Source organism: Nocardia sp. FBN12 (genome assembly GCF_054031145.1).
In genome coordinates, this window is record NZ_CM132926.1 from 4,510,555 (window position 1) to 4,567,946 (window position 57,392).

General features: G+C 67.9%; 52 protein-coding genes, 1 tRNA gene and 1 pseudogene (2 of these 54 only partly in view). 32 read left to right on the forward strand and 22 right to left on the reverse strand.

The features are described 5' to 3' along the window. The 3 genes in view from ACWZHB_RS21405 to ftsX are tightly spaced (at most 54 nt apart) and all read left to right on the forward strand, a layout consistent with a single transcriptional unit that may run on beyond the window. A protein-coding gene (locus ACWZHB_RS21405) for a hypothetical protein (RefSeq protein ID WP_427903624.1) crosses the window boundary here: on the forward strand, positions 1-33 show its final stretch. It extends 123 nt beyond the left edge of the window; the window shows 33 of its 156 coding nt (coding positions 124-156); its start codon lies off the left edge, out of view; it ends in the stop codon at positions 31-33. Between the two features lie 54 nt (positions 34-87). Continuing rightward, a complete protein-coding gene (gene ftsE / locus ACWZHB_RS21410) occupies positions 88-777 on the forward strand; it encodes a cell division ATP-binding protein FtsE (protein ID WP_427903625.1) in 690 nt (229 codons plus the stop codon). After that, a complete protein-coding gene (ftsX, locus tag ACWZHB_RS21415; protein WP_427903626.1) occupies positions 777-1,679 on the forward strand; it encodes a permease-like cell division protein FtsX in 903 nt (300 codons plus the stop codon). The genes ftsE and ftsX overlap by 1 nt, the downstream gene beginning before the upstream one ends. Before the next feature lie 60 nt (positions 1,680-1,739). On the opposite strand, the gene ACWZHB_RS21420 is transcribed toward ftsX, so the two are convergent. Further along, complete coding sequence (locus tag ACWZHB_RS21420; RefSeq protein WP_427903627.1) at positions 1,740-2,123, reverse strand: MerR family transcriptional regulator; 384 nt, start codon at positions 2,121-2,123, stop codon at positions 1,740-1,742. Positions 2,124-2,183: 60 nt separating this feature from the next. Here ACWZHB_RS21420 and ACWZHB_RS21425 point away from each other — a divergent pair, with 60 nt between their 5' ends. Next, complete coding sequence (locus ACWZHB_RS21425) at positions 2,184-2,945, forward strand: alpha/beta fold hydrolase (protein WP_427903628.1); 762 nt, start codon at positions 2,184-2,186, stop codon at positions 2,943-2,945. Between the two features lie 92 nt (positions 2,946-3,037). On the opposite strand, the gene ACWZHB_RS21430 is transcribed toward ACWZHB_RS21425, so the two are convergent. Further along, positions 3,038-4,450 (reverse strand): glycosyltransferase family 39 protein, encoded by a 1,413-nt coding sequence (locus ACWZHB_RS21430; protein WP_427903629.1) that lies wholly within the window; start codon positions 4,448-4,450, stop codon positions 3,038-3,040. 127 nt (positions 4,451-4,577) lie between these two features. On the opposite strand from ACWZHB_RS21430, the gene ACWZHB_RS21435 reads away from it, so the two are divergent. The 3 genes from ACWZHB_RS21435 to ACWZHB_RS21445 all read left to right on the forward strand — a co-directional run bounded on the left by ACWZHB_RS21435 (position 4,578) and on the right by ACWZHB_RS21445 (position 8,421). Next, the gene (locus ACWZHB_RS21435) at positions 4,578-5,975 is read left to right on the forward strand and encodes an acyl-CoA dehydrogenase family protein (RefSeq protein ID WP_393341410.1); all 1,398 of its coding nucleotides are present in this window, start codon (positions 4,578-4,580) and stop codon (positions 5,973-5,975) included. A gap of 29 nt (positions 5,976-6,004) precedes the next feature. Next, the gene (locus tag ACWZHB_RS21440) at positions 6,005-7,219 is read left to right on the forward strand and encodes an acyl-CoA dehydrogenase family protein (RefSeq protein ID WP_427903630.1); all 1,215 of its coding nucleotides are present in this window, start codon (positions 6,005-6,007) and stop codon (positions 7,217-7,219) included. A 173-nt stretch (positions 7,220-7,392) separates the two neighbouring features. Beyond that, on the forward strand, positions 7,393-8,421 hold the full coding sequence (locus ACWZHB_RS21445) for a TIGR03617 family F420-dependent LLM class oxidoreductase (RefSeq protein WP_427903631.1): 1,029 nt from the start codon (positions 7,393-7,395) through the stop codon (positions 8,419-8,421). Between the two features lie 21 nt (positions 8,422-8,442). Here the strand turns inward: ACWZHB_RS21445 and ACWZHB_RS21450 are convergent, their stop codons facing one another. Continuing rightward, positions 8,443-9,405 carry a DUF5996 family protein gene (locus ACWZHB_RS21450; protein WP_427903632.1) on the reverse strand — a complete coding sequence of 321 codons (963 nt, stop codon included), beginning with the start codon at positions 9,403-9,405 and terminating at the stop codon, positions 8,443-8,445. A 223-nt stretch (positions 9,406-9,628) separates the two neighbouring features. Here ACWZHB_RS21450 and ACWZHB_RS21455 point away from each other — a divergent pair, with 223 nt between their 5' ends. The 11 genes from ACWZHB_RS21455 (at position 9,629) to ACWZHB_RS21505 (ending at position 20,610) form a co-directional block, all read left to right on the forward strand. Next, the gene (locus ACWZHB_RS21455; protein ID WP_427903633.1) at positions 9,629-10,612 is read left to right on the forward strand and encodes an AurF N-oxygenase family protein; all 984 of its coding nucleotides are present in this window, start codon (positions 9,629-9,631) and stop codon (positions 10,610-10,612) included. 74 nt (positions 10,613-10,686) lie between these two features. Further along, complete coding sequence (locus ACWZHB_RS21460) at positions 10,687-10,989, forward strand: type II toxin-antitoxin system Phd/YefM family antitoxin (RefSeq protein ID WP_427903634.1); 303 nt, start codon at positions 10,687-10,689, stop codon at positions 10,987-10,989. Beyond that, positions 10,986-11,363, forward strand: a complete 378-nt coding sequence (locus ACWZHB_RS21465) for a PIN domain-containing protein (protein WP_378953027.1) — start codon at positions 10,986-10,988, stop codon at positions 11,361-11,363. The genes ACWZHB_RS21460 and ACWZHB_RS21465 overlap by 4 nt, the downstream gene beginning before the upstream one ends. 165 nt (positions 11,364-11,528) lie before the next feature. After that, positions 11,529-12,161, forward strand: coding sequence for a hypothetical protein (locus tag ACWZHB_RS21470; protein ID WP_427903635.1), 633 nt, complete (start codon positions 11,529-11,531; stop codon positions 12,159-12,161). A 99-nt stretch (positions 12,162-12,260) separates the two neighbouring features. Further along, positions 12,261-12,755, forward strand: coding sequence for a helix-turn-helix domain-containing protein (locus ACWZHB_RS21475; protein WP_427903636.1), 495 nt, complete (start codon positions 12,261-12,263; stop codon positions 12,753-12,755). Between the two features lie 111 nt (positions 12,756-12,866). Beyond that, a complete protein-coding gene (locus tag ACWZHB_RS21480; RefSeq protein ID WP_427903637.1) occupies positions 12,867-14,489 on the forward strand; it encodes an acyl-CoA synthetase in 1,623 nt (540 codons plus the stop codon). A gap of 132 nt (positions 14,490-14,621) precedes the next feature. Next, the gene (locus ACWZHB_RS21485) at positions 14,622-16,280 is read left to right on the forward strand and encodes an acyl-CoA synthetase (protein WP_427903638.1); all 1,659 of its coding nucleotides are present in this window, start codon (positions 14,622-14,624) and stop codon (positions 16,278-16,280) included. A gap of 55 nt (positions 16,281-16,335) precedes the next feature. Then, positions 16,336-16,896: a hypothetical protein gene (locus ACWZHB_RS21490; RefSeq protein WP_427903639.1), complete on the forward strand. Its 561-nt coding sequence runs from the start codon at positions 16,336-16,338 to the stop codon at positions 16,894-16,896. Positions 16,897-17,115: 219 nt separating this feature from the next. Next, on the forward strand, positions 17,116-18,570 hold the full coding sequence (locus ACWZHB_RS21495) for a PepSY-associated TM helix domain-containing protein (RefSeq protein WP_427903640.1): 1,455 nt from the start codon (positions 17,116-17,118) through the stop codon (positions 18,568-18,570). A gap of 64 nt (positions 18,571-18,634) precedes the next feature. Continuing rightward, entirely contained in the window at positions 18,635-18,967 is a 333-nt protein-coding gene (locus ACWZHB_RS21500; RefSeq protein WP_427903641.1) for a hypothetical protein, read from the forward strand. A 62-nt stretch (positions 18,968-19,029) separates the two neighbouring features. Next, on the forward strand, positions 19,030-20,610 hold the full coding sequence (locus ACWZHB_RS21505; protein ID WP_427903642.1) for an alkaline phosphatase D family protein: 1,581 nt from the start codon (positions 19,030-19,032) through the stop codon (positions 20,608-20,610). Positions 20,611-20,647: 37 nt separating this feature from the next. On the opposite strand, the gene ACWZHB_RS21510 is transcribed toward ACWZHB_RS21505, so the two are convergent. The 3 genes and pseudogenes from ACWZHB_RS21510 to galK form a co-directional block, all read right to left on the reverse strand. Next, complete coding sequence (locus ACWZHB_RS21510) at positions 20,648-20,896, reverse strand: hypothetical protein (protein WP_427903643.1); 249 nt, start codon at positions 20,894-20,896, stop codon at positions 20,648-20,650. 12 nt (positions 20,897-20,908) lie between these two features. Further along, a pseudogene (locus tag ACWZHB_RS21515) lies at positions 20,909-22,604 on the reverse strand (sodium:solute symporter family protein). Positions 22,605-22,756: 152 nt separating this feature from the next. Then, positions 22,757-23,863, reverse strand: a complete 1,107-nt coding sequence (galK, locus tag ACWZHB_RS21520; protein ID WP_427903644.1) for a galactokinase — start codon at positions 23,861-23,863, stop codon at positions 22,757-22,759. Between the two features lie 292 nt (positions 23,864-24,155). Here galK and ACWZHB_RS21525 point away from each other — a divergent pair, with 292 nt between their 5' ends. Continuing rightward, complete coding sequence (locus ACWZHB_RS21525; RefSeq protein WP_427903645.1) at positions 24,156-25,631, forward strand: diguanylate cyclase; 1,476 nt, start codon at positions 24,156-24,158, stop codon at positions 25,629-25,631. Between the two features lie 104 nt (positions 25,632-25,735). On the opposite strand, the gene ACWZHB_RS21530 is transcribed toward ACWZHB_RS21525, so the two are convergent. Beyond that, positions 25,736-26,491, reverse strand: coding sequence for a DUF6319 family protein (locus ACWZHB_RS21530; RefSeq protein WP_427903646.1), 756 nt, complete (start codon positions 26,489-26,491; stop codon positions 25,736-25,738). Between the two features lie 134 nt (positions 26,492-26,625). Beyond that, positions 26,626-27,801 (reverse strand): alpha-hydroxy-acid oxidizing protein, encoded by a 1,176-nt coding sequence (locus ACWZHB_RS21535; RefSeq protein WP_427903647.1) that lies wholly within the window; start codon positions 27,799-27,801, stop codon positions 26,626-26,628. Positions 27,802-27,881: 80 nt separating this feature from the next. Here ACWZHB_RS21535 and ACWZHB_RS21540 point away from each other — a divergent pair, with 80 nt between their 5' ends. Beyond that, a complete protein-coding gene (locus ACWZHB_RS21540; protein WP_427903648.1) occupies positions 27,882-28,106 on the forward strand; it encodes a hypothetical protein in 225 nt (74 codons plus the stop codon). Between the two features lie 3 nt (positions 28,107-28,109). On the opposite strand, the gene ACWZHB_RS21545 is transcribed toward ACWZHB_RS21540, so the two are convergent. Further along, positions 28,110-28,928 (reverse strand): amino acid-binding protein, encoded by an 819-nt coding sequence (locus ACWZHB_RS21545; protein WP_427903649.1) that lies wholly within the window; start codon positions 28,926-28,928, stop codon positions 28,110-28,112. 261 nt (positions 28,929-29,189) lie between these two features. Here ACWZHB_RS21545 and ACWZHB_RS21550 point away from each other — a divergent pair, with 261 nt between their 5' ends. The 4 genes from ACWZHB_RS21550 to ACWZHB_RS21565 all read left to right on the forward strand — a co-directional run bounded on the left by ACWZHB_RS21550 (position 29,190) and on the right by ACWZHB_RS21565 (position 33,559). Continuing rightward, a complete protein-coding gene (locus ACWZHB_RS21550) occupies positions 29,190-29,957 on the forward strand; it encodes a DeoR/GlpR family DNA-binding transcription regulator (RefSeq protein WP_427903650.1) in 768 nt (255 codons plus the stop codon). After that, entirely contained in the window at positions 29,954-30,946 is a 993-nt protein-coding gene (locus ACWZHB_RS21555; RefSeq protein ID WP_427903651.1) for a 1-phosphofructokinase family hexose kinase, read from the forward strand. The genes ACWZHB_RS21550 and ACWZHB_RS21555 overlap by 4 nt, the downstream gene beginning before the upstream one ends. A 73-nt stretch (positions 30,947-31,019) precedes the next feature. Then, complete coding sequence (locus tag ACWZHB_RS21560; protein ID WP_427903652.1) at positions 31,020-33,275, forward strand: PTS fructose transporter subunit IIABC; 2,256 nt, start codon at positions 31,020-31,022, stop codon at positions 33,273-33,275. Positions 33,276-33,301: 26 nt separating this feature from the next. Continuing rightward, a complete protein-coding gene (locus ACWZHB_RS21565; RefSeq protein ID WP_427903653.1) occupies positions 33,302-33,559 on the forward strand; it encodes an HPr family phosphocarrier protein in 258 nt (85 codons plus the stop codon). A gap of 75 nt (positions 33,560-33,634) precedes the next feature. Here the strand turns inward: ACWZHB_RS21565 and ACWZHB_RS21570 are convergent, their stop codons facing one another. Continuing rightward, positions 33,635-34,459 (reverse strand): NmrA family NAD(P)-binding protein, encoded by an 825-nt coding sequence (locus ACWZHB_RS21570; RefSeq protein WP_427903654.1) that lies wholly within the window; start codon positions 34,457-34,459, stop codon positions 33,635-33,637. After that, positions 34,452-34,886, reverse strand: a complete 435-nt coding sequence (locus tag ACWZHB_RS21575) for a nuclear transport factor 2 family protein (protein ID WP_427903655.1) — start codon at positions 34,884-34,886, stop codon at positions 34,452-34,454. Before ACWZHB_RS21575 ends, ACWZHB_RS21570 begins: the two co-directional genes overlap by 8 nt. A gap of 91 nt (positions 34,887-34,977) precedes the next feature. Here ACWZHB_RS21575 and ACWZHB_RS21580 point away from each other — a divergent pair, with 91 nt between their 5' ends. Then, positions 34,978-35,595, forward strand: coding sequence for a TetR/AcrR family transcriptional regulator (locus ACWZHB_RS21580; protein ID WP_427903656.1), 618 nt, complete (start codon positions 34,978-34,980; stop codon positions 35,593-35,595). A 118-nt stretch (positions 35,596-35,713) separates the two neighbouring features. Here the strand turns inward: ACWZHB_RS21580 and ACWZHB_RS21585 are convergent. Further along, positions 35,714-35,787: transfer RNA gene (locus ACWZHB_RS21585), tRNA-Met, on the reverse strand. Between the two features lie 356 nt (positions 35,788-36,143). On the opposite strand from ACWZHB_RS21585, the gene ACWZHB_RS21590 reads away from it, so the two are divergent. After that, complete coding sequence (locus tag ACWZHB_RS21590) at positions 36,144-36,686, forward strand: transglycosylase family protein (protein WP_427903657.1); 543 nt, start codon at positions 36,144-36,146, stop codon at positions 36,684-36,686. 67 nt (positions 36,687-36,753) lie between these two features. On the opposite strand, the gene ACWZHB_RS21595 is transcribed toward ACWZHB_RS21590, so the two are convergent. Further along, entirely contained in the window at positions 36,754-39,738 is a 2,985-nt protein-coding gene (locus tag ACWZHB_RS21595; protein ID WP_427903658.1) for a UPF0182 family protein, read from the reverse strand. A gap of 157 nt (positions 39,739-39,895) precedes the next feature. Here ACWZHB_RS21595 and ACWZHB_RS21600 point away from each other — a divergent pair, with 157 nt between their 5' ends. After that, entirely contained in the window at positions 39,896-40,474 is a 579-nt protein-coding gene (locus ACWZHB_RS21600; protein WP_427903659.1) for a PPA1309 family protein, read from the forward strand. 125 nt (positions 40,475-40,599) lie between these two features. Here the strand turns inward: ACWZHB_RS21600 and ACWZHB_RS21605 are convergent, their stop codons facing one another. Continuing rightward, positions 40,600-41,622: a YlbL family protein gene (locus ACWZHB_RS21605; protein WP_427903660.1), complete on the reverse strand. Its 1,023-nt coding sequence runs from the start codon at positions 41,620-41,622 to the stop codon at positions 40,600-40,602. A gap of 127 nt (positions 41,623-41,749) precedes the next feature. Here ACWZHB_RS21605 and ACWZHB_RS21610 point away from each other — a divergent pair, with 127 nt between their 5' ends. The 3 genes from ACWZHB_RS21610 to ACWZHB_RS21620 all read left to right on the forward strand — a co-directional run bounded on the left by ACWZHB_RS21610 (position 41,750) and on the right by ACWZHB_RS21620 (position 45,694). Beyond that, the gene (locus ACWZHB_RS21610; protein WP_427903661.1) at positions 41,750-43,198 is read left to right on the forward strand and encodes a zinc-dependent metalloprotease; all 1,449 of its coding nucleotides are present in this window, start codon (positions 41,750-41,752) and stop codon (positions 43,196-43,198) included. Positions 43,199-43,407: 209 nt separating this feature from the next. After that, a complete protein-coding gene (locus tag ACWZHB_RS21615) occupies positions 43,408-44,283 on the forward strand; it encodes a TOMM precursor leader peptide-binding protein (protein ID WP_427903662.1) in 876 nt (291 codons plus the stop codon). Positions 44,284-44,344: 61 nt separating this feature from the next. Next, positions 44,345-45,694, forward strand: coding sequence for an ABC1 kinase family protein (locus ACWZHB_RS21620; RefSeq protein ID WP_427909245.1), 1,350 nt, complete (start codon positions 44,345-44,347; stop codon positions 45,692-45,694). A gap of 83 nt (positions 45,695-45,777) precedes the next feature. Here the strand turns inward: ACWZHB_RS21620 and ACWZHB_RS21625 are convergent, their stop codons facing one another. Next, positions 45,778-45,903, reverse strand: a complete 126-nt coding sequence (locus ACWZHB_RS21625; RefSeq protein ID WP_427903663.1) for a hypothetical protein — start codon at positions 45,901-45,903, stop codon at positions 45,778-45,780. 21 nt (positions 45,904-45,924) lie between these two features. Between ACWZHB_RS21625 and ACWZHB_RS21630 the strand changes: the two genes are divergently transcribed. Beyond that, positions 45,925-46,104, forward strand: coding sequence for a cupin domain-containing protein (locus tag ACWZHB_RS21630; protein ID WP_427903664.1), 180 nt, complete (start codon positions 45,925-45,927; stop codon positions 46,102-46,104). Between the two features lie 64 nt (positions 46,105-46,168). Here the strand turns inward: ACWZHB_RS21630 and ACWZHB_RS21635 are convergent, their stop codons facing one another. The 3 genes from ACWZHB_RS21635 to ACWZHB_RS21645 all read right to left on the reverse strand — a co-directional run bounded on the left by ACWZHB_RS21635 (position 46,169) and on the right by ACWZHB_RS21645 (position 49,202). Further along, positions 46,169-46,492 carry a WhiB family transcriptional regulator gene (locus tag ACWZHB_RS21635; protein WP_427903665.1) on the reverse strand — a complete coding sequence of 108 codons (324 nt, stop codon included), beginning with the start codon at positions 46,490-46,492 and terminating at the stop codon, positions 46,169-46,171. Positions 46,493-46,629: 137 nt separating this feature from the next. Then, positions 46,630-46,935 carry a hypothetical protein gene (locus ACWZHB_RS21640; protein ID WP_427903666.1) on the reverse strand — a complete coding sequence of 102 codons (306 nt, stop codon included), beginning with the start codon at positions 46,933-46,935 and terminating at the stop codon, positions 46,630-46,632. 110 nt (positions 46,936-47,045) lie between these two features. Next, positions 47,046-49,202 (reverse strand): ATP-dependent DNA helicase UvrD2, encoded by a 2,157-nt coding sequence (locus ACWZHB_RS21645; RefSeq protein ID WP_427903667.1) that lies wholly within the window; start codon positions 49,200-49,202, stop codon positions 47,046-47,048. A 142-nt stretch (positions 49,203-49,344) separates the two neighbouring features. Here ACWZHB_RS21645 and ACWZHB_RS21650 point away from each other — a divergent pair, with 142 nt between their 5' ends. Beyond that, positions 49,345-49,578: a mycoredoxin gene (locus ACWZHB_RS21650; protein WP_056812750.1), complete on the forward strand. Its 234-nt coding sequence runs from the start codon at positions 49,345-49,347 to the stop codon at positions 49,576-49,578. A 9-nt stretch (positions 49,579-49,587) separates the two neighbouring features. On the opposite strand, the gene nudC is transcribed toward ACWZHB_RS21650, so the two are convergent. The 4 genes from nudC to ACWZHB_RS21670 all read right to left on the reverse strand — a co-directional run. Continuing rightward, positions 49,588-50,481 (reverse strand): NAD(+) diphosphatase, encoded by an 894-nt coding sequence (gene nudC / locus ACWZHB_RS21655; protein ID WP_427909246.1) that lies wholly within the window; start codon positions 50,479-50,481, stop codon positions 49,588-49,590. Positions 50,482-50,505: 24 nt separating this feature from the next. Next, positions 50,506-51,561: a potassium channel family protein gene (locus ACWZHB_RS21660; protein WP_427903668.1), complete on the reverse strand. Its 1,056-nt coding sequence runs from the start codon at positions 51,559-51,561 to the stop codon at positions 50,506-50,508. Between the two features lie 106 nt (positions 51,562-51,667). Next, positions 51,668-55,429 (reverse strand): ATP-dependent helicase, encoded by a 3,762-nt coding sequence (locus ACWZHB_RS21665; RefSeq protein ID WP_427903669.1) that lies wholly within the window; start codon positions 55,427-55,429, stop codon positions 51,668-51,670. Next, positions 55,426-57,392: the 3' portion of an ATP-dependent helicase gene (locus tag ACWZHB_RS21670; protein WP_427909247.1), read on the reverse strand. 1,927 nt of this gene lie beyond the right edge of the window; only the last 1,967 of its 3,894 coding nucleotides appear in the window; its start codon lies off the right edge, out of view; its stop codon occupies positions 55,426-55,428. Before ACWZHB_RS21670 ends, ACWZHB_RS21665 begins: the two co-directional genes overlap by 4 nt.

Below are 57,392 nucleotides of genomic sequence, written 5' to 3' on the forward strand. Positions count from 1 at the left end.
CCGACCTGGGTGAATGCCGAACCCGGACGCTGATCGGCGCGTCGCGACCAGCTGAGCCACCCCCGGTGCTGGTTACACTGGCTCCCCGTGATCACCATGCGCAACGTGAGCAAGTCGTACCCGACCTCGACACGACCGGCGCTGGACAACGTTTCCGTCGATGTGGAAAAAGGCGAGTTCGTCTTCATCATCGGCCCGTCCGGCTCGGGCAAGTCGACTTTCATGCGACTGCTGCTCAAGGAAGAGGCGCCGACCTCGGGCGAGATCCGGGTCGCGGACTTCCGCGTCGACCGGCTGCCGGGACGGAAGGTGCCCAAGTTGCGGCAGCGGATCGGCTGCGTGTTCCAGGACTTCCGGCTGTTGCAGCAGAAGACCGTGGAACAGAACGTGGCGTTCGCGCTGGAGGTGATCGGCAAGCGGCGTCAGTTCATCGAGCGGACGGTGCCCGAGGTGCTCGACATGGTCGGGCTCGGCGGTAAGGGGCAGCGGTTGCCCTCGGAGTTGTCCGGCGGTGAGCAGCAGCGGGTCGCGATCGCGCGCGCGTTCGTCAACCGGCCGCTGGTCCTGCTCGCCGACGAGCCGACCGGCAACCTCGATCCCGATACCAGCGCCGACATCATGGCGCTGCTGGAACGGATCAATCGGGTCGGCACCACGGTGCTGATGGCCACCCACGACAACCACATCGTCGACGCCATGCGAAGGCGGGTGGTGGAACTCGACCACGGCAGACTCGTGCGCGACGAAGCGACCGGCGTCTACGGGGTGGGTCGATAATGCGACTGAGTTTCCTGTTCACCGAGGTCATCGACGGCCTGCGCCGCAATCTCACGATGACCATCGCGATGATCCTGACCACGGCGGTGTCGCTGATGATGCTCGGCGGCGGCCTGCTGTCGGTGCGGATGGCCGACAAGACCGAGAACTTCTTCATCGGCCGCCTCGAGGTGCGTTTCTACCTCGACGACGCGGTCTCCGACACCGACCCCGACTGCGCCGCCGATCCGTGCAAGGTGCTGCTCGCCGACCTCAAGCAGACCTCCGGCGTGGAGAGCGTGCAGTTCCTCAACCGCGCCGACGCACTGGAAGAGGCGAAGAAGTTGTTCGCGGATCAGCCGGAGATGGTGCAGTACATTTCCGACTCACCGCTGCCCGCTTCGTTGCGGGTGAAGATGACCGACGCCGATCAGTATCAGCACATCTACGACAGCTTCGCGACGCGGCCGGGCGTGCGGATCGTCGCCAATGACAAGGAATTCGTCGACCGGCTGACCAGCCTGTTCGATGGATTGCGCAATGCCGCGTTCGGCCTGGCGCTGGTGATGGCGCTGGCCGCGATGCTGCTGGTGCTGAACATGGTGCAGATCGCCGCGTTCACCCGGCGCACGGAAGTCGGCATCATGCGCCTGGTGGGCGCGACCCGGTGGTATACGCAGCTACCGTTCCTGCTCGAAGCGGTCGCGGCCGCCTTCGTCGGTTCGGTACTCGCGATCCTCGGGCTGGTCATCGCCCGCCCGCTGGTGATCGATCGCGCGCTTGGCCCGCTGTTCGACAGCAATGTCTTCCCGCGCATCACCGGCGACGACATCGCGGTGGTCGCCCTGACGATCGCGCCCGTCGGCATCGTTTTCGCCGCCGTCACGGCCTATCTCACCCTGCGCTACTACGTGCGCGAATAGACATAGACCGTGTGAGCGGGTCCGGCCGCGTGGATGCTCGCCGGTGCCGGGGCTGATCGGCTAGTTGCCGCCACGTGCCACGGTGGCTCCCGCGGCGATGGCGAGGCTCGCGTCGAGCTGCGCGGCGAGGTGGGACCGCTGGCGATCGAGATCGGCGATGCGGCGGTCCAATTCGACGGATCGGTCGGCCATGATCCGTACCGACATCTCACAGGCCTGGACTGGTCCGTCGTCTTCCGCGCACGGCATGAGCTGGGCGATGTCATCGCTGTTCAATCCCGCGGCCAGCAGTTCTCTGATCCGGGCGACCGTCGCGAGCGCGGATTCGGGATAGCTGCGATAGCCGTTGCCGTCACGGTGCGGATGCAGCAGACCCTGCTCCTCGTAGTAGCGCAGCAGCCGGGTGGCGACCCCGGTGCGCTGCGCCAGTTCGCCGATCAGCATCTGATCACCGGCACCTTCGGCTTGACCTTCACACCCATGTGAATCCCTAACGTCGCCCGTATGACAACAATTCCGCTCCAGACCAGCATCCACGGCACCGGCCCCGGCATCCTCCTCGCACACGGCGGGGGTGGCTCGATCGAGAGCAACTTCGGCACCGTGATCCCCGCGCTCGCCGCCGGGCACACCGTCGTCGCCCCGGACTATCCGGGCGACGACACCCCGTTGACCCTCGATGGCCTCGCCGATGCCCTGGTAGCGGCCGCCGTCGACGCCGGCGTCGAGACCTTCACCATCGTCGGTTTCTCGCTCGGCACCGCGGTGGCCGTGCGCGCTGCCGCACGTCATCCCGAACGCGTCACCGGCCTGCTGCTCACCGCCGGTCTGGCCGCACCCGACAATCGAGCGCGGTTGGCCGTACAGGCCTGGCAGGACCTGCTCGACCGGGGCGAGCACGAATCCTTCGCCCGCTTGGTCCTGCTCACCGGCTTCTCCACCGATTTCGTCAACAGTCTCCCGGCCGCGGCCGTCGACGAGATGGTCCGGCAGACCGCCGACTCGATTCCCGGCGGCACCAGCCAACAGGCCGCCCTGATCGAAACCGTCGACACCACCGCCGATCTCGCCACCCTCACGGTCCCGACCCTCGTCGTCGCCACCACCGCCGACCTCCTCGTCGACCCGGCCAATTCGCGTGCGCTCGCCGCCGGGATTCCCGGCGCCGAGTACGCGGAAATCGAAGCAGGCCATGTTGTCATGGCCGAACGCCTCGACGAATGGGAGAAGCTGCTGACCGGCTTCCTCGACCGTCACCGCCTCTAGATCCCCGCGGAGATCCGTCCGGCTCGGGCCCAGTGTCCGAGCATCGACGCCACGTCCTCAGATCCGCTGCGGCGCGCGCCGGTCGGGTCCCCTCAGCCGAGCGTGCGCAGCTGTGGCCAGAGCTGCGACCACGGACGGATCGGGTTGCGGCAGAGGAACATCGGCTCGCCCTGTTCGTCGTTGTCGATGCCGAGGCCGTTGTCGAGCACGCCCGCGGGCTCGATGGTCGAACACAGTGCGGTAAGACGTTCACGGTCGATGCCGACGGTGAGGACCTCTGTCGCGGAGTCCGGCGGAGGCCCCCACCACCAGTAGGCATTGTGGCCGGAATGCGGTGTGGGCAGCGCATATTCGGAGCCGTAGCGCTCGATCGCGCCTGCCTCGCCGTAGTTGGCGGTGAGGATGGGGGCGCCGGGTGGGCGTGCGGCGGCGATCTGTTCGACATACCGGGGCCAGGCGATGGTTTCGCCCGCGTCGTAGTTGATCGCGAGGATGGGCGAGTCGCGCAGCAACGCGACCGGCAGTACGGGCAGGAACAACAGCGCCGACAGCAGCGCGTTGACAGTGATCACGGAGGTGACTGCCGCCCACCGTCTTCGGTCATCTCCCAGCCATCGACCCAGCCCGACAGCACCCGCCGCGAGCAGCACCGGATACATCCCGCCGAGGTAGTAGGCCTTGCCCCCAGTCGCGAGAAACACAACGAACAACACCGCGTAGGTCAGCGCGAACGCGCGCCACGGCGAGTTCCACAACCGCCACAGCCCGTACCCCCACAGCGGCACCAGCAACACCCCGATCAGCCCGAACTGCAAGAGCACGAACATGATCGGCGTATCCGAGGTTCCCGAAGAACCGCCGGCGATCGCCCTGCTCAGCTCCCACTGCGGAAACCCGTTGGCCGCCTGCCACCACAGATACGGCAGCTGCAGCACCAGTGCGACAGCGACGCCGAACCCGAAGTATTTGGTGGTGAACAGCTTTCGCTCGCCCGTCACCATGAGCATCGCGGCCAGCACGAGAACCGGCACGATCAACAGCACCTTGTTCTGCAAGCCGATCCCCACGACCAGCCCGATCACCAGCCACCATCGCCGATCCCGCCCGAGTTTCAACACCAGCAGACAGATCAGCGACCAGGCGGCCAGATCGAACACCGTCGTCCCCAGCAGATGCCCCACGGCAAGCACCAGCGCCGAACTCGCCACCGCACCGGCGGCCAGCGCCCGTGCCCCGCGCCCACCACCCAACTCCCCCGCCATCAACCCGGCGCACACCACCACGAACGTGGCCGCCGCGATGGCGGGCAATCTCATGACACATAACGAATCGGGATCGACCGCAGCCATGAGTCTGGCCAGAAACGGCGACAACGGCGGCTGATCAGGGTAAGACCAGTCCAACCGCCGACCCGCGGCCAGGAAGTACAGCTCGTCGCGGTGGTAGCCGTAACGTCCCGAGGTCACCAGCAGGACGAGCGCGAAAACCGACGCGATGACGGGCACTCGACCAGGGTGACAGAAACCGGCGATTCCCCGACGGGTCAGCGCACTTCTTACTCCGGAGTAAGATAGTCTTACCGAGGAGTAAGATAGGTGGGGTCGAAGGCACCCCGACAGCCGAGGAAATCAGGTGATGATGAGCACTCGAGACAGCGCGACGAAGCGACGTCCGAACGACACGTCCGCGGTCGGTCTCAGCCAGCCCAAGCGGGACTGGATGGGCGCCGCGATGCGCGCTTTGACGACCATTACCGGGTCGGAGCTCGCGGGCAAGTACAACCTGCGCAAGCCGATCGAGCGAGTCACCTACGAGGGCACCAAGACCGGGTTCCGTACCCTGGGCGCGGCCACTCGTACGTTCGCCAAGGTCGCGGGCGGCGGTGAGCCCAAGCGTCTGGTCGACAACGAGTCCAAGACCAAGGACTACTTCGATCTGACCCCGTCCGACGAGCAGCAGATGATCGTCGAGACGGTACGTGATTTCGCGGGCGAGATCCTGCGCCCCGCGGCCTACGACGCCGACAATGCCGCCAAGGCCCCACGCGATCTGCTCGAGCGCGCGGCCGAACTCGGCATCACCCTGATCAACGTGCCCGAGGAGCTCGAAGGCGCGGCTTCCGAGCGCGGCGCCGTCACCAACTCCCTGGTGGCCGAGGCGCTCGCGCACGGCGACATGGGTCTGGCGCTGCCGATTCTGGCGCCGAGCGGTGTCACCGTCGCCCTGTCGCAGTGGGGCACCGACGCCCAGCAGCAGACCTACCTCCCGGCCTTCACCGGCGAGAGCGTGCCGCAGGCGTCCGTGGTGATCAACGAGCCGCGCGCCCTGTTCGACCCGTTCGCGCTGCAGACCAAGGCCGTTCGCTCCCCCAGCGGCTACAAGCTCAACGGCGTGAAGAGCCTGGTTCCGGCCGCGGCCGACGCGGAACTGTTCATCGTGGCCGCCGAGCTCGACGGGCGCCCCGCGCTGTTCATCGTCGAGTCCGATACCGCCGGGCTGTCCGTGGAAGCCGACCCGAGCATGGGTCTGCGCGCCGCGGGCCTCGGCCGGCTGATCCTGGACAACGTGGCCGTCGGCGCCGACGCCGTCCTCGGCGACAGTGACGCCAAGATCCGCGCCGCCGAATACGGCGACGCCGTGCAGCTCGCCCGGCTGGGCTGGGCCTCCCTGGCCATCGGCACCGGCCAGGCAGTGCTCGACTACGTGATCCCGTACGTGAACGAGCGTGAGGCGTTCGGCGAGCCCATCTCGCACCGTCAGGCGGTGGCCTTCATGGTCGCCAACATGGCGATCGAGCTCGACGGCCTCCGTCTCGTGACCCTGCGGGGTGCGTCGCGCGCGGAGCAGGGTCTGTCGTTCGCCCGTGAGGCGGCGCTGGCCCGCAAGCTGGCCACCGACAAGGGCATGCAGATCGGTCTGGACGGCGTGCAGCTGCTCGGCGGCCACGGCTTCACCAAGGAACACCCGGTCGAGCGGTGGTACCGCGACCTTCGTTCCGTCGGTGTCGCCGAAGGCATCGTGCTGGTCTAGGCCCGTTTCTCACTTCCAGGAGCCCCCTCATGATCAATCTCGAACTCCCCAAGAAGCTGAAGGCGAGCGCCAACCAGGCCCACCAGGTCGCCTCGCAGATCTTCCGTCCCATTTCCCGCAAGTACGACCTCGCCGAGCACGAGTACCCGGTCGAGCTCGACACGATGGCCGCCATGATCGAAGGGCTCGCCGATTCCGGCACCCAGAAGATCGGTGGCGCCGCGGGCGGCCGTAACGACGAGGCCGCCACCGACATCACCGCGAATGCCAACGGCGGCAACATGTCCGCGCTGCTCAATGCCTTGGAAACGTGCTGGGGCGATGCGGGCCTGATGCTCACCATTCCCTACCAGGGCCTGGGCAACGCCGCGATCGCCGCGGTCGCGACCGACGAGCAGTTGGAGCGGTTCGGCAAGGTGTGGGCCGCGATGGCCATCACCGAGCCGTCCTTCGGTTCCGACTCGGCCGCCGTCACCACCACCGCCACCCTCGACGGCGACGAGTGGGTCCTCAACGGCGAGAAGATCTTCGTCACCGCGGGTGCGCGCGCCACCCACATCGTGGTGTGGGCCTCGGTCGACAAGAGCCTCGGTCGCGCCGCGATCAAGTCCTTCGTCGTCCCCCGCGACGCTCCGGGCCTGTCGGTGGCGCGGCTCGAGCACAAGCTCGGCATCAAGGCCTCCGACACCGCGGTGCTGCTGCTGCAGGACTGCCGCATCCCCGCCGACAACATCCTCGGCTCGCCGGAAGTCAACGTGGAGAAGGGTTTCGCGGGGGTCATGCAGACCTTCGACAACACCCGTCCTCTCGTTGCGGCCATGGCCGTCGGCGTCACCCGCGCCGCGCTCGAGGAACTGCGCACCGTCCTCACCGAGGCGGGTGTCGAGATCTCCTACGACACCCCCGCGATGAACCAGTCCGCCGCGGCCGCCGAATTCCTGCGCATGGAAGCCGACTACGAATCGGCCTACCTGCTCTCCCTGCGCGCCGCCTGGATGGCCGACAACAAGAAGCCGAACTCCCTCGAGGCCTCGATGTCGAAGGCCAAGGCGGGTCGCACCGGCACCGACGTCACCCTCAAGGCAGTGGAACTCGCCGGCACCATCGGCTACTCCCAGCGCACCCTGCTCGAAAAGTGGGCCCGCGACTCGAAGATCCTCGACATCTTCGAAGGCACCCAGCAGATCCAGCAGCTGATCGTGGCTCGCCGCGTGCTCGGAAAGACCAGCGCCGAACTGAAGTGAGCTGATAGTCGACGAACCGGTGCGAGTCATTGCGACTCGCACCGGTTTTTCGTTTCCGGGCGGAGATCGGCGTTTGCCAGATCGGCCCGGGGTCGGCTCCGCGCGCGATACGGTGAGGGCCGAATCGTTTCGCGCTGTCACGAACACTGACGGCCGGACGGCAGACGACGGTGATGGGATTCGTGGCGTTGAAGATCGATACAACGTTGACCGGCTGGCTCGCCACGATGGGCAAGGATGCCGCGGCCGCCGAGAGCGCGGGGTACGCGGGCATCTGGACGTTCGAGGGGGCGCACGACCCGTTTCTGCCGCTGTTGCTTGCCGCCGAGCACACCGAGCGGGTGGAGCTCGGTACCTCGATCGCGGTGGCGTTCGCCCGGAACCCGCTGTTGCTCGCCACCATCGCCTGGGATCTGCAGGCCTACTCGCGCGGACGGTTCGTTCTCGGCCTTGGTAGCCAGATCCGCGCGCACATCACCCGGCGCTACTCGATGCCGTGGAGCCGACCTGCCGATCGGATGCGCGACATGGTGCTGGCGGTGCGTGCCATCTGGACGAGCTGGGAGCAGGGTGGGCGGCTCGACTACCAGGGTGAGTTCTATCAGCACACCCTGATGCCGCCCCTGTTCCGTCCCGCGGCCGCCGAGGTGGCCGGGTTCGGGCCGCCGCCGATCTATCTCGCGGGCGTGGGGCCCGCGATGACGGCGGTCGCGGGGGAAGTCGCCGACGGATTCATGTCGCACCCGTTCTGCACTCCGAGATTTCTGCGCGAGGTGACCCTGCCCGCCCTGACGCAAGGCGCGACGCGCGCGGGGAAACCGGTGGGCGACATCGTGATCCACCATTCGGCAATGGTCGCGACCGGCAGATCGGCGAGCGAACTCGCCGCGGCCAGGCAGGCCATCCGCAAGCAGTTGGCGTTCTACGGATCGACACCGGCCTACTGGCCGATCCTCGAGCTGCACGATCGGGCCGACCTCGGACCCCGGCTGAAAACGATGTCCAAGACCGGGGAATGGGATCGGATGGCCGACCTCATCGACGACGATTTCCTCGATGCCGTCGCGATCACCGCCACCGACCCCGTCCGCGCGGCCGCGCAACTACACGAGCGCTATGACGGCATCGTCGAGCGGCTCGGATTCAACACGCCCTATCGGGTCGACCCCGTGCTGCTGACCGAACTGTTGCGGGAGTTGTGATTTCGCACCAGGCGAAGGCGGTCAGAGCGCGGTGGTGTCGTCGAGGTGCAGGCGGCGGTCGAGGCGGTGCGGGTTGACGTCGAGCAGCGCGCGGTCCCACCCCGCCAGCTCGGCCGCGGAGGCGTACGTGGTGTCGAGGAAGTGCAGCAGGGTGGCGTCGGGGTCGGGCGACTGTCGAACCACCTCGTAGGGCAGGACGAATTCGCCCAGGGTGGAATCCCATGCGGCGCCGTCGGGCCCCGCGGGACGGGCGGAGTAGCCGTCGGGGGCTGGGTAGGAGTAGGCGTAGAAGGTGCCCTCCGCGCCGCCGGGCCAGAAGCCGGCGCTCGCGCATTCGCGGGAGTAGGCCTCCTCCATCACCCAGTCGGCGCAGTGGGGCGCGCCGCCGGGGTGCAGGGGCGCTGTGCGGCCGGAGAAGCGGGTACAGGCCAGGTCGAAGGAACCCCAGAAGAATTGCACCGGACTGGATTTCCCGGCGAAACCGGCACGCCAGAGCTGGAACACCCGCTCGATCTGAACGAGCTGCTGCCAGAAGAGGTGGACGGCGTCCGCGTCGTAGGAGTGGTGGGTGGTGTCCTCGGCGAACGGGATGGCCGGGTCGACTTCGTTGGGTGAGGCCTCGATGTCGACCACGATGTCGAGTCGGCCGAGCACGTGGCCGAGTTCGGCGTAGAAATCGGCGACCGTGCGCGGGCGCAGGGCGATCGTCGCGTGGCGGCCGTCGCTGCTGCGCAGGACGAGTTCGTGGTCGGCGAAGTCGAATTCGATGTCGAGCAGGCGGCCGTCGACGGGAATCGCCCCGGTCGCCATTCCGCGGGCGCTGACCGCGAACGTGACATTCCACCAGTGATTGACCAGCGGTGTCCCGGCCATTTTCAGCTTGCCGACGATCTGCGACCACATATGCAGGGTGTCGCGGGTGTCGGACCAGGAATCGACGCGCAGGGTCGGCCAGACGGCCTCGGCGGGAGTGGAACGTGCCATCGGAATCCTCGCTCTCTCGGTGCGAGACCCCGAGGGTCCCGCCCGTTCACAGCCAGGTGCGCTGGCTGACTGGTCAACCGTTCGGGCGTGTCCTGCGACGTTTCATCGTACGTCGGCGCTGGTAGATCGCGCCGCAAGGGCGGACACCACCGCCAGCGGGGTTGTGTGAGACTCCGAGTCTCATATAACGTAGGGCTGCGCCACACCAAAGGAGACACCGCTGATGCTGTCGACAGTCAAGAACACCGCCACCGATCCCGAGTACCACGAGATCCTGCGCAACCTGTCCGAAGGCTCGGTCAACCGGCACTTCGACCCCTACGTCGACATCGACTGGGAATCCCCGGAGTTCGCCGTACACCGCGACGATCCGCGCTGGATCATGCCCGAGGAGGACCCGCTCGGTCGCCACCCCTGGTACAAGGCCCAGCCGATCGAGAAGCAGATCGCCATCGGCATGTGGCGCCAGGCCGGCATCGCCAAGGTGGGCCTGGATTTCGAGCAGCTGCTGATCCGCGGGCTGATGCAGTATCTGGTGTCGGTTCCCAACGGCGACCCGGAATTCCGGTACATCACGCACGAGGCTGCCGAAGAGTGCAACCACACGATGATGTTCCAGGAGATGATCAATCGCATCGGCTATCGCGATGTGGTCGGCATGGGCACCATCGATCGCAAGCTGACGATGGCCATCTGGCCCGCGGTGAAGTATTTCCCCGAGCTGTTCTTCACGATGATCCTCGGCGGCGAGGAGCCGATCGATCACCTGCAGAAGTCGCTGCTGCGCGCCGGCGTCGACCTGCACCCGATGGTGCAGCGAGTCATGCAGATCCACGTGGCCGAGGAAGCCCGCCACATCTCCTTCGCCCACGAATACCTGCGGCGCAATGTGCCCGGCATGAACCCGATCACGAAATCGGTGCTCTCCGTGGCCTTCCCGATCGCCATGCGGGTGATGCTCGACATGATCATGACGCCGCCGAAGGAATTCGTCGAGAAGTTCGACATTCCGGCGGAGGTCATGCGCGACGCGTACTGGAACAGCGAGGAATCGCAGACCACGATGCGCAATATCTTCGGCGACGTGCGGGCACTGGCTACCAACAGCGGCCTGATGAACCCGGTCGCCAAGCTGACCTGGCGCCTGCTCGGCATCGACGGCCCGGTCACCCGCTACCGCAGCGAACCTGCCCGCAAGGTTGCCTGAGCGACGTCCCGCCGGAGTACCGTTCCGGCGGGACGTTGGGCAGCGGGACTGTACACCACGATGTACAGTTGACTATGGCCGATTACGACAGTGTGCCGCTGACCGAGTTACGCGGTCAGCTCGGTAGTGTTTTCGACGGGGTGTCCGCGAGCGGACGGCCGGTGATCGTGACGCGGGAGGGGAAAGAATTGGTCGCGGTGGTACCTGCTGAGGTGTTGCGGCACGCGGCGTTGCCGCCCGCGTACTTCAACGATGATCTGCGCGAACAGATCCTGGGCAAACTCGACGCCAGGATCACCCAGCATTCCGCGGAAGACATCGCCGAGGCGGAAGCCAAACTGACCAAGCTGATGGGCGCGCTGGACAGTCGCCAGTGAGCGTCGCCGACCACACCGCGCTCACCTCGCTGGCGTTGTCGCCGCTGTTCGGGCAGGTGATCATGCGCCAGTTCACCCAGCAGCGCCGAATCCTGGTGGTGCCCACCGTGAGTCTGATGGCCGCGATGCGCGCCGTCGACAACATCGACGAACTCGGGCGCCTGCTCGACAATCGCGTCGCCGTGCGCTGGGCCGAACTCGACGCCCCCACCGCGATCCGCATCGGCACCACCGTGCCGATCGCCGACGACCACCTCGACTGGCCACTGATCGCGCCCGTGGTGTTCACCGCGCAGAATCTGGATATGCCGGTCCTCACCGCCAAACCCGAGCTGTATCGCGGCTACAAGGTCGAGATCGCGAACATGCCGTAATCAACCCTCGAGGCCCTGAACTCGACTTTCCCGGGGTAGTGACAGATCCCACATCCGGTATCGGTACCGTGCACAGGTGGTCGGCGGCTGATAGCCCGACCGACTCACACAGCGGACGAATTACCAGGGAAAAGCTAGACCAGGAACACTCGAGGAGAGCTGGTTATGCATCATCTGAGTTTCATGCGTCGCTTCACCACCGCGGTAGCCGTCACTTCGGCCGCCGTCGCCATCGTTTTCGCGGGCCCCGCGGTCGCGGACCCGACGCCACAGACCGTCGATGTGGCCGCGGCCGTCGCGCAGCTGCGTACGTCGGTGGCGAACAATCCAGGCGCACTCGCCGCCCTCGACAAGCTTGCCGCCGACGGCACGGTCGATGTCGCGCTGCCCGCGCAACCGTTCCAGATCCCGGCGACCTCCGATATCGGCCAGAACGGCGGCGGGCCAGGGGTGTACGGCTCCGGTATCGCCCTCGATATCGACGGCTTCCGCCTCGGCTTCTTCGGCGGACCCGGCACCATCTCGCCCAATCAGGGCGGCGCCAAGCTCGAGGTCATGTGGCTGAACCTGTCCAACGGGCAGAGCGGCACCGCGGTCCTGAGCGAGCACATGGACGTGCCGGTCGACACCACCATCCGCACCGCACCGCTGAACAGCGGTGGCGGGATGGTCGTGGCGGCGGTCTACGGCAACCTGTGGCACCGCTGGTCCGTGCCGGTCGACGAGGCACACCCGGACGGGTTCGCCTACAAGCTCGGCACGATCCAGCAGCCGTCGTTCGGCGCCGTCACGCGTTAACTCTCGTCCACGACGCACCCCGGTACCAGACGGACCCGGGGTGCGTCGCTGTTTCGATGATGCAGCGCAACAGCTTCGGTGTGGCGTAGGTTGACCGGCGTGGAGGATCTGGTCGACCGACTCGAAGAATTGGAACGGCGGGTTGCCGCCCTGGAGAGCGCGCACCCCGACGACGCGCAGCTTCCGTGGGCGGTGGCACGGCTGCGGCAGGAGTTCGCCGATGCCGGGAAACGCACCGGCGGTGTGCTGCTGGCGGGCGCGCTGCAGCTGCCGACCGGCGAGCGTTTCGATTGGCAGGAGCAATACGCCACCGATGCCATCGTCGGCGATGTGTGGACCATCGAGGCCGCCAATTGCCTTGCCGCACTGGCCAACCCGGTGCGCCTGCGGCTGTTGCAGGAGATCGTCTACGGACGAAGGACCGCCGCCGATCTCGCCGCCATCGAAGAACTCGGCACCTCGGCCGATATCTACCAGCACCTGCGGCAGCTCGCGGCTGTCGGCTGGTTGCAGACCGCGGGCCTCGGTCGTTTCGAGGTGCCGGAAGGCCGACTCGTCCCGCTGCTCGCGGCACTGGCGGCCGCGCAGCGCTGATCTGGGCGATCTTTCGGGAGATGTCCCAAATGTCCGGATAGACTACTGTGATACACGGCACATCGACTGCTACGGTGAGCGTCGAATGATCAATGCTGCGGAGGTAGTCGCGTGAACCTGTCACATCTGCTCGAAAGCGTGAAGGCGATCGGAGTGCTGCGCTCACGTGGCGTCTCCGATCCCAAGACACCGCTCGAGACCCTGCGGACGATGAAGGAATCGAAGATCTACGGCCCGCAGGCCACCCTCGTGCGCCATTCGGCTCGTGTCGCCCCCGATCAGGTGGCCCTCGTCGACGAACGCGGTGAGCTCACGTACCGCGAACTCGACCAGCAATCCACCGCCATCGCCCGCGGCCTGCGTGAAACGGGCATCGGCGAGGGCACGGTCATCGCCGTGCTGGCGCGCGATCATCGCGGCCTGATCATGTCGATGATCGCGGCGGGCAAGCTGGGCGCGCGGATCGCGCTGATGAACACCGGCTTCGCCAAACCCCAGTTCGCGGAGGTGTGCGCACGCGAGAACGTGCGCGCGGTGCTGCACGACAGCGAGTTCCTCGGCCTGCTCGACGCACTGCCCGCCGACCTGCCGCGCTACCTCACCTGGGTCGACGAAGGCACCGCACTCCCCGCTGGTGCCACCACATTCGACGATCTCATCGCGAACAACTCCACCGAGGACCTGCCCGCACCGAGCAAGCCGGGCGGCTTCATCATCCTCACCAGCGGCACCACCGGCCTGCCCAAGGGCGCACCGCGCACCAAGGTGACGCCGATGGCCACCGCCCAGTTCGTCGACCGCGTGCCCTTTCCCAAGCGGGGCACCGCGATGATCGTGTCGCCGATTTTCCACAGCACGGGTCTCGGCACCTGGCTGGTCAACACGATCCTGTCGAACAAGATCGTCATGCGCCGTCGTTTCGACGCCGAGGCCACCCTCGCCGCGATCGCCGAGCACAAGGTCGAGATGCTCGTGTGCGTGCCGACGATGCTGCACCGGATGACCGAACTGCCCGCCAACGTCCGCGCGAAGTACGACCTGTCCTCGCTGAAGGTCATCCTGTTCGCCGGTTCCGCGCTCACCCCGGAGCTGTGCATCAAGGCCACCGAGGCCTTCGGTCCGGTGCTCTACAACCTCTACGGGTCGACCGAGGTGGCCATCGCGACCATCGCGAACCCGGCCGAGCTGGCCGAAGCGCCGGGCACGGTCGGCCGTTCGCCGATCACCTGCGAGGTTCGCCTGTACGACGACCAGGACCAGCTGGTCAAGACTCCGGGCGCCCGTGGCCGGATCTTCGTGCGCAGTGGCGCGCCGTTCGAGGGCTACACCGACGGCAGGCACAAGCAGATCATCGACGGGTTCATGTCCAGCGGCGACATGGGCCACTTCACCGACTCGGGCCTGCTCATGGTCGACGGCCGCGATGACGACATGATCGTCTCCGGTGGCGAGAACGTGTACCCGCAGGAAGTCGAGAACCTGCTGGTCGAGCGGCCCGAGGTCTTCGACGTGGCGGTGATCGGCGTCGACGATCCGGAATTCGGCAAACGTCTGCGCGCCTTCGTGGTCCTCGAAGAGGGCCACACTGTCGAGGCCGCTGAACTCCAGGCGCACGTCAAGGCGAACCTGGCCAGGTTCAAGGTGCCGCGCGAGGTGATCTTCCTCGAGGAACTGCCCCGCAACGCCACCGGCAAGATCGTGCGCCGCACCCTCATCGACTATGAGATCTCCTAGGAATCAGCCCTCCTTACTACGGAGTAGACAGCGCGGCCGGATTGCTTGCTAGTGTTAGCAGCAGCACTGGATCTCGAAGACGCGGTCCGGCCTGCGGTTCTGCGTGGGCTCGGTCTGCCGGAAGGCTGTTCGATGTCTCTGTCTCTCCCCGCGCTCGGTGGTACTGCCCGGCGTGCCGGTGACTTCGCCCTCGGCGTCAAAGTCATGGTGGATCGCAAGCTGTTCAACCCGCTGCGCCTCGACCACGCTGCCCGATCGTTTCGCAATGTCTCCAAGTTCGGCCCGTTCGCCGGTGTGGTCATGCACGCCGCCCAGAGCAGGCCGGACGCGGGCGCGATCGTCGACGAACTGGGTGAGATCACCTTCGGCGAACTCGACGCGCAATCCAACGCCTTCGCCCGCGGCCTGCGTGCGAACGGGATCAACGAGGGCGACGTGATCGCCGTGCTGGCCCGCGACCATCGCGGCATGGTGTTGAGCCTGCTCGCGGCGGGCAAGCTCGGCGTGCGCGCGGTGCTGATGAACACCGGCTTCGCCAAGCCGCAGTTCGCCGACGTGGCCGCCCGCGAGAAGGTCAAGGCGGTGCTGCACGACAGCGAGTTCATGGATCTCATGAGCGCCATCCCCACCGAGATCCCGCGCGTGCTCACCTGGGTCGACGAGGCGCACGGGGTGGATCCGTCGATTCCGACCGTGGCGACGCTGTCGGCGGATCGGTCGACCACGCCGGTCGCCGCGCCGAGCAAGCCCGGCGGCATGGTGATCCTGACCAGTGGCACCACCGGCACCCCCAAGGGCGCACCGCGCGACAAGGTGAGCCCGTTCGCCTCGGCGCAGTTCGTGGATCGGGTGCCGCTGCCCAACAACGGCACCATGATCATGGCGGCGCCGATCTTCCACGGCACCGGCCTGTCGCAGTTCACCCTCGGTCTGGCCCTCGGCAATCGGGTCATCTTCCAGCAGCGCAAGTTCGACCCGGAGCAGACACTCGCCAATGTGGTGAAGTACCAGGCGGATTCGCTGGTCGTGGTGCCGACGATGCTGCAGCGCATCCTCGATCTGGACGAGCAGATCCTGGCGAAGTACGACCCGTCGACGATGAAGGTCATCTTCGCCGCGGGCTCGGCGATCGCGCCCGACGTGGTGACCCGCACCCTCGACTACTTCGGTGATTCGCTCTACAACCTCTACGGCTCCACCGAATGCGCGGTGATGACGGTGGCCACCCCGGCGGATCTGCGCAAGGCGCCGACCACCGCGGGCAAGGCGCCGGTCGGCATCCGGATCGTGCTGCTCGACGAGAACCGCAAGCCGATCACCGCGCCGAATGTCACCGGAACGATCTTCGTGGACAACGGGTTCGCGTTCACCGGGTACACCGACGGGCGGACCAAGGAGATGGTCGACGGGATGATGTCCAGCGGCGACGTCGGCCATTTCGACGCCGACGGCCTGCTCTTCATCGACGGCCGCGATGACGACATGATCGTTTCCGGCGGCGAGAACGTCTTCCCGCTGGAAGTGGAGAACCTGATCGCGGGCCGCGCCGACGTGTTCGAGGCCGCGGTGGTCGGCGTCGACGATCACGACTACGGCAAACGCCTGCGCGCGATCGTGGTGCCCGGCCCGGAATCCAAGCGCGACGCCAAGGAGATCAAGGACTTCGTCCGCGAGAACCTGGCCCGCTACAAGGTGCCGCGCGAGGTGATCTTCGTCGACGAACTGCCCCGCAACGCGACGGGAAAGCTGCTGCGCAAGCCGCTCGTCGAGATGGCCGTCGAGGCGGACTGAGGCTCGTTCGGCCGTCTGACCTGGGCGGTCGACGGGCGTCGACTATCATCAGCGCGTGATCATCGGGTTCGAGCAGGCGCCCGCGCCGTCGCGTGCCGTCGGTGCGCGGCTGCGTGGTGCCTGCGCGGGCTCGATGTCAGCAGCGCTGTCGCTGGCGGCGCACGGGATGGCCGCCGGTGGGTCGTTGCCTGGTAGCACCGCGATCGTGTTGCTGGCGGCGGCCTCGGCGGTGGTCGGGGCGCTCGTCGCCGGCGTGGGTCCGTTGCGCAATGGCGCGGTCGGGTTGGCGACGGTGCTGCTGGGCGGTCAGCTGATCGGGCACACCACGATGAGCTGGTCCGGGCACTCGCACTCGGCTGACGACTCCCTCGGACTCGGCATGCTCACAGCCCACACCATCGCCGCGATCGTCGCGGCCGCGGTGATCGTTGGCGCCGAAGCCGCGTACCGGGTCGGCAGCACCGTCCTGGCGCGGATCCTTCCGCTGCGCTACCGCACTCCCCGCATCCCCGACCCGGCGCCGTCGCGCCTGGTCCACCGCGACCGTGTCATCCTGCGAATCTTCGCCACGCGGTCGCTGCGCACCCGCGCTCCCCCGCTCGCGATTCCTTTCTGAACTCTCCCTCATCCCAGTGCACAGACGTGTCGTCCTGCGCTGTCCGCATACCTGCCCTCGTTGTCGACCGTTCGGCACGCTGACGCCACCTCTGAGCCATGTCTCCAGAGGTGAACGCCGTGTGCCGCCGAGCGGGCAGGTGATCCCTGTCGATACCGACGGACGGCCGGACATCTTCGCGCGCACTGGGGCTTTCCGGTACTCGAGAAATGAATCACTATGAGCATCACGGACATTCGTCCGGCCGAGGAGAACTCCCCCTCGGCACCACCGGCCTCCGGTGACCGTCCGCGTTCCGGCGCACGCCGGGGGTTACGCCTCTATCCGCTGGCCATGCGCCTGCACTTCTACGCGGGGATCTTCGTCGCCCCGTTCATCCTGATCGCCGCGCTCACCGGCGCGCTGTACGCGATCGCGCCGACGATCGAAGGATTCGTCTCGCGTGAGCTGTTGCAGGTCGAGACCAGCGGGCCCGACCAGGCCTTGTCCGCGCAGGTCGGCGCGGCCGTCGCAGCTCGGCCGGACCTGACGCTGGTGGCCGTCGCCCCTGCCCCGAACGACGGCGACACCACTCGTGTCCTGTTCAACGACCCGGCACTCGGCGACTCCGAGCGGCTCTCGGTGTTCGTCGACCCGCACACCGCACAGCCGGTCGGCGAGTCCGTGGTGTACGGCAGCGGCGGCGCGCTGCCGCTGCGCACCTGGCTCAGCGAGTTCCATCGCAGCCTGCGGCTGGGCGAGCCCGGCAGGCTCTACAGCGAATTGGCCGCGTCATGGTTGTGGGTGATCGCGCTGTTCGGGCTGGTGCTGTGGGTGCACCGGGTGCGTCAGCGCCGGGATCGCCGGTCCGCGCGGTGGTTGCTCCGGCCGGATCTGTCCCAGACCAGGCGTCGAAAGATGAACTGGCACGGCGCAATCGGTGCGTGGATTCTGCCTGTGGTGCTGTTGCTCTCGGCTACCGGCATGACGTGGTCGACCTATGCGGGCGAGAACGTCACCACACTGCGCGAGGAACTGAGCTGGACCACCCCTGCGGTGAGCGTCGCCCTGCCGGGCACCGGTGCGGCACCCGCCCCGAGCGAGCACCACAGCGCGGGCCACACCGCGCCCGCGCCCGTCGACCCGGCGGCCAGGATCGCCCAACTCGATCGCGTGTACGCCCTAGCTCGTGCCAACGGCATCACGCAGGGCGCCGAGATCGCCGTCCCCGCAACACCGGAGCGGGCGTTCGGGATCAAGGAACTGCGCCTGCCCGGCACCTACTCCATCGATTCCCTCGCTGTCGACGGCGAGTCCGGCGCGATCACCGACCGGCTGGCCTACGCCGACTGGCCGCTGATGGCCAAGCTCACCAACTGGGGCATCGCATTCCACATGGGACTGCTGTTCGGCCTGGTCAATCAGCTGCTGCTGCTCGCGATCATGGTCGGCCTCGTCACGGTGATCGTGCTGGGCTACCGCATGTGGTGGCAGCGTCGCCCGGCGCGCCGGCCGGCGCTACCCGTCCCGCCTCGCCGCGGGGTGCTGCGCCGTACCTCACTGTGGATCACCGTTCCGGTGGTGGCCGCGGCGGTCGCGATCGGCTGGTTCATGCCGTTGATCGGGGTGAGCCTGCTCGCTTTCCTGCTCATCGATGTCGCCTTGGGACTCGCCGCGCGCGTCGAGAAGGTGTAACGCACGGCGGAGTATCGAGGAAACATCCCATGTAACCCACGTCCCTCGATGATCGGAGCTCTAGATGAGAACCTCAGTTCGCGCAGTAGCGATGTGTCTGGCCGCTCCGGTCGTCGCGGTCGCCCTGGCCGGGATCAGCGCGGGGACAGCCACTGCTGATTCCGGCTGCCAGGGGTCGATGAACGGCCCGTGGGCGTTCAACGGTGGGTGCTACGGCGGCGAGGGTAGCTACCGGCTCGAGGTCGACTGCATCGGATACAACATCGCGCCCTTCGCCGTCGGCCCGTACACGATCCGCCAGGACCTGCCCGTCGGCCAGGCAGGCACGGTGGCGTGCTTCGGGCCGAACTGGTCCAGCGCGGGCTGGGCTGTGGGTTCGCGGATCTTCCGGCTCTGACGGCCGCACCGTGGGAACCCGCCGGTGAGTAGGTTCCCCCGTGGCGGTGAGAGGATCCGAGGATGACGCTCTCTCGCCGACAACTCCTGCACGGCGGTATGGCCGGTTCGATCGCCGCGGTGGTGGGGGTGTCGGCGGTGAGCAGCGCGAGGTTCGCCGCGCCGCGACGGCTCGGCGAACCGTTCTCGCTCGGCGTCGCTTCCGGCGAACCGACCCCGGACGGGGTGGTGCTGTGGACCCGACTCGCCCCCGACCCACTCGCCCCTGACGGGTACGGCGGGATGACGGTCGCCCCGGTGACCGTCGACTACGAGGTCGCCGAGGACGAACGCTTCACGAAAGTCGTGGTCAGGGGCTCGGCGGTGGCGACACGCGAGTTCGGGCACAGCGTGCACCCCGAAGTCGCCGGGCTGGCGCCGAATCGCTGGTACTACTACCGATTCCGGGCAGGCTCGGCGATCTCACCGGTCGGGCGCACCCGCACCGCGCCCGCGCCCGACAGCCGGACCGAGCGGCTCCGTTTCGCCTTCGCGTCGTGCCAGTCGTGGAGTTCGGGCTACTACACCGCCTATGAGCATCTCAGCGCCGAAGATCTCGACCTCGTCGTACACCTCGGCGACTACATCTACGAATCCTCGTGGGTGCTGGCCCGTCGCGGCGCGCACCTGCCGCCCCAACTCGCCGGTGAGGCAGTCGATCTCACCGGATATCGATTGCGCTACGCCCAGGCCAAAGGCGAAGCACCGCTGCAGGCCGCACACGCCGCGTTCCCCTGGCTGGTCACCTTCGACGACCACGAACTCGACAACAACTGGGCCGGTGAGAGTCCCGGCCTCGGATTCGACGTGTACCGCCTAGCGCCGCTGTTCCGGCGCCGCAAAGCCGCTGCCTTCCAAGCCATGTACGAACATCAGCCGATGCGCCTCGCGCAACTCCCCGCGGGCCCGTCGATACACCTGCACCGCCGCTACGGGTTCGGCGATCTCGCCGAGTTCACCATGATCGACACGAGGCAGTACCGCACCCCGCAGGCCTGCGGCGACGGCTCGGCGGTCATCGGCTGCGCCGACCGCTTCGACACCGATCGCACTATTCTCGGTGCGGCCCAACGTGACTGGCTCATCGACGGCTTCGCGGCGTCGTCCGCCCGCTGGCAGATACTCGGTAACCAGGTCGCCATGGCCCAGTCCGATTACGACCCCGGCCCCGACCTGCTCCTGGGCACGGACGCGTGGGACGGCTATGTCGCCGACCGCAACACGGTGCTCGGCGCGGCTACCGACTACGAGGTCGACAACCTGGTGGTGATCACCGGCGACCGGCACGAGAACTACGTCGCCGACCTCCGCCGCGACTTCGCCGATCCCGAATCTCCTGTCGTGGCCACCGAATTCACCGGAACCTCGATCAGCACCGGCAGCGACGGCGCCGACATGACGGACGCGGGCCGAGCCCTGCTGGCCGCCAACCCCGACATCAAGTTCTACAACCGCCAGCGCGGCTATGCCCGAGTAGAACTCGATCATCGACAGTGGCGCACCGACTTTCGCGTTGTGCCCTATGTGAGCCGACCGGGCGCACCGATCAGCACACGCGCGAGTTTCGTTGTCGAGGACGGCATTCCCGGCGCGACCTCCGCCTGAGAATTGTCGCGAAGGACGCCGTCGTACAAGCAACTCTTCATGAATCCGGGGTGAACTCCGCCATCGTCATCGTCGGTGCCTCGGGGACCTGCACCGGACGCAGCAGCGCCCAGCCGACGAAGACGACCGCGACCCCGAACATGCCGAGGCCCGCCCACAGGTTCACGTCGATCCCGCCGGTCTTGGCTTCCTGGGCGGCACTGTCCTGCAGCAACGAGGTGATCACCAGGATGACGCCGTAGCTGCCGAGCAGCGCGCCGATGATGGTGCGGATGTCGAAAAGCATGGTGGAGACTCCTTATCCGATGATGATGTTGAGGGCGATCACCAGCACGAGCGCGATCCCGGCGAGCAGGGCGGGACGCTGGTACCAGGGCAGCGAGTCGGCGTCGGCGTCGGTGCGCATCGCCTTCGGGGTCTCGGAATACACCAGGCCGACCAGTTCGGCGGCCGGTTTCGGCTGGGTCACCATGGTGACCGCGACGCTGACCGCGATGTCGACCACGAAGGCGGCACCGGCGGCGACGAAGCTGGCGCCCTGTCCGGACAGATTCGTCACGCCGGTCTCGTTGAGCACGAACACGAACACGGCGGCGAGAGTGCCGCTGACAAGGCCGACCCAGCCCGCCGTCGGCGTCATCCGCTTCCACAGCATGCCGAGGATGAACGTCGCGAACAGCGGCGCGTTGAAGAAGCTGAACAGGGTCTGCAGGTAGTCCATCATGTTGCTGAACCCGCCCGCGATGAACGCGGTGAAGATCGCGGCCACCGTCGCACCGACCGTGGCGAGCCTGCCGACCTTCAGGTAGTACCCGTCGGGACGATCCTTGCGCACGTACTGCTGCCACAGATCGAAACTGAACACGGTGTTGAAAGCGGAGACATTGGCGGCCATACCGGCCATGAACGCCGCGAGCAGACCTGCCAGCCCGACACCCAGAAGTCCGTTGGGCAGAACCTCTTTCATCAAGAACAACAGCGCCTGGTTGTAGGTGACATCGCCCTCGAAGTCGGGATTCGCGGCGACCTGCTGCTTGTATTCGATCATCTGCGGCACCAGGACCGCGCTGATCATGCCGGGAATCACCACGATCAGCGGGATGAACATCTTCGGGTAGGCGCCGATGATGGGGGGTGCGCTGCGCGGCCGAAATCGAGTGTGTGGCAAGGGCTCTCTGAACTTCGACGAAATTCGTTGTCCAATAGCCGAAGGAGAGAACGAATCCCAGTCCGAACACGATGCCCATGATCGAGGCGAAATTGTCGGTGAACCCACTCATCGCATTACCCGGCCAGGTCTGCAACTGATCGGCGCCGCCCGGCGAGCCGGTTACCTTGTCCTGCAGACCGTCCCAGCCGCCGACGCGGTGCAGACCCACCAGGGTCAGCGGCAACAGGGCGGCGACGATCACGAAGAACTGCAGCACCTCGTTGTAGATGGCGGCGGAGAGCCCGCCGAGGGTGACATAGGACAGCACGATTGCGGCGGCCGCGACCACCGAGATCCACAGCGGCCAGCCGAGCAGCACATTCACGATGGTGCCGAGCAGGTAGAGGTTCACGCCCGCGATCAGCACCTGAGCGATCGCGAAACTCAACGCGTTCACCAGATGCGCGCCGGTGCCGAAGCGCCTGCGCATGAATTCCGGCACCGAACGCACTTTGGAGCCGTAGTAGAACGGCATCATCACCACGCCGAGGAACAGCATCGCCGGCACGGCACCGATCCAGAAATAGTTGAAGGTGGGGAAACCGTATTGGGCGCCGTTGGCGGACATACCCATGATCTCCACGGCGCCCAGATTGGCGGAGATGAACGCGAGGCCCGTCACCCACGCGGGCAGCGAGCGCCCGGACAGGAAGAAGTCGACGCTCGACGACACCCGGCGCCGAGCGATCAGGCCGATGCCGAGGACGAAGACGAAATACAGGGCGACCAGCGCGTAGTCGACCGGAGCGGCGTCCAGTCGCAGTGTCGATGAGGCTTCTAGCACAGCGGATTCCTCCTGGCCTGGAGCCGGGCGGCACACGAGCGTCGTTCATACGGCGCGGGCGGCGGCGCCCGTCGAACTGTTCGGATGCCTCTACTGTGCGCGCTCGTGTCCTGCGTCACCACGAAATCGGGCAGAACAAAATGGACACCTGCTCAATCCAGTTTGTGCGCGCCCGCGGCGGGTTCGACGGTGAAGGCGCGGGGCGGGGCGAAACCCGCGGTGGCGAAGCGCTTCATGATCTGCTCGGCGACGGAGTCGGCATGGTCGACCAGGGCGATGATGCTGCCACCGAAGCCGCCACCGACCATCCGCGCGCCGTGCGCACCCGCGTCGAGTGCGGCGTCGACCGCGAGATCCAGTGGGGGCGCGGAGATTTCGAAGTCGTCGCGCAGTGACCGGTGCGAGGCGGTGAGCAGCTCGCCGATCCTGCGCGGGTCCGCACCGGCGCGCAGCTTGTCGACGACAGCGAGTACCCGTGCGTTCTCGGTGACCACGTGGGTCGCGCGGCGGCGCAGGAGCGGATCCCGCAGGCGCGGAATGTCTTCGGTGGTGGCGTCGCGCAGGGCGGACAGGTTCAGCGCGTCGGCGGCGGCGTCACACTGCGCTCGGCGCTCGGCGTATCCACCGTCGGACAGGTCGTGCGGTTGACCGGTGTCGGCGACGAGCAGGGTGAGCCCGGCGGCACCGAGGTCGAACGGAATCTGTTCGGAGGCACCGGGTTCCGCCATGGTAAACGCACGGACATCGAGGAACAGGGCGTGGCCTTCGGTGCACAGGATCGAGGCGGACTGGTCGAGCAGGCCGGTCGGCACACCGGCGAAACCGTTCTCCGCGGCCCTGGCGATCTCGACCATGCTCCGCTCGGTGAGTTCGGGCGCGAACAGATCGCGCAGCGCGATCGTCACCGCGCAGCACAGGGCCGCTGACGAGGACAAACCCGCCCCGATCGGTACCGCGCCGTCGAGTTCGAGGTTCACCCCGGTGACTCGATATCCGCCGCGGACGAACTCGTCGACGACACCGAGCGGATAGCGCGCCCAGCTCGGCAACCGGTCCCGGTGCGCCGCAAGATCATCGACCCGCACCTCGACGACTTCGCCGGGACGCTGGACGGAGGCGAGCCGCACCAGACCGTCACCGCGCGGCCCGGCCCCGCAGACGACACCGAGCGACAGCGCGATGGGCAGCACGAACCCGTCGTTGTAGTCGGTGTGCTCGCCGATGATGTTGACCCGACCGGGCGCGATCCACTGCTCCACCTGTCCGTCCCCTTCCGTTTCCTGCGACGATGCCACCACCGGCCATCGGCGCGGGCAAATGTGCGGCACCGCGTGCCGAATCGGTATCCGGCAATGCTCCCAACACGTCGACAGCACGGCCGTCGACGTGTCATGATCGACTCAGTTGTCAAGGTTTTGAGCGTCGGCGCTGCCGGCTGGGGATTGTGCTCGGACAACAACACTCGGTGCTCTCGGCCGATACTTCGAGTGATTCACCGGCCTCACCTTCGATCGGCGCTCGTCGCGTGCGCAGCAAGATCGAGGGGGGCTGATGACCATCAGCGAGAGACGCTACGGGAGCCTGCGATGGTGCGTGGTGCTACTCGGTGCGGCGGGGGCCGTGCTGATCGCGCCGTTGGCGGGTGGGCGCGCGCTACCGTTTTTACTACTCGTCGTGATCGTCGCGGGCTCGCTGGCGATGATCGGCTACGGCATGTATCGCCATCGACCCACGCACCGACTGCCCTGGTACCTGCTGGCAGCCTCGGTCCCGATGTTCGCCGCCGGTACCGCGATACGCGCGCCCGGGCTGCACCCGGGCTGGCATCCGGTCGACGATCTGTGCACCCTGGCCGCCTCGCTGTGTCTCGGGCTCGCCGCCGTCGGCTGGTTGCAGCCGCGCAGGCTCCGCCATGCCCGTGACCTGTGGCTGGACTCGGCGCTCATCGGGCTCAGCGCTCTGCTGGCCTCGTGGACCTTCCTGATCTCGCCGATTCTGCGACACAGCACCGGGTTCGTCGATACCGCACTGGCCGCGAGCTACCCCGTGATCCACGCGCTGCTGGCTACCGTGCTCGCGCACTCGCTCGCGACGGTGGTTCGCTCGGAGACCTCGCTGCGGTTGCTGCAGGCGGCGCTGATCGCCGTGCTCGTCGGCGGGTTGACCGAAAGCCTCACTGCCGCAGGAACAATCACCGTCGACCCCGAGATCGCGTTGGTGCCACAGCAGTGGGCGTATCTGCTGGCCGGGCTGGCCGCGGTGCAGCCGACGATGGGTGCGCTCCGCGACGCCGAGGACGTGCATCCCCATCGGTCACGGCAGCGGGCCGGGATGATCGCCGTGGCGCTGGTGGCGGCCTCGCTGATCAGCGTGGTCGGCGCCGATCTCGGGGTCGCCGACCGCGTGGTGATCTGTTCGCTGCTCACCTTGCTGCTGGTCGGTGTGCTGGTGCGCAGCGAACGCGCGATCGCCCGCAGCATGCGCAGCGAGCGCCGAGCCCAATACCAAGCCGACCACGACCTTCTGACCGGCCTGTTCAACCGCTCAGCCCTGCTGCGCGCACCCCTGCGCTACCGCGACCAGTGGGCCGGAAAACCGTTGTGCCTGTTGTTCATCGACCTGGACGGCTTCAAAATGGTCAACGACAGCTACGGCCACGCCGTCGGCGACGAACTCATCGCCAACGCCGCCTCCCGCATCCGCCGCACCACCGCCAGCACCGACCTGACCGCGCGCTACGGCGGCGACGAATTCGTAGTCCTGGCCCCCCGCACCCGAGCCGAAGCCGCCGTCCTCGCCGAACACCTCCTCGGAGCGTTCATCCGCCCCTTCGAACTGAGCTGCGGCGAAATCCCCATCACCGCCAGCATCGGCGTCGCCTGCGTCACCACCCGCCCCACCGAAAAAACCATCTACGACCTGATCCGCACCGCCGACGCCGCGATGTACCACGCCAAGGAATACCGCCTCGGCCTCAGCTTCCACGACAGCCCCGCCACCCCGCATATTCTGCGAGTCGCCCGGTAGCTCGACTGTTCGCTCTCGGTTGCGTCATGTGCCTTACGGCGGGGAGGCGGCTGGGGAGTTACCCATGTCCGTGCTCGATCAGTGGGTCACGACTCCCCGAACACTTAATCTCCCAATTCCTCCAACAACTTCCGCGCGGCCTCCAACTCGGCCTGCAACTGCGCGACCTTCGCCTGCTGGGCCCCCCGCGCGGCCTCCAGAATCCCCTCCACCACTTCCTCCACCTCGGGGTGCAAGATCTTGGCAGCCTGGGCAACGGCCGCACTACTCACCGCCATCCCCTTCACACTGCGCTTCTTCCCGTTCACCACATCGACAGTCCACTCACCGTCGGCGGTACCGGTGAGCGTGACAGTCACCTCGGCCACCTTGGTCTTGCGCACCGCGGGAGCTTTCGCGGGCCGCGGCGCCGCCGGAGCGGGCTTGGCGGCGTCGTCGGGTACCGGGGCGAGCGACCTCGGCGCGGGCGTAGCGGTGCTCGGCAGGGTCGACGGCTGGGTCACAGTGTTGTCCTTTCGGTTGCTCGGCGCGGGGACACTTTCCTGGCGGGTCCGTGCGGGCCCGCCGGGCGCTACCGTAGTCCCGCGGGCCGGCTTGGTCAGCGTCACCTCGCTCGGGCCGAACGAGAGCACATCTTTGGAACCGGTCGGCCGCACCTGCAGGAAGTCGCCGTCGGACGGATCGCCGAGCGCGACGACCTTGCCCGACTTCCCTTCGGCGACACCGACTGCGGCGGCCGTGAACCACACCATCGGCGGTTTCCCCTCCGCGAGCTCGCCTGCGATACGCGCGAGCTCGGCGTCGGACAGGACCGGCGGTGCTGATCGGCGGGATGCGGACTTCGTGCTCGGCGAGGACATCGTGGACTCCGGGGGTTGGTGCTACAGCGTGGTCTGTCGCACCGATGATGCCGCACGGCACCGACAAGTTCTCGCCCGAGCCGCCATCCCGGCCCCAAAACCCCTCTCGCGACGGGTTTCCTGACACGTTCCGATCAGCCGAGAGTGGCGTTCCCGCGCGTTGCCGGCCGGATGTTCGCACGCACCCCAGCCACATCGCGATAGCCGTTGACCGCCATCAACAGGTCCGCCTCGGCGGCGTAACTGCGCAGCAGATGCACCAGCCCACGCACACCACCCAGCGCGAGCGCGTACACATACGGCCTGCCGAGCCCGACCATGTTCGCGCCGAGTCCGAGCGCTTTCACCACGTCAGCACCCGAGCGCACCCCGGAGTCGAACAGCACCGGCACGCGGTCATCACAGGCGGCCACGACCGCGGGCAAGGTCTCCAGCGCGCTCAGACCGCCGTTGGCCTGGCGCCCACCGTGATTGGAGCAGTAGATACCGTCGGCCCCGAAGTCGATCGCCTTGCGCGCGTCCTCGGGGTGGGAGATGCCCTTGAGGATCAGCGGCAGATCGGTGATCGACCGCAACCAGCCGAGGTCATCCCAGGTCAGCGAGTTACCGAAGGTCGCGATCCAGTGCAGGACAATCATTTTGGGGTCGTCGGAACCGACCATCTGCTGGAAGACCGGGTCGCTGGTGTAGTTCTTCAGCACATGGCCACGCAGCTGCGGGAAGTTGCCGCTCGCGAGGTCGCGCGGACGCCACCCGGGCACCCAGGTGTCGAGGGTGACGGTGATTCCCGCATAACCCGCGGCTTCGGCGCGGTGTACCAAACTCTCGGCGAGCTCACGGTTCTTCGGCGTGTACAGCTGGAAGAACGAAGGCGTGTCGCCTGCGTGCGGGCGCACGTCCTCGAGCGGATCCTCCATCAGCGTCGAATACATCGCGGGCACACCCGTCTGCGCCGACGCCTGTGCCACCGCGATATCACCGTGGCCCTGCTCGCCGACCAGACCGATCACGCCGACCGGCGCGAGAAACAGCGGGCTCGCGAAGGTGTGGCCGAACGCGGTGACGGAGAGATCGCGCTCGGTGGCGCCGACCAGCATCCGCGGCACCAGACCCCAGTCCGCGAAAGCCTCGGCATTGCGCCGCTGCGTGAGCTCGTCGCCCGCGCCGCCCGCGATGTAGTTCAGCAGCGAATCCGGCAGCGCCGCAGTGGCTTTGCGTTCGAGCGTCGCGTAATCCATGGGAAATTCGGGCTGGATCCCACCGAGCGCGGCCAGGTAGATCTCGTTCTGATAGTCGGCGAACTGACTCATTGCTGCACTTTCGCACGCCGACCGGGGTTCATGGACCGCAGGGTAGATGTAAGGTGCGTCATACTCGAAAATACGAGATTGTGAGTGCCCCTGCCGTGACCGTCGTCGATCACTCGGCTGCGCCCGCCGATCCGGACGCCTTACTCGCCGATCGCTTCCATTGCGATGCCACCCGTCACCTGACCCGCCTCGCGCTCGGGCTCTCTCAGGATTCGATGGACCTGCTGACCTCGGTCACCGATCGACTGCGGGCCGCCGAGGGCGCCCTACGCGATCCCCTCACCGCCGACCTCGGCTTCGACTGAAGCTCATCGCCGCCGCACGGTGAGGGCCGCCAGATCGGCGAGCCGATGCGCGCGGGCGATCTCGGCGGGCGTGAAAGGTTCGTCCGGGCGGACGAAACCCCAGCGACGATCGTCGCGGTCCAATTCCAGCAGGGTGCCCTCGCCCGGTTCGGTCACCTCCGGCGTGCCGGGCGCGAGGTAGCGCGCGCCGAGTAGTTCGGCCACGGCCAAGGGCAATTCGTCCGGATCGCTGACGATACGGGCGGCGATGGCCAGCGCCTTCGTCTGACCGTCGATCAGCGACAGCACGGTCGCCGGCCAGACCCGCACCTGCGAACCTCCCGCGTGCTCCACGGCGGAGGTGATCGTGTGCGAGGTGACCTCGGCCGGTGCGGCGACGACGAGTTCGTCGAGGACGGCATCCTCGAGTTGGTGCACGTGCACGGTGAGAATGTTGGCGTCACAGTGGGCGAGATGCTTGGCCAGGGTCTCGAGCGCGCCGGGTCGGTCGGCCAGGCGCACGCGGATCCGCCACAGCGCGGGTGCCGCGTCTATTCGCTCGCGGTGGCGCAGCTCCGGGCTGTGCAGCCAGCCGCCGAGCATCCGCATCGCCGACGGTTCCACCACCCAGATCACCAGGATCGTGGTGGTGATCGTCAGCAGCGCGACGGTCACCAGGTACGGCGGGTGCAGGTGGACGACCAGCGCGTGCAGTGCGAGTTCCACCGGGAACACCGCCGCGAGTTTGGCGAGAGTGAGCCTGGCCCGTCCCGGATGCGGCAGTCTGCCGCACACCTCGCAGGCCAGGGCCGTGACACGGGGTCGCACTGCGAAACGCCACATGCGAGTCAGCGTCACGAGCATTCGTGTCGATCTTGGACGAGACACGTAACAGCAACGTGAAAGCCGCCGCGAAAGCCGTCTACCTGCACTGATGGCCTCGGTGATACCGAGCACCCGCGCGGCGCCGATGTGATCACGGGCACCACTTTCCCGATAGTCGACAGCAACGATTGTGACTCGGCTCACCAATAATCATTGACAAAACAACACAAGCGGGCATAAAACAACATGAGTACAGATTCACGGAGACCGGAGGAACCCATGTACGCCGAGGAACGGCAGCAGGCGATCGCGACGCTGATCGGGCATCGCGGGCGCGTCTCCGTCGCCGAACTCGCCGACCGGTACGGGGTCACCACCGAAACCGTGCGCCGCGACCTCGCGGTGCTCGACCGGCTGGGCGTGATCCGGCGGGTGCACGGCGGCGCGGTGGGTTCCGGTGCGCTCACCACGTTCGAACCCGGCACCGCCGAACGCGACAGCACCCGCGCCGCGGAGAAGGACCGGATCGCCGAACTCGCGCAGCGATACCTCCCGGACGGCGGCGGCAGCGTGCTGTTCGACGCGGGCACGACGACCGTGCGGGTGGCCGCGGCCATGCCGGTCGACGTCGATCTGGTCGCCGTCACCCATTCGCTGCCGGTCGCCGCGCGGCTCACCGGGTTCGCCGGCGTGCGGTTGCACCTGGTCGGCGGGCGGGTTCGCGGGGTCACCCAGGCCGCCGTCGGCGCCGAGACCTTGCGGCTGCTCGGCGAATTGCGGGTCGACGTCGCGTTTCTCGGTACCAACGCGCTGACCGTGCGACACGGGCTGTCCACCCCCGATCCGGAGGAGGCGGCCGTGAAACGCGCGATGATCGCCGCCGCCGATCGGGTCGTCGTGGTCGCCGACGCGAGCAAGATCGGGCGCGAGGACTTCGTGCGCTTCGGCAGTGCCGCCGATATCGACGTCCTGGTCACCGATACCGACCTCCCGGCCACCGCACGGACTGAGCTGGCCGCCGAAGGAATCGAGATGGTGCTCGCATGATCGTCACCCTGACCGCGAACCCGAGCGTCGACCGCACGGTCACCCTCACCGAGCCGTTGCGGCGCGGGCAGGTGCATCGCGCGGCGAGCGTCACGTCGCACCCCGGCGGCAAGGGGGTCAATGTCGCGCGGGTGGTGTCCGAGAGCGGGGCGCCGGTACTGGCCGTGCTGCCGGGCGCCGACGACGACCCGGTGGTGCACGGATTGCGCACGGCGGGAATCGAATTCCGCACGGTACCGGTAGCGGGCGGACCGCGGGTGAATCTCACCATCGCCGAAACCGACGGCACCACAACCAAGATCAATGAACCCGGCTTTCCGTTGCAGGCGCGAGATCTGGCCGAACTCACCGCACTGCTCGTCGAGCTGGCCGCAGGCGCCGAGTGGATCGTGCTGTCCGGGTCGTTGCCGCCGGGCGTGCCGATCGATTGGTACGCGCAGCTCGTCGCGACGTTGTCCACGCTGCGCGTGTCGCCGAACGGAAATCGCCGCACGCGCGTGGCCGTCGACACCTCCGACGCTCCACTGCTCGCCCTGTTCGACGAATCAGTCGGTGCCCCACCGGATCTCATCAAACCGAACTCCGAGGAGCTGGCCCAGCTCACCGGCCTCGACGCCATCGAACTCGAAAACCCCACGGCCGCGGCCGCAGCCGCCGCTACCCTGATCGACCGCGGCGTCGGCGCGGTGCTGGCCACCCTCGGCGCGGCGGGCGCGGTCCTGGTCACCGCCGGCGACGCGTGGTTCGCCGCGGCCCCACCCATCGTCGCGCGCAGCACCGTCGGCGCGGGCGACTCGGCCCTGGCCGGCTACCTTCTGGCCGACCTCGCGGGCGCCTCCCCCGCAGATTGCCTCCGCGCCGCCGTCGCCTACGGCAGCGCCGCCACCGCGTTGCCCGGCACCGAATTGCCCGGCCGCGCGGACGTTGCGCTCGATGCCGTCACCGCCGACCGCCTCCGCGCCGCCGACCGACCACCGGCCCCCGCATGAGCACCGGCAGATCGCCGGCACCACCCGACCCCGAAACGCCCCTGCCCCACCCCCTCTCCGGAAAGACACGACGATGGCCGATTCGATCATCACTCCCGAACTGATCGCTTTGGGCGCCGACCTCGGCACCGACAAGAGTGCGGTGATCACCGCACTCGCGGGCAATCTCGCCGGTGTGGGCCGCGCAGTCGACGCCGCCGCGGTGGCCGAGGCCGCCTTGACCAGGGAGTCGCAATCGGCAACCGGCCTGCCCGGCGGCATCGCGATCCCCCACTGCCGATCGGCCGCCGTCACCGCGGCGTCGCTGGCCTTCGCCCGCCTCGCCCCCGCCGTCGACTTCGGTGCCCCGGACGGGCCCGCCGACCTGGTCTTCCTGATCGCCGCTCCGGAAGGTGCGGGCGCGGAGCACATGAAGCTGTTGTCGTCGTTGGCTCGTGCGCTGGTCCGGCCTGCCTTCGTCGCCGACCTGCGCGCCGCCGCGACTCCGGACGATGTGGTCGCTCTGGTCGACGGCGTCATCAATCCCCCGCCGGCCACGAGCGGATCCACCACCGCGACAACGTCTTCCACCGCTGCTGCGGCGGGTGGCACAGCAGTGACCGGATCGGCTGGTGCAGCCGAGGCGCCCGCCGTCAGCGCAACGAAATCGCCCTCCGCTGCCGACGGAACCGGTCCGCCCACCGCTAGCGGCGATCCCGGCACGACTCCCGCCTCCGACTCGTCGGCCGCCCGCGGCGGCGCGGCGGCCGCGTCTGGCGTGGCAGCGTCCGGCGGCGCTACGGCAGCCCCCACCGGGGCGGGAGCGGCTGAGGTTGCCACCACGGGCGAGACATCGACCGTCAGCACAGCGAAATCCGGCGCACCGAAGAAGATCGTCGCCGTGACCGCCTGCCCCACCGGCATCGCTCATACCTATATGGCCGCTGATTCCCTGGTCGCCGCGGGCGAACGGGCAGCAGTCGACGTGGCAGTCGAAACCCAGGGCTCGAGCGGCGGCGACAAACTCGATCCGGCCACGATCGCCGCCGCCGACGCCGTCATCTTCGCCACCGATGTCGGCGTGCAGGATCGTGGCCGGTTCGCGGGCAAGCCGGTGATCGAGTCGGGCGTCAAACGCGCCATCAACGAACCCGACACGATGATCGCGGAAGCCGTTGCGGCGAGCGGTGATCCGGGCGCCGCCACCGTCGGCGGTACCACACCCGCGCCCTCGCGGGCAGCGGCCAAGGGCATCGGCTGGGGCACTCGCCTGCGACAGATCCTGCTCACCGGCGTCAGTTACATGATCCCGTTCGTCGCCGCGGGCGGCCTACTGATCGCGCTGAGCTTCCTGCTCGGCGGATACGAGATCTCCGAGAGCGCGAAAACGATCGTGCTCGACAATTCGATCACCGACCTACCCGACGGTGGCCTGGCCACCTATTTCGGTGCCGTGCTCTTCCAGATCGGCTCGCTCGCCTTCAGCTTCCTCGTCCCGGCGCTGGCCGGCTACATCGCCTTCGCGATCGCCGACCGCCCCGGTCTGGCTCCGGGCTTCACGGCGGGCGCGATCGCGGTCTTCGTCGGTGCGGGATTCCTCGGCGGCCTGGTCGGCGGCCTGGTCGCCGGATTCGCCGCCCTCTGGGTGAGCAAACTGCCGGTGCCCGGGTGGGCCCGCGGACTGATGCCGGTGGTGGTCATCCCGCTGCTGGCCTCGGCGATCGTCGGCATCTTGATGTTCGTCCTGCTCGGCAAGCCCCTCGCCGCGGTGACCAACGGACTCACCGACTGGCTCAACGGCCTGTCCGGCACCTCCGCCATCGCGCTCGGTGTGATCCTGGGCGTGATGATGTGCTTCGACCTCGGTGGCCCGGTCAACAAGGCGGCCTATTCGTTCGCCGCCGCGGGGCTGTCGGTCACCGACACCGCGACGCTGCGGATCATGGCCGCCGTGATGGCCGCGGGCATGGTGCCGCCGCTGGCGATGGCCCTGTCGACCGTCCTGCGTCCGCGCCTCTACACCGAGGCCGAACGCGAGAACGGCAAGGCCGCCTGGCTGCTCGGCGCCTCGTTCATCTCCGAGGGCGCTATCCCGTTCGCCGCGGCCGACCCGCTGCGGGTGCTGCCGTCGATGATGGTCGGCGGCGCGGTGACCGGCGGCCTGATCATGGCCACCGACGTCACCCTGAGCGCACCACACGGCGGCATCTTCGTGTTCTTCGCGATCGGGCACCTGGCCTGGTTCCTCGCGTCGCTGGTCGCGGGCACGCTCGTCGCCGCCGCCTGCGTCACCCTCGCCAAGGAATTCACCCGCAAGCAGTCCGTCGCCCCTGTTCTCACCACCGCGTAATCCATTCGCACACAAGGAGATATCCCATGGCCAGCACCACCGTCACCGTCGGCTCCTCGGTCGGCCTGCACGCGCGCCCCGCGGCCCTGATCGCCGAAGCGGTCGGCGCGGCAGGCGTTCCCGTCACCATCGCCGTATCCGGCGGCGACCCGGTGGACGCGGGTTCCGCGCTGATGATCATGACCCTGGGCGCGGGCCAGGGCGCCCAAGTGGTCATTACCAGCGACGATCAGCCCACCCTCGACAAGATCGCCGAACTCGTCGCCAGCGACCTGGACGCCTAGCACGGCTACGACGTTGTCGGCCCGCACTGCCCCACCCACCAGAGTTGGTGGGTGGGGCAGTGCGGGATCGCTCTCCTAGCTCATCTCCCGCTCGACGAAGGCGGCGAAAGCGCGGGCAGGACGGCCGGTGACCTGCTCGACGGTATCGGTCACCCGGTCCTCCGCCCCGCCGCGAATGTCGTCGTCGAGGGCAGCGAGCATGCCGGCGAACTCTTCGGGAATGCCGAATTCGACTATCCGCGTCCGCAACTCCCCTGTCGACAGGTGGCGATGAACGACCGATCGCCCGATTCGCGCGCTGACGATCGCGGCTGCCTCGGCGTAGCTCAGCGCCGCCGGTCCAGTCAGAATATGTTCGCAGTTGTGCGGAACCGGATCCAGAAGTGCGTGTCCGGCGACCGCCGCGATATCGCCCGCGTCGACGAACGGAACACGGCCGTCGCCGGTAGCGGTGGCGATCTCGCCCGCGCGCACACCACGCGCGACCAGATGATCACCAGTGAAGTTCTGCATGAACCACGACGGCCGCAGCACCGCCCACTCGGGAACGCTCTCGCGCACGAGGTCGTAGAGGGCGCCCATTCCCTCCGCCGCCGCAGGCACCGCCGACGAACCGAGCAGTACTACTCGTCGAACACCGTGCGCGACAGCCTCGTCCAGGAACGGCCGCACGACGGCGGCCGGTTCCGCCACACCTACCGGGGCGATCAGGTAGACAGCCGACACCGCCCCGCCCAGAGCCGGTCCGTACGTGCCGGTCTCGCCCCATTCGAAGCGAACGTGAGCGGCCCTGTTCGGTGTGCGAGTCGCCATTCGCACGGTGGCGCCGCGATCGCTCAGCAAGGCCGCGACGCGGCTACCGGTCGTCCCGGTCGCGCCGGTGACCAGAACCTCAGACATCGGATCCGCCGAAGGCCGCGGTGAGCGCTGCGGAGCCACCCATCGCCTCGGCAGCGGCGAGCGGGCTCCAGTAATCCCGATAGCAATGAATCTCGTTGTCGTGCACGGTGATCACGGCGATGTAGCGCATCCGATAGGGAGAATCGGTCGCGACCACGACACCCGTGGCGTCGAACTCGGCGATCACCACCGCCGGGTCGACGGTCTGATGCACACGCCGCTCAGGAATTTCGCGAACATCCAGGATCGAGGGGTAGTCGCGCAGGTACTGCGCGATGGCAGTACGACCGCTCACTCGGTCCGGGTAGCCCGGCGCCGCGAACGGGAATTCCAGCACACCGTCCGCCGACCACAGACCCGCGAATCCTGCCATGTCTTTGGCGAGCAATAGGTCGAGAGCCCGGTCGACGAGTTCGAGTGGGGTCATCGAAACCTCCTGAAATACGGACGATACGGTACCGTCCCGACGCCAACGTACACGGGACGATACCGTCCCGTCCACCCGCTAAACTCTCCACATGACTCGTCGCACCCCGACCGGCGCCGCCGTGCTTCAGCCCGCGATCACCAAATCCATCACCGACGCCGTCCTCGTGGAGCTGGCCGAGCACGGGTACGCCCGGCTGTCCATGGAGGCAGTCGCCAAACGCGCAGGTGTGGGCAAGAGCGCGCTCTACCGACGATGGCCTTCCAAGCAGGACATGGCGATCGCGGTGGTCTCGGAACTGAGCGTAGGGCTGGCTCCAGCGCCCGACACCGGCTCGCTGCGCGGCGACGTGCGGGGAATCCTCGCCTCGATGCTGGAATGGTTGAGCCATCCGCTCTTCTTCCGCATATTGCCCGACCTGGTAGCTGAGATGGCACGCAACCCGGAGCTCGCCGCGGCGATCGAGGCCATGATCGGCATCCCGCGACGCGCCCGCGGCGCGGAGATCCTCCAGCGCGCCGTCGCCCGCGGCGAGCTGTCGCCCGGTCTCGATCTCGAAATCGCACTCGACGTCCTCGCCGGACCGCTCTACTGGCGACTGTCCGTCCGCCGAGGCCGACTCGAGCCCGGCTATCTCGACTCCCTCACAGAGGTGCTGTTGCGCGCCCTCGGCGCCGCAACGGACAACGGAGCACATCCGCAGCCCTAGACGAGATGGGCCCGGAGGCCTGACAGCGCGCGGAGGTCGCTTTCCTTCGCGCGTGACCAGCGCATAAAAAAAGCCCCAGGTCAGAGGGATTTCAATTCCTCTGACCTGGGGCCACTTGTAGCGGGGACAGGATTTGAACCTGCGACCTCTGGGTTATGAGCCCAGCGAGCTACCGAGCTGCTCCACCCCGCGTCGGTGTGAACACAACATTACACACAGGTGAGCGTGGGTGCCAAATCGCGAGGTCAGTGCGGGTTTTCTCGCCTGCGGGCACAATCTCCGACGGGCAACACCGCATCGCGAAGCCTTCGAATGTGGCAGTCATCACACATTTCAGCAATCGGACGAGTCGGTGCCGATTTTCGGTGAGCGGTGTCACTATTACCGCGTGATCCCGAACACATAACGAACCAATAACAGACCGACCGGAATCTAGGTATTCCCACCGGCTATGCAGCGTAAACCTTGAAAAGGCATCTGTTCCAACCATAGAATTCACCCGTTATCAAGATGTGATCGGTATCGATTCATTGGTTAGCGTCTTCTCCATGACTGAGACCCGGAAATTCAGCACCCGCGCCCTTGGCGTCGCCGCCATCGCCGGCGCCCTTGTTGCCGTTCCGTTCGGCCTCGCCACCGGCACCGCCTCCGCCGCCGCCTACAACTGGGACGGAGTCGCTGCGTGCGAGAGCGGCGGCAACTGGGGTATCAACACCGGCAATGGCTACTACGGCGGCCTGCAGTTCTCGCAGAGCACCTGGGCGGCCAACGGCGGCCAGGGCTCGGCGCACAACGCCAGCAAGGAAGAGCAGATCCGCGTCGCGGAGAACGTGCTCGCCAGCCAGGGCGTCGGCGCGTGGCCGCACTGCGGCCAGTACCTGCAGTCGGGCGCGTCCGAGCCCGAGGTCGTCGAGGAGCCCGCCGTCGAACTGCCGGTCCAGCTGCCCGCCCAGGCCAAGACCGATGTCCAGGTCGCCGTCGACCAGGCCAAGGCCGCCGGTCAGGCGCTGGCCGACCAGTACGGTGTCGCGGGCCAGTACCAGGACCTGCTCACCGCCAATGCTCCGCTGATCGCCTCGATCGGCGGCTGATCCACCGTTCCCCCTGCACAAGAAAGGCCCCGTCATCACGACGGGGCCTTTCTTGCCGTTCGGGTGGTTACCGGCCTGCGGCGTCCTGGTACGCCTTCATCGCGACGTCCAGTTCGTCGAGGGCCTTACCGTAATCGGTGAAGTTGCCGCTGCGCATCGCGGTGCGCACCGCCTCGATCTTGCGGCTGACCTCGGCGGCCGCGGCCTCCTGGGTCGGCGAAGTCGCGGACGGTGTGGTGCCCGGCTGCGGCGTCGTCCCGCCGGTAGGCGGCGTGACGGTGCCCTGGTCGACCGGTGGGGTCACTCCCGGCTTAGGCTTCACCGCCGGATCGCCACCGAACGGTGTCGCCAGCGAACCCGCACCCGGCATCACCTGATTCAGTGCCCCGGCCAATGTCGAGTCGTACCCGACCTTCACGCTGCCCGCCGCGTCGCGATAACTCACCAGTACGCGCAGCAGCTGCGGGAACGTCGACGAACCGGTGTTGCGTTCGTTGTAGAACGGTTCGACGTAGAGGATGCCGCCGTCGGCCACCGGCAGCGTGAGCAGGTTGCCGTAGCGGATCTTGTTCGAGTTCGACAGCAGGGTTTTCTCGCGCGACACCGCGTCGGCGGTGGTCATCGAGTTCTGTGTCTGCTGCGGGCCCTGGGTCTGGGAGTCGGTCGGCAACTGCAACACGGTGAACTTGCCGTAGTTCTCGGGATCGGAGCGCACCGAGATGTAGGCCGAGAGGAACTGCCGGTTGTAGCCGACCATCGCCGAGGTCAGGTTGAAGACCGGCTTGGTGGTCTTCGGATCGCCCAGCAGCACGTAGTACGGCGGCTGGTTGAACGTGCCGCCCTCGATCGTCGGATCACTTGGCACCGACCAGAACGCGTTGTTGGTGAAGAACTCACGCGGGTTGTCCACGTGGTACTTCGTCAACATGTCGCGCTGGACCTTGAACAGGTCCTCCGGGTAGCGGAAGTGCGCGCGCAGCTCGGGCGAGATCTCGCTCTGCGGCTTGACCGCGTCCGGGAAGACGCCTCGCCAGGCCTTGAGCACCGGGTCGGTGGTGTCGGTCTCGTACAGGGTGACGGTGCCGTCGTAGGCGTCGACGGTGGCCTTCACCGAGTTGCGGATGTAGCTGACCTCCTTGCGCGGGATCACGCGCCCGGTCTTCTTGTCGATGCTGTCCTCGACCGCGCCGTCGAGCGAGGTCGGCTGAGCGTAGGGGTACTTGTCGAGGGTGGTGTAGGCGTCGACGATCCACTTGATGCGGCCGTCGATCACCGCCGGGTAGGCGTTGCCGTCGGTGGTGAGCCACGGCGCGACCTTCTGCACCCGGTCGCGCGGACCACGGTTGAACAGGATCTTGGAGTCCTCGCTGATCGCGGAGGAGAACAAGATATTGCGCTCGGCGTACTTGGCCGCGAAGGCGAGCCGGTTGAACCAGTTCCCGATCGGCACGCCACCACTGCCGTCATAGGTGAACTGCGCCTCGTCGGAGTCGTATTCGCGCGGCGCCTGGCCCTCGGCGGTGCCGACGATGGCGTAGTCGGGATCGGTCTGGGCGATCAGCTCGCCGTAGTAGATGCGCGGCTGGTCGACCTTGATCTGCTGGTCCTCGACCTTGGTGAACAGGTCGCTCACCATGAACAGCGGATAACCCGAATCGCTGCCGCCCGCGGCACTCTGCGCCTCGGACTGCGGCTTGTTCACCCGGTTGGCGGGCGCGGCGACGAAGCCGTTGCCGTGGGTGTAGACGGTGTGCTGGTTGATCCAGTCCTTCTGGTTGCCCGACAGCGCGGCCGGATGCAGCTCGCGCGCGGCGACGATGTAGTCCTGCAGGTCACCGTTGAGGTTGTAGCGGTCGATGTCCAACGACTCGGGGAAGCCGTAGAAGTTCTTGCGCTGCTGCAGCTGAGTGAAGGTGGGCGAGAGGATATTCGGGTCGAGCAGCCGGGCGTTGCCGATGGTCGCGGCGTCGGCTGGAACCTCGAGCGGGCTCTTCGTGGAGCTGCCCTTGTAGTCCTGATATTCGACTTTGTCGTCGGTGATCCCGTACGCCTCGCGCGTGGCCTGGATATTGCGCTCGATGTACGGACTCTCCTTCTCGGCGGCGTTGGGGCGCACCGAGAACTGTTCGACCACCATCGGCCACACCGCACCGACCAGAATCGACGACAGCACCAACAGCGCCGCCGCCATCGCGGGGACCCGCAGATCGCGCAACACGATCCCGGCGAAGAACGCCATCGCGCAGATCACCGCGATCGACAGCAGGATCAGCTTGGCGGGCAGCACCGCGTTGATATCGGTGAACGAGGGACCACCGAACGTCGGCTCCTTGCGCGTGCTCGACAACAGGTCGTACCGGTCGAACCAATACGCCACCGCCTTGAGCAGCACGAAGATTCCGGCGATCACCGCGAGCTGCACGCGCGCAGCCCTGGTGAGGGTGCCTTCGCGCCCGGCCAGCCGCAGGCCGCCGAACACGTAGTGGGTCACCAGATTCGCGAAGAACGCGATCACCACGGCGACGAACAGCCAGTTCAGCACCATCCGGTAGAACGGCAGATCGAAGGTGTAGAAACCGATGTCGAGTCCGAACTGCGGGTCCTGCTGGCCGAACTCACCGCCGTGCAGGAACAGCTGCACCGTCGCCCAATTCGACTGCGCGACCAGCCCCGACAGCACGCCGAGCAGCACCGGGATGCCGACGCCGAACAGCCGCAGCTTGCTCATCACGGTCGTGCGGTAGCGCGCGATCGGGTCGTTGGGCCCGGCGACGGGCACGAACACCGGGCGCGATCGGTAGGCCAGCAGCAGCGCCGCCCAGACCACAAGGCCGACGAACAAGGCGACGATGACGAACAGGATCACCCGCGTCCACAACACGCCGAGATACACACTGCGATAACCGACCTCACCGAACCACAACCAATTGGTATAGGCGTCGGTGAAGCGGGGCCCGAGCAGCAACAGCGCCGCGAGGACGACTGCCGTCACCAGCAGCACACGGCTGCGTCGGGACAACGAAGGTAAGCCGGTGGGGGGCCGCATGCCCACGGTGCCACTCTCCATGCTCCGGCGGTTCCGCGCCGTGATCGGCGCAGTCACCGCAGTCCGAATGTTGCGGGGTGATCCGTTGCCGGACCGTTGGCGCCCACTCTACGGAAATCGGACACCGTGCAAGCGGCTGGGCCGAAAATGATTGGATGTGCGGGTGACCGAAGACGAGCACGCCGAAGTTCTCCTCGCCCGCTGTGTGCGCGAGGTCGTCGAGTTCGCCGACGCCGAGGGCTGGGGAAACCCGCCGCAGATGTTCGCGTTGGTGCCGACCGCCGACCTGGCCGCTGCCGAACCCGACCTGCAGGATCAGCTCGACGACGGCAGCGAGCTGACCCCTGTTGCCCAGGAAGCCTTTCCCGACGACATCACCGGCGGGTCGATGGCGTTGGACGAGTTCCTGGCCACCACCACCTGGCCGCCCGCGGTCGAGGGCTGCGTGCTGGTGCAGGAGATCGTGGTGCTGCCGCCCGATGCCGAGAGCGATCTCGACGAGGCGCTGGTACCGCTGCTCGCCGACGACGAAGCCGCGGACGCGGCCGGGCGCGCCGCCGCGCACGCGCATCCGGGCCGCCGCGACGCCCGGCTCATCGCGGGCGTATTGCGCCAGGGTGCCACCCTGGTTCTGCTCCAGATCCGCCCCGAGGACGACGACGGCTTCGGCGATCTCGACCTGCGCACCTACCCCAACCTGGCACCGGGCCTGGTCGAGGCCCTGCACCACACCTTGGAATGATCAACCCCGGTGTTCTCGGCGCGCCTGCGCCGATGGACTGACCGGAGGGTGCGACGAAGGAGCGCCCGTAGGGAGGGAAGAGGTGGAGTCAAGCGCCGAGAACCGCGGCACCAGCCGCAGAATATTCAGCAGCTGACGGGTTCGCGGCCCGCGTTGATCTCGGCCAGCGAGGTGATCGCGGTGTCGAGGGTGTCGACCTTCACCAGACGCAGGCCCTCGGGAGCGCGCTGACCGGCCTCGTTGCAGTTGTCGGCGGGGACGAGGAACGTTTCCGCGCCTGCTTCACGCGCCGCGATCATCTTGTACTGGATGCCACCGATCGGGCCGACCTTGCCGTCTTGGTCGATGGTGCCGGTGCCCGCGACGAACTTGCCGCCGTTGAGTTCGCCCGGCGAGAGCTTGTCGATCAGCGAGAGGCTGAACATCAGTCCCGCCGACGGTCCGCCGATATCGGCGAGGTTGAACTCGACCTGCAGCGGCGGACGGCCACCTTCGCCCGGCGTGATGCCGAGGTAGCCCTTGGCCTCGTCGCCGGGGCGAGGGGCGAGGGTGATCGGGGTGGTCTGCTCGGTGTCGCCGCGACGGTAGACGACGCTGATGGTCGTGCCGGGGCCCTTGGTGCCGACGATGTCGATCACATCCTTGGGCGTGGCGATCGGGGTGCCGTCGATGCTGATCAGCTCGTCGCCGACTTCCAGCACGCCCTTGGCCGGGCCCTCCTCACCGAGTCCGCGGACCAGCACGACGGTCGGCATCTTCAGATAGTGCAGCGCGGCGACCTCGGCATCGCTCTCGGAATCCTTGAAGTCCTGCTGATTGGACTTGTCGACCTCCTCGCGTGACACGCCGGGCGGATACACCTCGGCGCGCGGCACCAGACCGTGCTCGCCGCTGACCCAGAACCCGAACGCCTCGAACAGGTTCAGCCCGTCGCGCACCGAAACGGTCGTCATATTGAGCTGCCCGCTCGTGGGATCCAATGGCGCGCCGGTGACGTCGACCACCGGCTTACCCTCCACCTGGCCGAGGGTGTCGAAGGTGGGGCCGGGGCCAAGCGCGACGAACGGCACGGTGACCACGCTGCCGGCCACGCCGAGCACGAGTACGGGGACTAGGGCGACGATCAGGGTGAGGATCCGACGATTCACTCGGACCACAGTAGTGATCAACGACCGTGACCGACGGCAGTGGCACGCATTTGCGCGGGGGCGAAGCCGCGCGATTTCGCGATGCGCGAACACCGAAGCCCCAGGGGTCCCGCGTAACGTAAGAGGTATGAGCGATCTCCCCTTCGGCTTCTCGACCGGCGACGACGACGATTCCGGCAAGCGTCGCGACGAGGGCAACGGACCTGGCGGAAACGATCCGTTCGGGTTCGGCGCGGGCGGCGCCGGTGGTGCGGGCGGGTTCGATCCGTCGCAGCTGGGCCAGATGCTGAGCCAGCTCGGGCAGATGATCAGCGGCATGGGCCAGGGCATGGGCCCCGGCGGCTCGCAGTCCGGGCCGGTCAACTACGACGTCGCCAAGCGCCTCGCGCGCCAGCAGCTCGGCTCCACCATCGCCCCGATCGCCGCGAGCACCACCACCGCGGTGACCGATGCGGCGCACCTGGCCGAACTGTGGCTCGACGGCGCCACCGTGCTGCCCGCCGGCGCCACCAAGACGGTCGCGTGGACACCGAACGACTGGATCGAAGAGACGCTGCCCACCTGGAAGCGCCTGTGCGATCCGGTGGCCGAGCAGATCTCCGGCATGTGGACAGCGCAGTTGCCCGAGGAGGCCAAGCAGTTCGCCGGGCCGATGGTCGGCATGCTCGGCCAGATGGGCGGGCTGGCATTCGGTTCCCAGCTCGGTCAGGCGCTCGGCCAGCTGGCCAAGGAGGTACTGACCTCCACCGATGTCGGTCTGCCGCTCGGCCCGGCCGGTACCGCGGCGCTGCTGCCGACAGCGATCTCGGCGTTCAGCGAGGGGCTCGAGCAGCCCGAGAGCGAGATCATGGTGTTCCTGGCCGCCCGTGAGGCCGCCCACCAGCGGCTTTTCGCGCATGTGCCGTGGCTGCGTCAGCAGGTGCTCGGCGCCGTCGAGGACTACGCGCGCGGCATCAAGATGGACTTCTCCGCGATCGAGGAGGCCGCGCAGGGCATCGACCCGATGTCGCTGAGCGACCCGTCCAAGCTGGAGGAGCTGCTCTCCCAGGGCACGTTCGAACCGCAGACCACACCCGAGCAGAAGCAGGCACTCGAGCGCCTGGAGACCCTGCTGGCGCTGATCGAGGGCTGGGTCGACGTCGTGGTCGCCGACGCGGTGGGTGAGCGCCTGCCCGGCGCGAACGCGCTGTCGGAGACGCTGCGCCGCCGCCGGGCGACCGGTGGACCCGCCGAGCAGACCTTCGCCACGCTCGTCGGGCTGGAGTTGCGACCACGCAAGGTTCGGGAGGCGTCGGCGCTGTGGCGGCGGCTGACCACCGATGCGGGGATGGAGCGGCGCGACAAGGTGTGGGAGCACCCCGACCTGCTGCCCGACTCCACCGACCTCGACTCTCCTGCCGGGTTCATCGACTCGGTGATCGGCGGCGGCACAGGCGCTTTCGACGACCCGATGGCCCAGCTGGCCGAGACCGAGGCGCGTGAGCGTGACGCCGCCAAGCTCGACAAGGCCGATTCCGACGAAACCCCGCGTGACGAGGGCGATTCCGACCCGGATTCCGGCGCGGGCAAGTCCTGATCGGCGCCGCCACCGAGGTCGGTGAGAAAACTTCCGATCTCGGTGGCGCAACACGGTCGCGCGGCTAACGATCGTCCGGAATCAGTGCGCTGACCCGCCGTACACAGGCTGTTCACAGTTCGAAGACGGCGGTCCGACACGCCGAAAGCCTGTGGATAACTACGCTTTCGGCGCAGGTCGCGGTGGGTCCGGGTGCCGATACTTCTGGCATGACGACCACCTCTCCACTGCGCGGGCCGATGCTCCACCCGCGAGTGACCACCCTGGTTCGCCCGTCCGGCACGGTCCAGCTCGGCTGGGACCCCGAACGCGCGCTGCTCCTGGAAACCACCGACCACGACACCGGGACCGTGCTCGCCTTTCTGCGGCTGCTCGACGGCTTGCAGTCGCGGCCCCAGATCATCTGGCGCGCGGGCGAATTCGGGATCAGCCCCGACCGCACCATGGGCATGCTCACCGCGATCGAACGCGCGGGCCTGCTGCTCGAACCCGAACCCAAACTGGGCAAGATCCGCGGCATCACGGTGCACGGCCTCGGCCCGCTCTCCGATGCCGTGGCGATCGGATTGCGGCGCATGGGTTTTCGCCCTACCCGCTCGCGCGAGTATCGGCCAGACACTCCGGTCGGTGCCGCCACCGGCGATCTGGTGGTGCTCACCGACGCATTGATGATCGACCCCGGACTTTCGGTGGATCTGGTGCTGCGCCGGGTGCCGCACCTGCAGGTGCGGGTCCGCGACGGGGTCGGCGTCGTCGGACCGCTGGTATTGCCCGGCGAGACGAGCTGCCTGCGCTGTGCCGATCTGACCCGGGCCGGATTCGATACCGACTGGCCGCATCTGGCCGCCCAGCTACTCGGCCGCACCGGGCACGCCTCGCCCGCAGGCATCGCGGCCACGACCGCGCTGGCGCTCGGCGAACTCGAGGCGATCATCGCCTGCTCACCACGGCGGGCACCGCGCACCCTCGACGCCACCGTGGAACTGGATCTCGACACCCACGAGATCCAGCGTCGACCGTGGCTACCGCATCAGGACTGCGGCTGCCGGAACATGACCGCCCGCGCACCGGGGACCGCACGGTGACATGCGTCGCATCGACGGGTGTGAGCATTCTTATGGCACACACCCCGCGGGTTCGGCCATGATGGGTAGCGTGTCCGAGATCGTGCGCCGCAGTACCAGCCGCAACGCCAAGATGGCCAAGATTCCGCTCGGCATCGCCGGACGAGCCGCAGTCGGGTTCGGTAAGAAGCTCGTCGGTGGTGACAAGAAGCAGATCAACGCGAATCTGAACCAGAAGGCCGCCGAGCAGCTGTTCACCGTGCTCGGCGAGCTCAAGGGCGGCGCGATGAAGTTCGGGCAGGCGCTGAGCGTGATGGAGGCCGCCGTCCCGGAGGAATTCGGTGAGCACTACCGCGAGGCGCTCACCAAGCTGCAGGCCGCGGCACCGCCGATGCCCGCCGAGACGGTGCATCGCGTGCTCGACCAGCAACTAGGCACCAAGTGGCGGGAGCGTTTCACCTCCTTCGACGACACCCCGGCCGCCTCGGCCAGCATCGGTCAGGTCCACCGCGCCGTGTGGTCCGACGGACGCGCGGTGGCGGTGAAGGTGCAGTACCCCGGCGCCGACGACGCGCTGCGCGCTGATCTGAAAACGCTCTCCCGGATGACCGGACTGCTCTCCTCGGTGATCCCCGGCGCCGATGTGAAGCCGCTGCTCGCCGAGATCACCGAGCGCACGGAGGAAGAACTCGACTACCGCATCGAGGCCGCCAATCAGCGCCGGTTCGCCGCCGCGTTCGACGGGCACCCCACCATCGCGGTCCCGAAGGTGGTGGCGGGTTCCCCGAAGGTGATCGTCACCGAATGGCTGGACGGCACGCCGGTGTCCGCGCTGATCAAGGCAGGTGCCGAGGATCCAGCGGGCACGCTGGCGCAGCGCAACCGGATCGCCGAGCTGATGGGGATCTTCCATTTCAGCTCGCCCGAACTGGTCGGCCTGCTGCACGGCGACCCGCACCCCGGCAATTTCCTGGTGCGGGCCGACGGCACCCTGGCGGTGCTCGACTTCGGGGCCTGCGCGCCGATGCCCGACGGCTTCCCGGAGATTCTGGGCCGAATGCTGGCCCTGGCCGTCGCTGACGAGCACGCCGCGCTCACCGAACTGCTCTACGAGCACGGCTGGGTCATTCCGGGGCGGAAGGTGACCCACGAGGAGATCGAGGCGTACCTGCGCCCGTTCAGCGACCCGATTCGCACCGACACGTTCCACTTCACCCGCACGTGGATGCAGCGGGTGGCGGGCAAGGCCTCCGAGTTCTCCAGCCCGGAGATGAAAACCGCTCGCGCCCTGCAACTCCCGGCCGAGTACCTGACCGTCTTCCGGGTGCTCGGCGGCTCGGTCGGCATCCTGGCGCAGCTCGACGCGGAACTCGGCTTCATGAACCTGGTTCGCACCTGGGTGCCGGGCTTCCGCGCCGAACAAGCTTCGTAGGCGTCCACCTCGATCGAGGCGATCGCCGAGTCGGGCGGGGACCGATCCCGGGTCCGCGCAAGGTCTTCGGCGAACGCCCGATCCTAGGCCGGTGGCGTCTGCTGGGCGGGTGACTCCGCACTGTCCGTTCCCTTGTCCACGGCGATCGCGACCTGCGCGCCCTGGAATTCACCGGCGGTACCGACCGTGGTGACCGCGATTTCGTCCACCGATCCGACGAGATCATCCACGTGACCCGCGGCCGGATCTCGCTGATCGCCGACGACACCGCACACGAGCTCAGCGCCGGCGACACCTACTACTGCCGCGCGGGCGAGAAGCACAGGTGGTGGGCGCACTCCCCGCACACCACCACGCTGGTCCTCGCCGTCGCCGACGGGCGCACCGTGAAGCGCACCTCCCGCCTATGACAAAACGAACCGCTCACCATGACGAGGTGAGCGGTTCGCTTGCGGTACAACCCTTTTCCCGGGTTCATGCCATGATCGCGACCTTGCGCGGGCGACCACGGGGACGCTTGCGGGCGATCACGACACCCTGGTCGAAGATCTCACCGCCCCACACGCCCCACGGCTCGCCGCGGTCGATGGCCGCCGTCAGGCAGGTCTTGCGGATCGGGCAGGCAGCGCACAGTTCCTTGGCCTGCTCGAGATCGGTGGGGCTCTCGGCGAACCACAGATCGGGGTTTCCGCCCCTACAGGGCAGAGTCTTGGTGACCTCACGGACGCGAGGGGTCTGCGCCACGGTTCGGCATGTCACGTCAGTAGTGGCCGTCGGCCAGTCCTGGGCGGTGAACACGTCGTTCTCCTTCAGCTCGTTTGCAGCGGTCGAATGTTCGGTGTGCGAACCCGGTGCCTACGGCTGAGGAGCCGAAATAAATATGGCCACGGATTTCGCTTCTCGCGATCCGTGGCCAGGAGGTGTGGGAGGTTTCCCTACCTACTTCGACATTTCTGTCGATTCCTGATCACGGTCGCTGGGTGGACGCGGAGGCGGATTGCACCGACGAACGCCGGTGCGTAACCGGCTTCGTCGGCGGGTGCTGCCGGTGCCGGAACGGCGGTCGGCTGCCAACCCACGCTGGGCTTGTCCTGGAGGAGATGAATCGAAGTTTTGGCATCGCCGCCGGACAGGCCGGTCCCCTGCAGAGCGAGGACCCCCCGGGAGGCGGACATGACAAAGTCGTTCACCAGGACGCGATTGGTCATCGCCTCGAACGTGGTGTTCGTATTCGTGTTCATGTGTCTGCCTCCCTCCTGAACTCGTGTGTGAACAATTACCGCGCACCGGGATCACTCTCGGTGCGTGTTCTCCACCATAGGCAATGATCGAGAACCTAACAACTTATTTTCTACCTGGGGTTTTGTGCCGTTGCTCGCAAACGTGAGGCAACGATGGCGAGCACGTCGGCACCGTAGTCCTTGATCTTCTGCGGGCCGATCCCGGCGATGGCCGCGAGCGCGGCGTCGTCGGCGGGCAGCTGTTCGGCGATCGCGGTGAGGGTGGTGTCGGTGAACACCACGAAGTCGCGCCTGCGCAGGGCTTCGGCCTTCTCGGCTCGCCATTCCCTCAGTGCCTCGAGCAATTGCGGGTCGGCTTCGCCCGGACAACGCTTGCAGCGGCCGAGCATGGTGGCGTAGGTGCCGAGCAGTGGCTTGAGGCACACGCGGCAGAGCGGGCGCTGGGACTCGGCCGATCTCGGGACCTCGGCGGCGACGCGGGTGGCCGGGGAACTGTCCGGAATCAGCCCGGTGAGGAACCGCGAGCGGGTGACCGGGCGCGAGTCGCCACCGGCTTGGAGCCGTCGCTGGGTCCACGACAGACTCAGATGTTCGCGTGCCCGCGTGACCCCGACGTAGAGCAGCCGCCGCTCCTCTTCCAGGCCCGCCTCGTCGACGGATCCGCTCTTCTTGCCGAGCACGTGGAAGATCGGCAGCGTGCCGTCGGTGAGCCCGGCCAGGAACACCGCGTCCCATTCCAGACCCTTCGCCGCGTGCAGCGAGGCCAGGGTGACACCGTCGACGGTGGGCGGATGTTTGGCCTCGGCGCGGGTCGCGAGCTCGCGCAGCAGCGAGGTGAGGTCCAGCTCGTCGTCGTGGCTGACCAGCTCCTCGGTGAGCTGCACCAGCGCCAGCAGCGAGGACCAGCGTTCCTTCGCCTGCGCACCGGCCGGCTCCTCCGCGGTGAGCCCGACCGGCGCCAGCGCGGCCCGCACCAGCGAGATCAGCGACGAACCACTGCGCGCCTCGTCGGGCAGGTCGTCGCGCGCGTCGGCCTGACGCAACGCCGAGATCGCCTGCCGCACCTCCTGCCGGTGGAAGAACCCCTCGCCACCGCGCACCTGGAACGGGATGGCCCGCTCGCCGAGCACCTGTTCGAACGGTTCCGAGAGCGCGTTGGTCCGGTACAGCACCGCGATTTCCGACGCGGGCGTCCCGTCGGCGATCAGCTTCTGGATCCGCCCCGCGACAGCGACGGCCTCGGCCCTCGCATCGGCGTACTCGGCGAATTCCGGTTCGGGACCGTCCGGCCGCTGGCCGATCAGGGCCAGCCGGGTGCCCGCGATGCGTCCGCGCGCGGCACCGATGACCTGGTTGGCCAGCGACACCACCTGCGGTGTCGACCGGTAGTCGCGTTCGAGCCGCACCACGGTGGCGTCGGGGAAGCGCCGGGAGAAATCGAGCAGGTAGGACGGGGTGGCGCCGGTGAACGAGTAGATGGTTTGGTTCGCGTCACCGACGACGGTGAGGTCGTCGCGCTCGCCCAGCCACGCGTCGAGTACCCGCTGCTGCAGCGGCGTGACGTCCTGGTATTCGTCGACGACGAAACTGCGGTAGCGACCCCGGAATTCGTCGGCGACGGACGGGTAGTCCTCGAGCGCGGCCGCGGTGTGCAGGAGCAGGTCGTCGAAGTCGAGCAGCAGCCCGTCGGCGGAGGCCTTCGCGGATTCGTAGCCCTGATACACCTCTGCCACCTTGGCCACGTCTACCGGCGCGTCGCGATGGTGCCGGGCGGCCGCGGCCGGATAGTCCTCCGGCGCGATCAGTGAGGCCTTGGCCCATTCGATCTCGCTGAGCAGGTCACGCACCATTTCGGTCGAGGCGCGCAGGCCCGCCCGTTGCGCGGCCTGCGAGACCACCGGGAACTTGCTGTCGAGCAATCGCCACGGCACGTCACCCACCACCTGCGGCCAGAAATACCGCAGTTGCCGCAGCGCCGCGGCGTGGAAGGTGCGCGCCTGCACCTGGCCCGCGTCGCCCCCGAGGCCCATCGTGCGCAACCGGTTGCGCATCTCCCCCGCCGCCCGTGCCGTGAAGGTGACGGCGAGCACCTGGTCGGCCTTCACATGCCCGCCCGCGATCAGGTGCGCGATCCGATGCGTGATCGTCCTGGTCTTGCCGGTCCCCGCACCTGCGAGAACGCACACCGGCCCCCGTGGTGCCCGCACCGCGGCGGCCTGTTCCGGGTCGAGGGCGGTGAGATCGAGTACTGGCACGCGCACCATCATGACAGCGCCCCCCGACAACTTACGGCGACGCCCGCCGAATCCGTCGCGACGATCCGGCGGAGCCGTGCCGGAGTGGCCAAGGAACACAACGTCACCCTGCGACGTTGCACATCGCGTGACTGAAGCAACCACAGATCTGACGATGTACTCGACCACGTGGTGCGGCTACTGCCGGCGCCTGCGGACCCAGCTCGACGAGGCCGGTATCACCTACACGGTGATCGACATCGAGGACGATCCCGCTTCGGCCGAGTTCGTCGGCAGCGTCAACAACGGCAACCATGTCGTGCCGACGATCAAGTATCGCGACGGCTCCACCGCGACCAACCCGTCGCTGGCCGCGGTCAAGCAGGCATTGGCCGCCCAGCAGGCCTGATTCGCCGAGTCAGTCCGCCCAGGACTCGATGATCGATCGCGCGATCGAGATGGATCCGGGCACGAGTAGTCGTGCGCCGGGTTCCCTCGCCGACCAGTCGCCGACCCGCAGCGCGGCGCGGACCTCGGCGCGGGTGAACCAGTGCGCTTCGGCGATCTCGCCATCGGAGAACACGAGTTCCTGAGCGGGGTCGCCCACCGCGGCGAAGCCGACCATCAGCGAGCGCGGGAACGGCCACGGCTGACTGCCGAGATAGTGGATCTCGCGCAGATCGACGCCGACCTCCTCGCGGACCTCGCGTTCCACACAGTGTTCCAGCGACTCACCCACCTCGACGAAACCGGCCAGCAGCGAGAACATCGTCTCCGGCCAGCTCTGCTGACGGGCGAGCAGCACGCGATCGGCACCGTCGTGGACCAGGCAGATCACGGCCGGGTCGATCCGCGGGAACTCTTCCTCGCCCGCGGCCGTGAGTCGCGACCAACCGCCGCGCGCCGAGGTGGTCGCCGTGCCGTCGCCACCGTGGAAGCCGGCCCGGTCGTGCCAGTTGAGCAGCGCGTACGCGGTGGACAGCAGTTCGGCGGTGAAGTCGTCGACAGCGCCGAGCGTGCGCAGGTCCTTCAGCGTGCCGTCGAGTTCGGGCGCACGCACCGCCCACAGGTGACTGCCGTCGACAACGCCGAGGAACACTGCCCCCTCGCCGGGCTCGGCGGCCACCGAAACAGCGGTCTCGAGGACGATCTTGTCGCCCTCCACCCGCACTTTCCCGCGCGCGTCGACCCGCAGGATCTTCGCTTTCCCCCACCCTTCGCGCAGGGCGCCAGGATCGAGCCGGGCGTGCTCGGCCCGGTCGATGGTGGAACGTGACAGCAGCGGAACGTCTTTCAGCCGGAACGACACGATGCCGAGCATAGTGGGGCGGGCTGACTACTTTCCGCTGCGGCGGATATAGAGCAGTTTGTCCGCGGCCTCGAGTGCGTCGGACTCGGGTTCGCCGACGCGGATCAACGCGCCGTTGCGCACCACACCGAGCACGATGTCGCTGAGGTGACGCGGCGATCCACCCACTTCGCTCTCCTCCACCTCACGTTCGGCGACAGCGAAGCCCTCCTCGGGCGTGAGCAGGTCCTCCATCATCTCCACGACCGTCGGTGTGGTGGTGGAGATGCCGAGCAGCCTGCCCGCGGTCTCCGAGGACACCACGACCGAGTCGGCGCCGGACTGGCGGACCAGGTGGGTGTTCTCCGCTTCCCGGATGGCCACGGAGATCTTGGCTGTCTTGTTCAGCTCACGCGCGGTGAGCGTGACCAGCACGGCGGTGTCGTCGCGATTGGTGGCGACGATGACCGCGGCGGCGCGCTGCACGCCGGTCAGCCGCAGCACATCGGATTTGGTCGCCGAACCGTGCACGGTCACCAAACCCGCGGCGGCCGCGGCCTCGAGCGCCACGGGATCGGTATCGACCACGACGATGTCGGAAACCGCCACCCCGTCACCGACCATCGCATCGATCGCGGTCCGGCCCTTGGTGCCGTAGCCGACGACGACGGTGTGATTACGCACGGTGTGCCTCCATCGCTGAATCTTGAATGCCTGCCGCGACCGTTCGGTCAGCACGCCGAGCGTGGTACCGACCAACACGATGAGGAACAGGACGCGCAGTGGGGTGATGACGATGATGTTCACCAGTCGCGCCGACGGGGTCACGGGGGCGATGTCGCCGTAGCCGGTGGTCGACAGTGACACCGTCGCGTAGTACATCGCGTCCAGGAACGACAGCTCGTCGCCGGTGTTGTCGCTGTAGCCGTGGCGGCCGACATAGACCACGGTCGCCGCGGTGAACAGCAGCGCGATCGCGAAGAGCACGCGGCGGGTGAGCGAGACCCACGGACTGGACTGCGCCGCCGGGATCCGCAGCAGACCGACCAGGGCATAGTCGGGACTGCTACTCAACCCGATCGGGTTGCGCGTGTCACCGAACATGCTGCTCCTGTAATTTTGGCGGCTGGCGCCGCGGGTTTTCGGCCTCGGCGGCTGCGCCGCCTGGTGACCGGCCTTGTTCACCTCGAGCGATCGTCAGACTATCGGCTCACTCGGGCTCGTGGGGAACGGTGTCGGTGTTTTCCGGTGCGGCGTCGCGGATGAGGCGTTCGAGTTCGGCGGGGCCTGCCAGTCGGTCCGGGGCGATGGTGCGGCCGGAGCGGATGTAATGGAATGCGGCGCCGACTCGTTGGAGCATTCGGGCCTCGGTGTCGTTGGTGCGGGCGGCCATCAGGCGGGCCCAGGCCAGGCGGTAGACGGCGAGCTGCATGGCGACGGCGGGTTCGTCGGCGGGGCCGGGTTCGGCGCCGGTCTTCCAGTCGACCACGATCCAGCGGCCACCGGGTTCGGCGAACACGGCGTCCATGCGGCCACGAATCACGGTGCCCGCGATGCTGGTTTCGAACGGCACTTCCACGTCGACGGGGTTGCGGTGTGCCCACGGTGAACGACGGAAGGCAGCCTGCATGGCGGCGAGTTCCTGGTCGGCGCGACCCATTTCGCCGGTGCTGTCGGCGGCGCCGGGTAGTTCGTCGAGGCCGAGCAGTTGTTCGGTGCCGAACCAGGATTGCACCCAGGCGTGAAAGGCGGTGCCGCGCCGGGCCATCGGGTTCGGGGGGTACGGGAGCGGGCGGCGAAGGCGGGCGGCAAGGCGAGTCGGGTCGGCGCGAAGTTCGACGAGGGCGGTGGCGGGGAGTTGGCCGGGGAGTTCCACCTGCTGCTCGGCGAGTTCGGCGGCGGTGAACTCGGCGAGCAGGGCGTCGACGTCGGTGGCCCAGCCCTCCGGGTCGTCGTCATCGACCCCACCTTCGGGCTCGACGTCGTCCGGTCCGACGCCGGTGATTCGCTCGTCGTCGGGATCCATCGGCCCGCCACGTAACCGGTCGAGTGCCACGCGCACCAGTGCGGCGCCCTGTTCGATGGGGTCGCGGCGGTTGCCGAGTGGGTCGCGTGGCCAGTGGGCGGTCGGCGGGTTGTCGGCGAAGGGGTTCACCGCGTCCGGTGGCGGCTTGTCGTCCCAGCGGGCGATGGTGGCGACACCGTAGGCCGCGTTGTCCGGGTTCTCGTTCGCCTCTTTGAGTTCGAGCAGGAAGTCCGATGGGCCCTTCTGCGACGTGCCCGTCTCCGGCCAGTAGTAGGCCGAAACCAGCAGTACCCGTTCGGTTCTGGTGAGGGCGACATAGAACAGGCGCCGTTCCTCGTCGAGGCGGCGGCTCTTGAGCGCTGCCTTGTGGTCGGCGATCGCGTGCTCGAGTTCGGAGCGGTCGCCCGCGGTGCTCAGATCGAGCACCGGCACGCCCTCGGCCGCGTCCGGTTGAGCGCGGTCGCCGCGCAGGGTGGTGGGGAGTTCGGTGAGCGCACCGAGCCAGGTGCTCAGCGCGGTCGTCGACGGGAACACCGTGGCGCTCACGTGCGGGACCGCGACGACTTCCCACTCGAGGCCCTTGGCGGCGTGCACGGTGAGCACCTGCACGCGGTCGCGCGCTACTTCGACTTCGCCTGGCTCCAAACCGTTTTCGACCGATTCGGCCGCGGTGAAGAAGGCGAGCAGGCCGCTCAGCGAGGCCCGGGAGTCGGCCGCGTACCCGGCGACCACCTCGGCGAACGCATCGAGGTGCTCGCGGCCCGCGCCACCGCCGGCGATCGCGCGTCTGGCCTGTGTCTCGACGCCGACGCCGATGGTGCGTTCGACATCGGCGACGAGCTCCACCAGCGGCTGCCCACTGCGCTCGCGCAGCGCCGCGAGCTCCTCGCTCAACGCGGCGATCCGCGCGAACCCCGCCTCCGAATATCGGTCGGCCGCACCGGGATCGGCGATGGCATCGGCGAGACCCGCCTTCTCGGTCGGTTCGGGTGCCACCTCACGCAGCGCCGTCGCGAGTCCGGCGGCGTCGGTGATGGCGTCGGTGGCGCCCGATACGCTGCCGATGGACAACATCCGCGCACGCTCGGCCAGCGCGGCCAGATCCGTCACCCCGATCCGCCACCGGGCGCCGGTGAGAATCCGCACCGCCGCGCTCCCGGTTCCCGGTTCGGCGATCAACCGCAGCGTGGCGACGATATCGGCGACCTCCGGCGTCGCCAGCAGCCCACCGAGCCCGACGATTTCCACCGGCAACCCCTGCTCACGCAGCGCCTCCGCCAGCGGTGCCGCATCGGCGTTGCGCCGAATGAGTACCGCCGAGGTAGGCGGTGGCGCCTCGTTCTCCCGCGCCGTCGCCCACTCGCGCGCGATCCGTTCGGCGATCCAATCACGTTCCTGCGCAATGGTTTCCGTGAGCGCGAACTCGACGACCCCCGCATCCGACTGCGGCTTGGCCCGCAACGCGTCCACCGTCGCTCCACCGGCCGCTCGCGCCACCATCCGCAACGGGTCGGCCACCAGGTTCGCCAACGCCAGCGCCTCGGGCGGATTCCGCCAGCTGGTCAGTAGCGGCAGCACCGGCGCGGGCACCCCTGGCGCAGCGGGGAAGTCGGCGGCGAACCGCGGCAGGTTGGCCGCGGACGCACCGCGCCACCCGTAGATGGACTGCATCGGATCACCCACTGCGGTCACCGCGAGCGCCGATGCCGACTTCACGGATTCGCCTGCCGCACTGCGTTCTACGGAGGCAACATCCCGCTCGGTGGGTCCGACCCCTGTTCCTTTCGTGTCGCCCGCTGCTCGGTCACGGTGACCGTCTGCCACAGCGCTGACAGAACCGCCGGCCGACTCATCGTCGCGGCTGCCCATGTCGGCATCCGGCACCGCGCCCGCGGCACCGGCGCCATGCCCTCGGGAGGGCGAATCGTGATCTTCCACCGCGAACAGACCATCGGCCTCGTGCGCCCGAGCAGCCGGCGCCTCGCTTCGAAGCCGCACCGGATGCCTGGTCCGATCCTGTCGCACCGCTGCGGCATTGCCGAACAATGCGGACAGCAACACCCGTTGCGCGTGCCCGGTGTCCTGGTATTCGTCGAGCAGCACCAGTTTGAATCGAGCGCGCTCGGCGGCGGCGACTTCGGGGTGGTCGACGGCCAGTTGTGCTGCCAGCGACATCTGGGAGCCGAAATCCAGTGCGCCGCGGCGGTTCAGGGCTTCGGCGAGCTGACGGACCAGCGGCAACAGCGCCACCCGCTCACGTTGGGCCTCCACCACGTTGGTCAGCGCCTGGCTCGGGCCGCCGCGTTGCCGGGGACCCGCGGGCAGCGTGTAGACGAGCTTCTCCAGCTCCGCGTGCGCCTCGGCCAGTTGCTCCGGTTCCACCAGGTGTTCGGCGAGCTGCCCCGAAAGGGCCAGCACGGCTTCGGTCACCGAGACCGGCGTGCGGTCGGTGTCGAGGTCGCCGTCCCAGGACCGCACCACCTCGTGCGCGAGCTGCCACAGCTGGGTCTGGGTGAGCAGCGCCGCCGAGGGCTCCACCGGCAGCAGCAGCCCGTGCGCGGTGAGCAGTCTGCCCGCGTACGAGTGATAGGTGCTGATCTCCGGCTCGGCTCCGGCGACGATCGTGCGCAACGCACCGCTGGGGTCGATCTCGCGCAGCAGGGGCGCGCCCGCCAACCGTGCCAGTCGGGTCCGGATCCGAGAAGTCAACTGCTGAGCGGCTTTTCGGGTGAAGGTCAGCCCGAGCACCTCGTCCGGGGCGACCAACTGGTTGGCCACCATCCACACCACTCGCGCCGCCATCGTCTCGGTCTTGCCCGCACCCGCGCCCGCGACGACCAATGTGGGCCCTGGCGGCGCGGCGATCACCGCCGACTGCTCAGCGGTCGGGGGTGGCAGGCCGAGCGCGTCGGCCAACCGCTGCGGGGTGACGCGCACGCCGCTCACTCGTCGGTCACCTGCCGTCCGGTGTCCTGCACCGGGCAACTGCCGGCGACCGGGCAATGCCTGCACCCGTCGTTGCGCACCGCCAGGTAGCCCGGCCCGCGCGTGGCATCGGCTGCATCGTGAATGGTGGTGCGCCACTGGTCGAGTCCGTCATTGTCCAGCGGGCTTTGCGTTCGTTCCGCGGCACCGGTTTTCGTACTCGACTTGGCGACGTACACCAGTCGCGCACCGCCGGGTTCGACCGCGGGCGCAGGCTCGTCCGATTCCTCCTCGAGCGCGCCGTGCGCGGCCGCCACCTGGTAGGTGGCCAGCTGAGCGTGCTCGGCGACGGCCTTCGCGCTGACCGGCGTCTTGCCCGTCTTCACATCGACGATGACGAAGCGCCCCTGCGCATCTCGCTCCAGCCGGTCGATCCGGCCCCGAATACGCACGGCCCGTGCGCCTTCCGTCCGCGCGGGCAACACGCAGTCCACCGGGACCTCCACCCCGGCCTGGGTGAGCTCACCGCGCGTGGTGCGCACCCAGGCGAGGAAGGTCTCCAGCATCGTCTCGGTGCGGCGCAGTTCCTGGCGCGAATGCCAGCCGTCGGCCGGGTCGATCGCTTTCCATGCCTGGTCCAGCGCCGCCCGCACCTGCGTCTGCGGCACATCGCCCGCCAGCGCCTGCACGAGTGTGTGCACGAGATTGCCCTTCACGGCGTGCGGGTTGTCGCCGTCGGTGCCGCCGTGCCGTTCCAGCGCCCACCGCAGCGGACAGGTGCGCAGCAGTTCGACCGTGGAGGGTGAGAGCCCGATCGGCGAATCGTCGTCGTCCCAGAGCTCGCGCTGCGAGCTGAGTTCGGCGGTGCCGTACCAGTCGCCGGGGTCGGTGCCCGGCACGCCCGCGTCGGCCAGCCGCGCCAATTGCCGTGCGGCCCGGTCGCGACGGCCGGGTTCGGCCCCCGGATCGCATACCACCCCGCGCAGTTCGGCGACCAGCGCGTGCATCACCAGCGCGCGCCCTGGATCGGCGACCGGCAGCGCGCCCGGTTCGCCGTTGTCGTCGTCGCCGACGAGTTCGGCGAGAAACCGCGACGGCACCAGATCCTGGTCTCCCGCGGCGGATTCGACCGCGGTGACCAACAGCGACTGTCGCGCCCGGCTGCACGCCACCAGCAGCAACCTGCGTTCCTCGGCCAGGATCGGTGCCGCCCGGCTCACGGTCGCGCCCGGATCGACCCCGGCGACCAGGTCGACGAGATCCTCGGTGTGCAACAGCGTGCCCCGGGAGCGCGGATTCGGCCAGATGCCTTCCTGCACAGCAGCTACCGCGACCACGTCCCATTCCCGGCCCGCGGCGGCGTGCGCGCTGAGCAAGGTCACCGCGTCACCTTCGGCGGTCAGTGGTCTGCCCTGTTGCGGAAGTTGCTGGTGCAGCAGGTATTCGACGAACCCGTCGATGCTCGCTTTCGGCAGCCGGTCGACGTAGGCCGCCGCGGCATCGAACAATTCGACGGCCGCGTCGAGGTCGCGGTCGGCCTGCATACCCGAGGCGCCGCCGCGCCGCGACTGCCGGAACCAGCGCCGCTCCAGTCGCGAACTCGTCCACAGTGTCCACAGCACATCTTCGAGACCCAGCCCTGCGGCCTGGGTCTGCTTGGCCTTCGCCACCGCACGCAGCACCCGGCGCAACGGTGCGGCTTCGACTTCGGTGAGCCCGTCGAGAAGTCGCTGTTCGCCGATACCGACGATCAGGTCGCGCAGCACCTCGGCGGAGGACTGGTCGATGAGCGGCACGACGACGACCGGGGGTTCGGGCCGCCTCGGCTCGGCGATTGTTGGTGCGGCAGGCGGATGCTCGGCATCGAGTAAGTCGATATCGTCGGGCAGGCGCTCGGCGATGTCCCAGTCCGGTTCGAGCTCGGGTCGCAGCGGATCGTCCGGGTCCGGCGGCGGCAGCCATTCGTCGTCGACCGGATCCGGTT

Excerpts from the sequence above, each read along its gene's own strand:
- ACWZHB_RS21640 (WP_427903666.1), bottom strand. The coding sequence starts at position 46,935 with ATGAACACGAATACGAACACCACGTTCGAGGCGATGACCAATCGCGTC.
- ACWZHB_RS21485 (WP_427903638.1), top strand. The coding sequence starts at position 14,622 with ATGTCTCTGTCTCTCCCCGCGCTCGGTGGTACTGCCCGGCGTGCCGGT.
- ACWZHB_RS21615 (WP_427903662.1), top strand. The coding sequence starts at position 43,408 with ATGACGACCACCTCTCCACTGCGCGGGCCGATGCTCCACCCGCGAGTG.
- ACWZHB_RS21545 (WP_427903649.1), bottom strand. The coding sequence starts at position 28,928 with ATGTGGCGTTTCGCAGTGCGACCCCGTGTCACGGCCCTGGCCTGCGAG.
- ftsX (WP_427903626.1), top strand. The coding sequence starts at position 777 with ATGCGACTGAGTTTCCTGTTCACCGAGGTCATCGACGGCCTGCGCCGC.
- ACWZHB_RS21455 (WP_427903633.1), top strand. The coding sequence starts at position 9,629 with ATGCTGTCGACAGTCAAGAACACCGCCACCGATCCCGAGTACCACGAG.
- ACWZHB_RS21590 (WP_427903657.1), top strand. The coding sequence starts at position 36,144 with ATGACTGAGACCCGGAAATTCAGCACCCGCGCCCTTGGCGTCGCCGCC.
- ACWZHB_RS21440 (WP_427903630.1), top strand. The coding sequence starts at position 6,005 with ATGATCAATCTCGAACTCCCCAAGAAGCTGAAGGCGAGCGCCAACCAG.
- ACWZHB_RS21560 (WP_427903652.1), top strand. The coding sequence starts at position 31,020 with ATGGCCGATTCGATCATCACTCCCGAACTGATCGCTTTGGGCGCCGAC.
- ACWZHB_RS21470 (WP_427903635.1), top strand. The coding sequence starts at position 11,529 with ATGCATCATCTGAGTTTCATGCGTCGCTTCACCACCGCGGTAGCCGTC.
- ACWZHB_RS21460 (WP_427903634.1), top strand. The coding sequence starts at position 10,687 with ATGGCCGATTACGACAGTGTGCCGCTGACCGAGTTACGCGGTCAGCTC.
- ACWZHB_RS21550 (WP_427903650.1), top strand. The coding sequence starts at position 29,190 with ATGTACGCCGAGGAACGGCAGCAGGCGATCGCGACGCTGATCGGGCAT.
- ACWZHB_RS21580 (WP_427903656.1), top strand. The coding sequence starts at position 34,978 with ATGACTCGTCGCACCCCGACCGGCGCCGCCGTGCTTCAGCCCGCGATC.
- ACWZHB_RS21575 (WP_427903655.1), bottom strand. The coding sequence starts at position 34,886 with ATGACCCCACTCGAACTCGTCGACCGGGCTCTCGACCTATTGCTCGCC.
- ACWZHB_RS21510 (WP_427903643.1), bottom strand. The coding sequence starts at position 20,896 with ATGCTTTTCGACATCCGCACCATCATCGGCGCGCTGCTCGGCAGCTAC.
- ACWZHB_RS21445 (WP_427903631.1), top strand. The coding sequence starts at position 7,393 with ATGGGATTCGTGGCGTTGAAGATCGATACAACGTTGACCGGCTGGCTC.
- ACWZHB_RS21495 (WP_427903640.1), top strand. The coding sequence starts at position 17,116 with ATGAGCATCACGGACATTCGTCCGGCCGAGGAGAACTCCCCCTCGGCA.
- ACWZHB_RS21500 (WP_427903641.1), top strand. The coding sequence starts at position 18,635 with ATGAGAACCTCAGTTCGCGCAGTAGCGATGTGTCTGGCCGCTCCGGTC.
- ACWZHB_RS21555 (WP_427903651.1), top strand. The coding sequence starts at position 29,954 with ATGATCGTCACCCTGACCGCGAACCCGAGCGTCGACCGCACGGTCACC.
- ACWZHB_RS21505 (WP_427903642.1), top strand. The coding sequence starts at position 19,030 with ATGACGCTCTCTCGCCGACAACTCCTGCACGGCGGTATGGCCGGTTCG.
- ACWZHB_RS21530 (WP_427903646.1), bottom strand. The coding sequence starts at position 26,491 with ATGTCCTCGCCGAGCACGAAGTCCGCATCCCGCCGATCAGCACCGCCG.
- ACWZHB_RS21645 (WP_427903667.1), bottom strand. The coding sequence starts at position 49,202 with ATGATGGTGCGCGTGCCAGTACTCGATCTCACCGCCCTCGACCCGGAA.
- ACWZHB_RS21620 (WP_427909245.1), top strand. The coding sequence starts at position 44,345 with ATGGGTAGCGTGTCCGAGATCGTGCGCCGCAGTACCAGCCGCAACGCC.
- ACWZHB_RS21660 (WP_427903668.1), bottom strand. The coding sequence starts at position 51,561 with ATGTTCGGTGACACGCGCAACCCGATCGGGTTGAGTAGCAGTCCCGAC.
- ACWZHB_RS21425 (WP_427903628.1), top strand. The coding sequence starts at position 2,184 with ATGACAACAATTCCGCTCCAGACCAGCATCCACGGCACCGGCCCCGGC.
- ACWZHB_RS21450 (WP_427903632.1), bottom strand. The coding sequence starts at position 9,405 with ATGGCACGTTCCACTCCCGCCGAGGCCGTCTGGCCGACCCTGCGCGTC.
- ACWZHB_RS21565 (WP_427903653.1), top strand. The coding sequence starts at position 33,302 with ATGGCCAGCACCACCGTCACCGTCGGCTCCTCGGTCGGCCTGCACGCG.
- ACWZHB_RS21570 (WP_427903654.1), bottom strand. The coding sequence starts at position 34,459 with ATGTCTGAGGTTCTGGTCACCGGCGCGACCGGGACGACCGGTAGCCGC.
- ACWZHB_RS21420 (WP_427903627.1), bottom strand. The coding sequence starts at position 2,123 with ATGCTGATCGGCGAACTGGCGCAGCGCACCGGGGTCGCCACCCGGCTG.
- ACWZHB_RS21535 (WP_427903647.1), bottom strand. The coding sequence starts at position 27,801 with ATGAGTCAGTTCGCCGACTATCAGAACGAGATCTACCTGGCCGCGCTC.
- ACWZHB_RS21650 (WP_056812750.1), top strand. The coding sequence starts at position 49,345 with ATGTACTCGACCACGTGGTGCGGCTACTGCCGGCGCCTGCGGACCCAG.
- ACWZHB_RS21610 (WP_427903661.1), top strand. The coding sequence starts at position 41,750 with ATGAGCGATCTCCCCTTCGGCTTCTCGACCGGCGACGACGACGATTCC.
- ACWZHB_RS21525 (WP_427903645.1), top strand. The coding sequence starts at position 24,156 with ATGACCATCAGCGAGAGACGCTACGGGAGCCTGCGATGGTGCGTGGTG.